The following is a 56,631-nucleotide window of genomic DNA, read 5'->3' on the forward strand; positions in this document are numbered from 1 at the left end:
TCTGTCATCAAAGTGGTCCCCACTACTCGAAGTGATGGACATCACTTTGGACACTCTCAACGTCGATGTCGATACGGCCTTCAAATGACGCTTACCGTTGTTCTGCTGCTTGATGAACGCGACCTGCCGCGGGTTCTTGATCTCGCCCAAGATCTTGAGCGTCGATGCCGATTGCTGCTGCGCTTTCAATGCCATGCGCATGTAGGCCTCCGTGGCCGGCAGATGGTTGCCCATGCTCTTGCCGGCCCTGTGGGCACACTCTCCAAAAAGAGCGTTCAGCGCGACCGCCTGGCATATCAGGAGGCGCTCCACGCTCGACATGTCGCCGGTTCCGATCTGGTTGACCATATCGTTCAGGACGGATCCGAGTTCCGCGACGGAGAGCTTTTCACAAGCCATCGGGCCACCGAACATATGCATGATCTGGATCGACGCCATACCACCGTCGACAGTCATTTGCGCCTTGTGGGCGGCGCGCTTCAGGGCCTTCGCAATTTCCTCCGGGCTTGGCTCAGCAGCTTGGCTTGCGGCTTCGGGATGCGTGATTGCTGGTGGCTTGTTTTCCGTCATTGCTTACCTCCTTTACGGGTTACGTGCTCGCCTTCCGTGGCCGAAACCTCCTGCCAGATCGGACCTACAGCAGCAGCGACTTCTCCCCGTGTGGCGCCTTCCATTGCCTGCCGGGCCAGCGAGGCAAAGCACTGCATCTCCGCGCCATTGGCAGCCAGCGTCAGCAGGGTTCCGGTATTCGCGAAGCCGCGACTGCGCGCACCATCCAACAGTTTGCTGACACTTGCAAGGGACCGCGCCCGCTCATCTTCGCTGACGTTGGCGTCATAGGCCTTGATCAGGGCACTACACAGCCAACCCGACGCACTGATCTGCAACCGGCCGTCGACCATCTCGGCCAAATCACCCTCTGCGACCAGATCCATGAAATCGTTGCTCACGCGTCACCTCCTCGAGAGGACGTCACCAGATCGGCGATCAGTTCCTTGCGAGACTGAGACACCTCAATCCATTTGAGGATGAGCGTGCCCACTTCGTCGTATGAAACAACTGGACGAGGACTATTGATTTCCGAAGTGAAATTTGAATTGCTACTTTCGACATCGATGTGCACCTTGCCGGGTTCGCATGGCTTGATCACAAGGGTGATCGTCTCCGCGCACGATTGATAGAGGCGGTTGGTAAACATTTCGAGGAACGATTCTTCATCCCGGAAGTGCTTGTCAAATTCCCCATTTCGTTCGTTCCACTCGTATGCCGAGCCGAGGTCGCGCTGTTCGTCCAGCGTCAGGCCGATTTTCCACGTGACCGCATCGGTCTCCACTCGTACATGATCGGGCCGCTTCGTACGCGGCTCATTGCTGATGGTGACGTCGCGCTTGGCGCCGGTTGCCGCGGCGTCAATGTTGCTGCTTTTGCTGAACAAATTCATTTGTCATCTCCAAGGTCTTGGTTGCTAGAGGCGTCAGAACGAGCCGTCTTCGTTGACGCCTTCGCGATAGTTGATCTGGTCGAAGCCGCTATGGCGTGAAGGGCGGCGCGGTGACGAGCCGAACAGCATCTGTTTTGCCTTCGCGTTCTCCGAGGCATTGCGGTTCGGTGTGGCTTTGCCATGCACGCGCGCCGCCTGCTGGCCCTGAACGGTCAGGAGGCATTCGTCATTGTCGAAATACCAGAGACGGAACCAGCGATCACGCACGCTATTGCGGAACGCCGCACGCCAGTCGCGATATCGCTTTGATGTGTTGTCGAGATGGCGTTCGCGAAACTCCAGCCAGGCGATCTCGAGGAAGTCGTTTGGGATGCCGGCGCGCTCGGTGTACGTGTAGATCGGATCGTCTACATCAATCGCAACGTTACCGGTAGCCTTGCAGTCGACGAGGAACTCAGCCAGCGTCTGTTCTTCGCGCCGATGTTTCTGTTTCTGTAACGTTTCAGTAACGGGCAGCATTGATTGTTGGTTCATGATCTTCCTCACAGGTCCATCGTTCATGTCGTCTCGAGCGTCGCTGTCTTGGCGTGTTTTCTCGAATGCGCCAGCACTGCAACGCAAGGCAACGCAGATGCAACGCGAGGCAACGTTGCATCGTTCGACTGCAACGATTACGACGTTTCCCTCAATCTGAGTAAAACCGATCAATCGCGCGCCGGTTGCCAGGCGGTTAGTCATATCCGGCGAGAGCTGGGCGACGATCACATAGCTGTCGCGCTTGCCAACTAAATAGATATCTGCGGGGCGGCCGCCGCCAGAGTTCTCCGCCATTGGCGTAAAAGTCACCAAGCCCTCAGCGGCAAGTCGTTCAATTGCACACTTGACGCTGTCATGCTGGGGCTCGACCAATTCCGAGATCTCTCGGCTCGGCATCGTCGGTGCGGCAGGGAATGCCATGGCGCTATCGCATTGATATCGGCTTGTTCCACCCTGAATAAAAGGCTGTGTAGATGGCATATCTAGAGGGTCACCGTCTGGCGGTGTAGAGGGAGGCTGAAAAATGAGCTCTATTGCACCGTCTGGCGGTGTAGGAGAGATGGTCTCTACACCGGGAGACGGTGCAATAGAGCACGTCTCTACACCGTCTGGCGGAGTAAGGCTTGTGTTTTCAGATACGCGCTTCGCACGAAGCCAACTGACGCTCCCTGGTCGAACCCATCCAGCTTGTCCAGGCTCAGCCACGTCAATGCGTACCAGCTCGCCTTGTGCGGTCTGTGTCCCTTCACAGTCTCGAAGATCAGGCCGGCATCCAACAATTCCTGCTTCGCCCGCTGAATCGTGTCGTAGGACGTCCAACCCCGTGGCTTCAGGTGTGCCAAGGTCAGGATCATTCGCCCGTTGTCGTCCCCGTGAAACTGACGGGCGATTTCCAGCAGCAATGATTTCGCCGGGTGCGATAACTGCAGGTATGCCGCGCTGTCCAGTACCATCCAAGGTATCGGCACGAAGCCACCTGCGTCCCGACTGGACGCGCCGTGTCGCTTTGATTTGCTCATACATGCGCGGCCTCCGATTCTCGAAGTGCAGACCGCGCGTCGATATTGCCGGCGCCGAGAAGCAGAGCGAGAACGCTATCTACTGCTTCGCGACGGATACGCATTGGGGGTTTCCGCTCGGGGCCGGGAGTTGAGCTTGTATGCAACAGTACGAAAGCCGGATCGTCGGCTTGTTTGATGCTCACGTAGAGGGCCATTACTTGCCCTCCTGCGCGAGAATCAATGTAAACTTGCCGTGTCCTTGGGCGCTCGATTGGTTTTTATCGGTCGGGCGCTTTTTCATTACGCGCCTCCGTTCAGCAACGTCTGCAAATCGGAGACACGCCAGGCTAGCCGACCGTTGATGCGAACAGGCCGGATTGGGCCATTTTCGAGGCAGGCCCATTTGCGCAAGGTCTGGGGCTTACGATTAATTGCAGCGGCAGCTTCGTCTGTCGGCAAGACCTCGGGAAGTCCTGCGGGGGCCATCGGGGAATTGATTGTCTGCATTAGAAACACCTCATCGTTGAAAGTGTTTCCACTTCATTGCCGGGAAAATCGGAAATCCAGCGACAATGACCGACAACAAAAAAGCCAGCTAACCGTTATGGTTGCTGGCTTCCATGGCAGTTCAGCGGTGTGGGGATTAGGACCGCCATCCCGTTTCCCGTTTTTCCCGCGTTCTCCGCTTTGTCACTTCGATTTTTGTGCCCACCACTTGTCACCCTGAAGCGCTTCACGCTGAATGGTGTTCGCATTGTCGATTCGGCCGCGCGGTCCGTGAATCCGGCGCTTCTGCATCTCTTCCATCACACGCGCCGCGTAACCCTTCAGGCTGTCGCGGCAATCGTTCGCTGTATCGCGATCGAAGCATTCATCCGCGATCCTTCTCGCCATTGTTTGCCAAACGTCGCCGATGTCGTCAGTGGCGGCCTCACCCATTTGCCACGCAGGCATTAAGGCGGCTTCGGCTGCCACATCTGTCGGCGGCGTATGCGGATTCGTGGCGTTCGGCTCGGCAAACAGGCGGGACTTGGCAATCTCGGGCGCATGAATTTTGGCCCACTCCCGCAGTTCGCCCTTTACCAGATGAAGATTGGTCAGCCAGTCGGGCAGTAGTTTCGCCCCCTTCCAAGGTGCTCGAGTAAGCTCTTGGACCAACGGCAAAGTATTGGCGAGCGCGACAAAAAGATTTAGATATTCAGCTCGAACGACTGCGCATTTAGCTTCGCGTTCCGCGCCGGCCCACCCTTGTCGCTCGGCTATCTCTTGGGTCAGATATTCGATCCAATTGCGGGTTGTCATGCTAATCGTGTCGTCTAGCGATAGATCGTCGAATTGCTCTGACCATGGAATTAGATGCACACGCACATCGTCGGGTTTGACGGGGTACCCCCACTTTCTGGACTCTTTACTGGCGAGCGCTTCGCGGGCTCTTTGATGCGCTTCTTCGATCTCGCCGTCCAGCCATTCGATGAGTTCTGCTGTCGAGACGGTCGATTTCGATGAGTCAACGCGCGATATGTGACTCACGTTCGCGTAGTCCGAGTGCGCCACGACGTCCGCGGTGAAGTAGCCTTGATCTGCACAATCCATAAGGAACGAGATTGTGTAGTCAAAGGACTTGCCTGTTTCTTTCGCGACAAGGCGCGCGGCCTCTTGGATGGTCAAACGTTCCGCCAGACCCGTCCACTTCACGTGGCTATTTTTCATTTGCGCCCTTCCGCGCAGCCCTCAATCGGGAGCTCCTGTCAGGCCGGTGAAGGTATCCGGCTTTTCGCCCGCTAAAGCTAGGCAGGAGCTTAATCGTCAGGCCGCGTCGACAGCGTGCGGCTCTTTCCTGCTCGCTTCGGCAGAGAACACGATTCCGGCTTGTTCGAGAATCCACGCTTCGATCTTGTCATGCCAGAGTCGCAACATATCCAGCGGCCGGCGTCGGTAGTGTTTCTCGGCAATGGCGCTAGGCTTGTGCCCTTGGATCTGCGCAACAATCCCTACCGGCACTTCGCACCACTCAGCAAGCGTACCGAACGAGCGGCGCAGACCATGGAGGCTGACATGAGGCAGGGCTGCGGTGTTCAGCGCTTTCGTATGGGCGATGCGCGGCTCTGCGAGCTTCCCGTCGGCCGATGTCTTGCTCGAGAATACCCAGGGAGAGGGCACCCATTTCTTGTCGCGCTCCTTGAGCCGGCGCAACTGGCGGGTATTCGGTGGCGTCTCATTGAGTCGCTTGAGTTCGAGCAGCAGAGAGGCGAGGTAGGGTGTTAGCGGAATTGTACGGCCAGTCTCGACTTCAACCTTGTCGGCGAGTTGGAGACTGCGCCAGCGGAAATCGACATCAGCCCATCTGAGTGCGGCCAATTCCTCACGACGGGCGCCGGTGATCAGGAGCCCCTGCAGGTACGTTGATATGACCGGGTTGTCGATCTTCAGGACGGTACCGAACCATGCAGACAATTGCTCGCGTTGGAGGCAGTCGTCTTTCGCATTGCCGCGCGGCACTGCTTCCCGAACGGAGCGCGCGCTGTACGCGTCAGGCGGGACGATTCCGGCATAATCAGGCTGGTCTGCACACCAGCGGATGAACGCGCGGAGCTTCCGATACGATTGAGCCGCGTTGGTCGGGCGAATTTCAGATTCGGACTGGAGCCAAGCGGCGACCGTCTTGGCATCCAGGCCGGCGAGCTTCAGCGGCATGAGCGGGGCGAGGGGGCCGGCGACTGTCAGGCCCTTGCCGCGCTTTTTCTTCTCGCCGCCAGCCTGCGCAAGGTTTTCATGGTCCTGATAGTGGCGCTCGCTCCAGCGTGCTTGATTTGCTTTCAGATATTCCGACCAGACCTCATCGACAGCGATATCTTGGCGACGGGCGTCGGCCTTGCGGACTTCGTGGGCGGCGCGCTGCCGAACTTTCTCCTCGCGAGGATCGATGTCCCGGTCCATCAGCGCCTTGAGCCGGGCGGCTTCCTGACGTGCACCCATGCGCTCGATCTTCGCGCCGGTTGCCTTGTCGGTCGTGACATACCGCTCGAGCGGCCACGCTTCCGGCGAACCGATGGTCAGGCGCACTGTCTTGCCGAACAGTCGCCCCTCGAAGATATATGCTCGGCTGTCGGCCTTGGTGACGCGTAGGCCGAGGCCGGGCTGTTTCTTGTCCCAAAAGATCGACTGCTGGCGGTCGGGCGCGCATCGATAGCTCGCGACGCGCTCGGGCGTGAAGTTGTCTTTGTTCATCTTGTCCTACACAACGCTTCGTGTAGGCGCTGTGTAGGCAGATTATACGGAAATCAATCAATTTTTATCAACGTGGTTGAATGCGGTATTTGGCTTAGTGCCCTATGTGGCGGTATTTTCGGGCTCTTTCAAGAAAACGGATCAACACTGATAAATGTCAACTTGCTCGGCCTTCTAAGCCGAGGGTGGGGGGTTCGAGTCCCTCCTGCCGTACCAATAAAATCCATAAGGTAGTCAAAGCGCGTGGATCGTCGCGGCACTACGATACTCGCCCAGACTGCACGACTCCGCTGTTTGGAGGGGACATCCGAGCGTCAAAGTCAGCGATAAGGATTACTCTACGATCTCCGGCGCTAACTAACCGAAGCGGAAATACAAGAACGGGGGGGCAATGATTTCGACATCGATGACGAATCGCTGGCTAAGGCCACTGGCGATGCTCGCGACAGCCGCGCTGGTAAGCGCATGTGGAGGCGGCGACAGCGGAGGGGGAGGGGGAGGAGGAGCACCTTCCGTCACACTGCGGTCGATTTCGGTCACGCCCAACCCATTCAGCACCGGCGTTGGGATCACACGCCAATTGACAGCAACCGGAAACTTCTCCGACGGCAGCGCGGCTGACCTGACGGCCAGTGCGGCATGGAACTCTCTGACTCCATCGGTTGCGACAGTGTCCGCCGGCGCGGTGACGGGAGCGGCGCTGGGCGCGGCGACCATCCGGGTCTCGTCGGCGGGCGTGTCGGCCGATATCCCGATGAATGTGACCGCCAATACATGGTCGCCTGCCCAGTCAATGGACTACGTGCTCGGCTCGCTGACGCTGCTTCCAAACGGCAGCGCGTTTTCCGCGGGCGGGGACAATCTTCATCGGGGCGATGCCGAAATCTATGATCCCAATAAAGACAGTTGGTCGGAGACTGATCAACTGATGACAATCGGGAACATCGCCCTCCTGCTGACAAACGGCAAAGTACTAAGCGTGGGTGGCGTGGATTCTTTTGAAATCGGCGGCCTAAGCGAGATTTACGACCCGGCGTTGGGCCGCTGGACCACTCATGCGCCAATGTCATACACCCGCCAGGGCTTTACCGCCACATTGCTGGCCGATGGAACCGTGCTGGCGACAGGCGGCACGAACGCTACCCCGACCCAGACCCGATATGAAGAACGTTACGATCCGGTCGCCAATCAATGGTCCACCGTTCCGGGCATGATGTCGCAAAGAGTTGCGCATACGGCAACGTTGCTGCCTGACGGGCAAGTACTAGTTGCGGGTGGGCTCGGCTTTAACAGCTACTCGTTTGCCAGTGCCGAGCTCTATGACCCGGTGGCAAATACGTGGTCGCCCGCCGCAAGCATGGCTACCTCACGCGCAGAGCACACGGCAACGTTATTGCCTGGAGGCAAGGTACTCGTCGTGGGCGGCGAAACCATCGCCTTCGCAGGGAATGGTTCGCCTCCCTCGGTCGTGCTCCTTTCGAGCGCGGAAATCTACGATCCCACGACGAACACGTGGTCGTCGGCTGGGAATATGGCCACGGCCCGCGTGGAACCCGCGACACTGCTCCTACCCAGCGGAAAGGTCCTGGTAACTGGAGGGACGACAACCGGCAACGTCGCGCTGGCGAGCGCGGAAATCTACGACCCGGGTACCAACACCTGGTCGGCTGCTGGAAGTATGGCGACGGCGCTCGCGCAGCCAGCCGCAGTCCTGCTGAAAAACGGAACCGTCCTGGCTTGTGGCGTTGGCTCGACAACGCCCACTCCAGGCTGCGAGCTCTATTGGTAAAGTAAGGGCGCCCCATGCGCTGACACCGCGCGGGCTCCTGATAGTAAAAAGCCCAGCGCGGTGCTGGGCTCCTCTCAAGACAGGGCGTATTACGATGTCTCAAGCACGTCGATAGCTTCCGCGTATTTATCGACAGGGTTCCAGTCCCTCCTGCCGTACCAGGTTTCCGCTTCACGATCGGCATGCCCGTGCGCGCGCCGTCGCTACGCTTTAGCCTGCACCTCGATCGAATCCACACGATCCGGATAAAACGCCAGATGCTGTGCGATCTCTTTCACCGCCGCATACGGCGCCTCGTAAGTCCACACCGAATTCACCGTCCGCTCGCCGCCCAGCGGAATGCTGTAGTACGCGCATTCGCCTTTATACGGGCAATACGTCGCGTGCTCAGTGCGTTCCAGCAGCGCCATCTCGACGTCGGTGCGCGGAATGTAATACGCCGGCGGATACGCGGCTTCGCGCAGCACCAGCGCGTTGTCCGAACTGGCGATCTGCCGGCCGGCCACGGTCACCACAACCCGTGCGTTCGCCGGCTCGATCGTGATGGGGTGATCCGGTCCGGGGACCTTGATGGTTCTTTCAGTCATGCTGTCGAACTCCTGGATAAGTGATCGAGCCTGTCGCGGGTCGAAAAAGGTCGAGGCAGGCCGAGACAAGTTGACACAGTCTGGACACGCGCCGCGCCACAAAAAAACGGCAAAGACCGCACCTTCGCACGAAGCATACGCCGCTCGTGAAAACCCGTCGCACGACAATCCATGTCACCGGCACACGACTAGGCGAAGCCAAAAAAACGGGCAGCCGAAGCTGCCCATGAAAACGTCACGCATCGACGCGCGACCGTTGCTTGCCGCGCCCTGCTTACTGTTTGATGTTCAACGCCGCCGTCAGGTCGCCCATCGGTTTGCTGCCGTTGCTGACCAGCGCCGCGTCACGCGCCGCGATACCCGGCAGCGTCGGCAGCGAGAAACGGTGCGTGATGAAACGCAGGATCGACGTCGTGTCGTACTGCGTGTGATCGACGAAACCCTTCTTCGCGTACGGCGAAATGATCAGCGCCGGAATCCGCGTGCCCGGACCCCAGCGGTCGGCCTTCGGCGGCGCGACGTGATCCCAGAAACCGCCGTTTTCGTCGTACGTGACGACCACCATCATGTTGTTCCACTGCGGGCTCTTCTGCAGATGCGAGATCAGGTCGGCGATATGCTGGTCGCCCGATGCGACGTCCGTGTAACCCGCGTGTTCGTTCAGGTTGCCCTGCGGCTTGTAGAACGACACTTGCGGTAGCGTGCCGGCGTCGATCGCCTTGATGAATTCCGAGCCGCCCATGCCGCCGTCGAGCAGATGCTGCGTGCGGTTCGTGGTGCCCGGCGCCAGATCGGCGAAGTAGTTGAACGGCTGATGATGCGGCTGGAAGTTCGGCGCCGTCAGATTCGCGCCGTAGATCACGTTGGCCGTGCCGGTTTGCGCCGCCGACACCGCCGCGCCCCACGCGCCGCCATACCATGCCCACGACACGTTCGCCTTGCTCAACAGATCGCCGATGTGTTGCTGCGTCTGCGCCGGCAGCGTGGTCGCCTGGGTCGGATCGGCCAGATTCGCGTCGCCGCCCGACGCGGCCTTGTTGCCGCTCGGCTGATACGGCGGCTGCATCGTGTTGATCGCGTAGAAGTCCGGCGTCAGGTTGCCCGACAGCACGAATTTTGGCGCGCCGGTAATGGCCGAAGCCGGCGAGTTCGTCGCCACTTTCAGCGTCACGCCGTCGCTTTCCACCGACGAGATCGAGCCGGCCGCCGGGCTCTTATCCGCGTTCGGATAGGTCGGCGTGCACGAACAGATCAGCCACTGGTGGTTCAGGAACGAACCGCCGAATGCGCCCATGAAGAAGTTGTCGGCCAGCGTGTATTGCTGGGCGACTTTCCACAGCGGCAGCTTGTCGGCGTCCAGCGTGTAGTGGCCCATCACGAGGCCGCCCGAATCCGCCCACGCGGCGAACTTGTCGTTCTTGCCGCCGTTGATCTGCATCTGGTTCTCGTAGAAGCGGTGATACAGGTCGCGTGTCGTCGCGGTGATCGGCGTGTTGAAACCCTTCGGGTCGTCGATCGCGAACGGCGTGTTGGGCAGATTCGCGGTCATGGCCTGGGTGATCACCGGCGTCACACCGGTTTGCGTCAGGCCGTTCCACACCGGCGGCAGCGTCGCCAGCACGGTGCCGTTGCGGTCCACCTGGGTGGAGTTCGCCGCGCTCACGTTCTGCAGGCCGTTCGCGCCGGGGAAATTGCCGTACAGGTTGTCGAAGCTGCGGTTTTCCGCATAGATCACCACGACCGTCTTGATCGACGTGATGTCCGGTTGCGGAGCGATGTCGTTGCCGCCGCACGCATAAAGGCTCAATGCTGCTGCGATCGCGATAGGCGTCGCGCAGATCAGTTTTTTGTTCATTTGATGTGGTTTCTCTCTCACGCGTTGGGGACGCGGGCCTCCTGTAGTTCCTTACACGGATGACCGCCGGCGAAAGTTTGGCCAATGAATTTGACAGAAAGATGTAATTAATTACGAATTGCTTTGTTGTCTGTATTTTCGTCGGCTACATGTCATTTAAGCGACATGTAAATGAAATACGCTCGCGGACTTCACTATCGGCAACTCACATCATTCATATGCGGCCTGGTCTTGCGGGAATTCGGAAAACGGCGGTTCGGCCTGGCGCGTGGCGGCACGCGGAGTCGGCTGGAGGCAAGGGAATCGGCGGGGTGCTCGCGATCACGTTGGCGCTCGCCGGTGTGACGCTGAGCCTCGCTGCGTGCGACGCGGGCACGCCTGCGGCGAATACCGGCGTCAAGTTGGAAGCCAGCGCCGCGGCTGTGCCTGGTGCCGCATCCGCCCTTCCGGTTGCGACCCTGAACGCCACCCACGACGCCGGCCAGACCCGCGCGGAAGTTTACAAATCCGTCCAGCAGATGACGGCGCTCGGCAAGCAATTGTTTTTCGACGCGTCGCTGTCCGGCTCCGGCAAGCTCGCTTGTGCGTCGTGCCATAGTCCCGATCACGCGTTCTCGCCCGCCAATTCGCTGGCGGTGCAACTGGGCGGCAACGACATGCATCGCACCGGCGTGCGCGCCGCGCCGACGCTGAAGTATCTGCAATCGGTGCCGGCGTTCGCCGAGCACTATCACGAGTCGGACGACGAAGGCGACGAAAGCGTCGACGCCGGCCCGACCGGCGGCTTGACCTGGGACGGCCGGGTCGATCGTGGCCGCGATCAGGCGCGGATTCCGCTGTTGTCGTCGTTCGAAATGGGCAGCACGCCGGCCAGGGTGAGCGCCGCGGTTAAAGCCGCGCCGTATGCCGACGCGTTCCGCGAGGCCTTCGGCGAACGCATTTTCGATAGCGACGACGCCACCTTCAACGCCGTGCTGCAAGCGCTCGAAACCTTCGAGCAGACGCCTGAGTTGTTCTATCCGTACACCAGCAAATACGACGCCTATCTGGCGGGCAAAGCGCAATTGACGAAAGCCGAGTTGCACGGCCTGCAGGTCTTCACCGACGAACAGAAGGGTAATTGCGCGAGTTGCCACATCAGCCAGCGCACCCGGGACGGCGCGCCGCCGCAGTTCAGCGACTTCGGCCTGATCGCGATCGGCGTGCCGCGCAATCGTGCCCTGGCGGTGAACCGCGACCCGCACTTCTACGATCTCGGCGCCTGCGGTCCGGAGCGCACCGATCTCGGCGGACGCGCGGAGTTTTGCGGCATCTTCCGTACGCCGACGTTGCGCAACGTGGCGTTGAAGAAGAGTTTTTTCCACAACGGTATCTACCATTCGCTCGATCAGGTGGTGCGTTTCTATGCCGAGCGCGATACGAATCCGGAGAAGTTCTATCCGGTTTCAAAAGGCAAGGTGCAGAAGTTCGACGATTTGCCGCAGCGTTACTGGGTCAATCTGAACACCGATCCGCCGTTCGACCGCAAGCCGGGCGACAAGCCGTCGCTCGACGAAGCCGAGATCAAGGACGTAGTGGCGTTTTTGAAAACGCTGACGGACGGCTACAAGGTGGAGAGTGCGGCGGGCGGGGCTGCCAAGGTGGCCGCCACGGGGACCGCGAAGGTCGGGGCGAACTGAAACAGGCGGGGCGCCGCCAGTTCAGTATCCGGGGCTTTCGAGGATGTAATAGCAGGCGATGAACAGCAGCGCGAAAGACGCCAGCAGACAGGCGCAGCCGACCCGCGTCAGCAGGTTCGGCCAACGCGCGAGCGGCAATCCGTCCATCTTGACCATACGTCGCGCCAGACCCGGGTCGCGGCGAATCGCCACCGGTACGAGCGCAACACAAAGCAGGGCGAGTGCAACGGAGAAGGTTTCAAGGGCAAGGCGGGTATCCATGGCGAAGGTTTTGACGCGCGAAGGGCGCCGAAGCGCAATAGGGCTATCTTAAAAATTCGCACTTCAAGCCGACATGGGACTCGTCTTAAAATTAAACGCAACCGGCGCCCGTTGATCCGCGCCGTGCGTCAGGGCAGACCTCGCGGGCATGCGCGTCATGGTGTCGATTGCCGCAGATCGCTGCAAACGCGCATCGCGCGGCCACGTCGAGGGGGACATGCTATGCTTTTGGGGTCCAGATCACGAGTGGCAGCGAGCGCACTCGTCGACCGCCTGAAACACTTTCGAGGAGAAACCTTCATGTCGATGCGAACCCGTGCCCTGTTTCATCTGACCGTCGGTGGCCTGCTGCTGGGCGGTGCGCTCAGCGCGCAAGCGGCGAACCTCGGCTTTCTGAACGACACGCCGATCAGCTACATGAAGCAGCGCGACATCGATTCGGTCAAGAAAGCGGTCTTCACCGCGTTGAACGACAAGCAGGACGGCGAGAGCGCGACCTGGGTGAACGAAGGCACCGGCAACAGCGTGAAAATCGACGCGACGATCACCGTCGCGAGCACGGCCAAGGACGGTGAGCGCACGTGCCGCGACGTCGGCGTCGTGCTGAATGCGAAGGGCCAATCCATGAACCTGCGCCCGCAATTCTGCAAGCAGGGCGAGGGCAGCTGGCAACTGCAGAAAAAACACTAAGCATGCTGGCCGTAATGGCGACGCGCGCCGGCCTGCCGGCAGCGCGGCTCGATGCCATGGCGTGCGGCGGCGCGAGACAGCGATGAGCGCGCGGGTCATTTCATGCGGCATCGTGCTGCTCGATCCGGACGGCCGCGTGCTGCTAGCGCATGCCACCGAAACCTCGCACTGGGACATTCCGAAAGGGCACGGTGAAGAGGGCGAGGAGCCGCACGTCACGGCGCTGCGTGAGATGGTCGAGGAAACCGGCATCGCTATCGACGCGACGCGGCTGAAGGATCTCGGCCTGTTCGTCTACCGGCGCGACAAGGATCTGCATCTGTTCGGCGCGCGGGCTCATGCCGGTGAACTCGATCTGAGCTCGTGCACCTGCACATCGCTGTTTCCGCGCCGCTCCGACGGCACGCTGATTCCCGAAATGGATGCTTACCGCTGGGCCGCGCCGCACGAAGTCGAGCGTTATGCGAGCCGCAGTCTGACGCGGCTTTTTCAGACGACGCTGTCGCTCGCGGATTTGCATCGGTCGCTAGGCATCGTGACGCAATGAATGCAGCAGCGACGGGGTCTGCGCCGCGGACCTCGCGCTGAGTCTGTACTTCAATCGAGCGCGCGATCGTTCGGATGCGCGAACAACGCGCGATTCTGTTCCGACAGCGGAAAATTCAGATTGATGCCGTGCGGCGGAATGGGCTGCGTGAACCATTGCCGGTACAACCGTTCCGCGTCGCCGGAGGTCTGACCGCGCGCGATCACACCGTTCACGAGATTGCGGAAGGGGTCGTCGCCCTTGCGGAACATGCACGCGTAGACCTCGTAACCCAGCGGTGTGCCGGTTACCACGAAGTCGTCCGGACGCGGATCGGTCGCCTGAAAGCCGTACACGATCGGCTCATCCATCACGAACGCCACGGCCCGGTCCTCCTTGAGCGCGTTGAACGCCTCCGGATGATCGCGCGCGCTGGTGATGCGCATATTCAGATGTTTGTCGGTATTCAGGCGGCGCAGCAGGCGCTCGTCGGAGGTGCCCGCGGTCGTAACGACCGCCTTGCCCGCCAGGTCCTGAAAATCCGTAATGCCGCTGCTCTTGCGCGTGATCATTCGCACCGCGTACTGGAAGAAGCTGTCCGAGAAGGCGGCGAGATTTTCGCGTTCGACGGTATGCGTGGTCGACCCGCATTCCAGATCGATCTGGTTGTTCAGCAGCATCGGCGTGCGGTTCGACGAGGTCACGGTGATTTCGTGCACCTTCAGTTGTGGCATGCCGAGCGTCTTCTTGATTTCATCGACGATTTGCAGCGCAATGCTTTGTGAATAGCCGACCGTGCCTTTGCCGTCGAAATAAGAGAATGGGATCGACGCCTCACGCACGCCGAGCACGACCACGCCGTCGTCGTGGATTTTTTTCAGGGTGCCGGTGAGTTCGTCCGCGTGGACGGGAGCGGTGAGCGATGCTGCGATTAGCGTGGCCAGCGCCGTGAGCCGGGTTAGCCGCGTGAGCCGACCGAGCCGGTCGCGCCGCGTGCGATGAGCGAACCGTGTGGCGGCGTGCGTCATGCCGATGGCATTCACGGCGTGATCCGCACGCGCTTCATGCGCTTCACGCATGGGATGCGCGTTGCGCGCTACGTGTGTCAGCTCACGGGCACTCGCCCCGCGGCGGGCAGCAATTTTCATCGGACCTCCGGGACTGGCGCATCCGGACGGATACGCTGTCACTGTCGATGGAACATGATGCAACGAAACGGCGTGCATCCCATCAACGAGATGCACGCCGTCTTCAACTTCAGATGCGCTACGACCGGCAGTCGCTCAAGCTTACGCCGGCTTGCCCCAACTGTCGCGCAAGCTGACGATACGGTTGAATACGGGCTTGCCCGGCTTCGAATCGACGCGGTCGGCGACAAAGTAGCCGTGGCGCTCGAACTGATAGCGCTGTTCCGGCAGCGCGTTTTGCGCGCCCGGTTCGAGATACGCGTGAACCACGCGCTTCGAGTCGGGATTCAATGCGTCGAGGAATTCGCGGCCACCGGCGTCCGGTTGCGGTTCCTTGAACAGACGGTCGTAAATGCGCACTTCGGCGGGGTAGGCGGCGGCCGCGCTGACCCAGTGAATGTTGCCCTTGACCTTGTAGTTGTTCGCGCCTTCGGTGCCCGACTTGCTGTCCGGGAAGTAATTGCAATGCACCGCGACGATGTTGCCGTTTTCGTCTTTATCCGCGCCGAGGCATTCGATCACGTAGCCGTAACGCAGCCGCACTTTGTTGCCCGGGAACAGACGGAAGTAGCCCTTCGGCGGCGCTTCGTTGTAGTCGTCGCGCTCGATCCACAGTTCGCGCGAAATCGGAAACTCGCGCACGCCGTGTTCCGGATGATGCGGATGAACTGGCGCACTGCACGGCTCGCTGACGCCTTCGGGGAAGTTGTCGATGATCAGCTTGACCGGATCGAGCACCGCTGCCGTACGCGGCGCCTTGTCGTCCAGATCGTCGCGCAGCGCACCTTCGAACACGCTCATGTCGATCCACGAATCGACCTTGGTCACGCCGATGCGCTCGCAGAACAACTGGATCGCCTCGGGCGTGAAGCCGCGCCGACGCACGCCGACGATGGTCGGCATACGCGGATCGTCCCAGCCGTCCACATGGCCTTCGGTCACCAGTTGCAGCAGCTTGCGCTTGCTGGTGATCGCGTAGGTCAGGTTCAGACGCGAAAACTCGATTTGTTGCGGCAGCGGGCGCGTGAAAATGCCGGCTTCAGCCAGCTCGTTCAGAATCCAGTCGTACAGCGGACGATGGTCTTCGAATTCGAGCGTGCACAGCGAATGCGTGATGTTTTCCAGCGCGTCCGAAATGCAATGCGTGTAGTCGTACATCGGGTACACGCACCAGGCGTCGCCGGTGCGGTAGTGATGCGCGAAGCGGATGCGGTAAATGACGGGGTCGCGCATATTGAAGTTCGGCGACGACATGTCGATCTTCGCGCGCAGCACGTGTTCGCCTTCCTTGAACTCGCCGGCCTTCATGCGGCGGAACAGGTCGAGGTTTTCCTGCACCGAGCGCTCGCGGAAGCGCGACGGCGTGCCGACTTCGGAGGCCGAGCCGCGGTTGGCGCGCATTTCTTCGGCCGACTGGCTGTCCACGTAAGCCTTGCCGCGTTCGATCAGCAGTTCGGCGAACTCGTACAGCTTGTCGTAGTAGTTGCTCGCGTAGTAGAGCTGTTCCTTGCCGTCTTTTTCCCACTCGAAACCGAGCCAACGCACGGCGTCGATAATCGAGTCGACGTATTCGACGCTTTCCTTTTCCGGATTGGTGTCGTCGAAGCGCAGATGGCACACGCCGCCGTAGCTGCGCGCCACGCCGAAGTTCAGGCAGATGCTCTTGGCGTGACCGATATGCAGATAGCCGTTCGGCTCGGGCGGAAAGCGCGTTTCGACGCGCTGGCCCCACTTGCCGGTGCGGTTGTCGTCGTCGATGATGTTGCGGATGAAGTTGGATGCCGCTGGCGCGTCGTTGCGTTCGGTATTCATGCGAGAAGGTGAAAGTCGGTCGGGGCGCGCAATGCGCCCACTTATCCGTTAATTCTACCTGACGTGTCTCTTTGCGACAGGCGAGTGCGGCGCGCAGCCAACGTTCGAGCGGTCTCTACGGTTTTTCGAGGGCCTGGACGCCTGCCGCAAGCTGCGTTTAAGGTGCTGTAACAGGAGGTAAAACGGTTTGTTGGCGGGCAGGGCGGCGACTTAGGATGCGAGCGGCGTGGTTTGTCCACGGTTGGCTCCTGGCCAATGGGGCGGCCGAGGCCTTGGCCAATGCGATGCGTCAGTCAACCTGAGCGGCCGAAGCCGCTGTCCGCGCCGGCCGCACGCCCCCTCATGCCTTGCCGCTCTGCCGCCTTGCCTGAGCTTGCACTGCTCGGGCGTCGCTGGCGCCCATCGTTCCCGGAGTATCTCGGATGTCTGTCCCGACCCACGACGCGCGTCGCGCGCCTTTCGTTTCTGTTTCTCTCGCCCGGATCGTGACGGTTTCAGCCCTGCTCGCGTTCGTCACGGCGAGCCTCGCGCCGGTCGCTGCGCTCGCGAAAACGCCGCCGCCCAAAGCCGTGCTCGATGCTTCCGCGGTGGCGGCGCCGGATCGTTATAGCGCGGATGCCGCGCAGCAGATCTTCGCCGCGGGCGGCAATGCGGTCGACGCGGCAGTCGCGATGGCCTTCACGCTGGCCGTGACCCGTCCGGATGCCGGCAACATCGGCGGTGGCGGCTTCATGACCGTGTTGATGGACGGCAAGCCGTACTTTCTCGACTACCGCGAGCGCGCCCCGCAGCAGGCGACCCGCGACATGTACCTCGACGACAAGGGCAACCTGGTGCCGGGCATGAGCGTGGTCGGGCATCGGGCGGTGGGGGTGCCGGGCACCGTCGAAGGTATGTGGGAGGCGCAGCAGCGTTTCGGCAAACTGAAGTGGAAACAGGTGCTGGCGCCCGCGATCCGTTACGCCACGGACGGTTTCGTGGTCGAGCCGTGGCTGCAGCAGCGCCACGACACGGCGGCGAAAAACTTCGCCGGCAAGACCAATTTCGACGCTTACTTCTCGAATCTCAAAGCGGGCGCGACGTATCGCCAGCCCGAACTGGCGCAAACCCTGTCGCGCATTGCCGGCGACGGCGGCCGCGAATTCTACGAAGGCCGCACCGCCGATCTGATCGCGCAGCAGATGTATGGCCATGGGCTCGTCACGAAGGCGGACCTGAACCAGTACAAGGCCGTGTGGCGCCAGCCGCTCACCGCCGACTGGAACGGCTACCAGGTCGTTACCGCGCCGCCGCCGAGTTCGGGTGGCGTCGGGCTGATTCAGATGCTGAAGATGAAGGCCGATCTGAAGCAGGCTTTCGACGGCCTTGAATTGAATTCGGCGCCGTACATCCACCTGATCGCGCAGATCGAGGACCGCGTATTCGCCGACCGCCAGCAATACCTGAGCGATCCGGATTCGTACAAGGTGCCGGTCGACAGGCTGACCGACGACGCCTACCTCGCGCAACGCGCCGACGAAGTCACGCCTGACGAGGTGCCGGGCGCCACGCCGGTCAAACCCGGGCTTGGCGAGGCGTTGCCGGAAAAGGCCCAAACCACGCATTTCTCGGTGGTCGACAAGTGGGGCAATGCCGTGTCGAACACCTACACGCTGAACGGCGATTTCGGCTCGGGCGTGGTGGTGGACGGCGGCGGTTTCCTGCTGAACGACGCCATGGACGATTTCGTCACCAAGCCGGCCAGCGCGGCGCCGTCCGGCGCGAGCAGCGTTGAAGTCAACACGGTGGCGCCGGGCCGTCGCCCGCTTTCGTCGATGACGCCGACGCTGCTGCTGAAGGACGGCAAGATCGCGCTCGTGATCGGCACGCCGGGCGGCTCGCGGATTCTGACCACGATTTTCCAGGTGATGACAGACCTGGTCGACTTCAGCATGACGCCGACGGACGCACTCGCCGCGATGCGTTTTCATCACCAGTTGTTGCCGCGGAAGACGATCTATTTCGAGCCGTATCGTCCGATCACGGGTGAACTGGCCGAGCAACTGCAAGCGAAGGGCTACACGCTCGAAGGCCAGTCGTTCAACGGCGACGTGCAGATGATTCGCGTGCAAGGCACGACGCCCGAGCCGGCTGCGGACCCGCGTGGCGTGGGGGTGGGGCGTGTGATACGGTGAGGCGGGGGTTTCGCGATCGGCGACCGACGAATCGGCGAATCAACGTATCAACCAGCAACCACACCGAACGCATGAGCGGACAACAACTCGACATTCTCGTACTGCCCGGCTATCAGGGCTCCGGCGCAGGCCATTGGCAAACCCGCTGGGAGGCGCTCGATCCGGCTTTCACGCGCGTGCGGATGCCCGACTGGGATCACCCCTCGCGCGACGCGTGGTGCCGCACGCTCGACGCCGCAGTGAGCGCCGCCGACGCGCCCGTGACGTTCGCCGCGCATAGTCTCGGCTGCTTGACGACCGCGTTCTGGGCCACGCAGTATGCGAGCGCCGCGCAACTCGCGAAGGTGGCGGGCGCGTTGCTGGTGGCCGTGCCCGATCCTGCCGGCAGTCATTTTCCGCGCGACGCCAGCGGTTTCGCACCGGTTCCGCTCACGCGCTTGCCATTTGCCAGCATTGTCGTGGCGAGCAGCGACGATCCGTACGGCGGCGAGCCGTTCTCACAGACCTGCGCGAGCGGCTGGGGCAGCCGCTGGATCGGCATCGGCCCGCGCGGTCATATCAATGCCGATAGCGGACTCGGCGATTGGGATGAAGGGCGGCGCTGGTTGCGCTCGTTCGGCGAAGAGGGCTAAACAGCACGCTCTGGCGGGACACTTCCGGCACCCGTTCGTGCCTCAAATCACCGATTGCTTGCGCAACGCCGCGATCCTCGCCTCGTCATAACCCAGCACGTCGCGAAGGATGCTCTCCGTGTGCTCACCCAAGGTGGGCGGGGCCGTCAACGCTTCGGGCGGCGTGCCGCTCATCCTGATTGGATTGCGCACCAGCTTGACCGCGCCGGCCGAAGGATGCGGCAGATCGACCCGCATGCCGCGCGCCACCACCTGCTCATTCTCGAAGACTTCGCCAAGATCGTTGATCGGCCCGCATGGCACACCGGCGGCTTCCAGCGCGGCGATCCACTGATGTTTGCCCTGTAGCCGCACCATGTCGGCAAGAATCGGCGCCAGCGTTTCGCGCTGACGCACGCGGGCCGGGTTGGTGGCGAAGCGCTCGTCGTCGGCCAGTTCCGGGCGGCCGCCCGCTTCGACGAACTTGCGGAACTGCCCGTCGTTGCCGACCGCGACGATGATCCAGCCGTCGCGGGTCTGGAAGGTCTGGTAGGGCACGATGTTCGGATGCGCGTTGCCCCAGCGCACCGGCGGCTGGCCGCTGGCGAGGAAGTTCGAATTCATGTTGGCGAGCATGGCCACCTGCACGTCGAGCAGCGCCATGTCGATGTATTGACCTTCACCCGTGCGATCGCGATGCGTGAGCGCGGTCAGCACGGCGACGGTCGAATACATGCCGGTCATGAGGTCGGCGATCGCGACGCCGGCCTTTTGCGGACCGCCGCCCGGCTGGCCGTCGCGCTCGCCGGTAATGCTCATGAAGCCGCCGATGCCCTGCACGATGAAGTCGTAGCCCGCGCGTTGCGCATATGGCCCGGTCTGCCCGAAGCCCGTCACCGAGCAGTAGATCAGATCCGGCTTCACTGCCTTGAGCGACTCGTAGTCCAGACCGTACTTCCGCAACTGGCCGACCTTGTAGTTTTCCAGCACCACGTCGCTTTGCGCGGCCAGTTCGCGGATGATCCGCTGGCCTTCGGGCGAGGCGATGTCGACGGTGACCGAGCGCTTGTTGCGGTTGGCCGCGAGGTAGTACGCGGCTTCGCGCGTGTCGGCGCCATCCGGCGTTTTCAAGTACGGAGGGCCCCAATGCCGCGTGTCGTCGCCGACCTCGGGACGTTCGATCTTGATCACGTCGGCGCCGAAATCGGCAAGCGTCTGCGCGCACCACGGCCCGGCGAGCACACGGGTGAGGTCCAGCACGCGGATATGACTGAGAGCGCCCATGTTGTTCGATGTCTCCTAGGTAGCCGAAGCGGCGCGCAAGGCGCCGCGGATGGAGGCAATCTTAAGCGATTCCCGCGCGCCGCCGCAGTCGGCCGAACGGCATAGGACGAATCGAGCAAGCCGTTTGCGCCCGCGTGTCTCGCGCTGCCCGTTCAAACCTGGCCGAACGGCCAACTGGCGCACGGCCCGTCGCGCAAGGGCGCCGATCCCGTATAATCGGTCGGTTAAGAAACAAACAGTTGGCGCATCCCACGATGCCGCCGGTAACAGCCAGGGAACTGGCAAACCCGTCCCCCGCACGCTATGAAAGCCGCCGAAATCCGCGAGAAATTCCTCAAGTTCTTCGAATCGAAGGGCCATACGATCGTTCGCTCGTCGAGCCTTGTGCCCGGCAACGACCCGACGCTGCTCTTTACCAATTCGGGAATGGTGCAGTTCAAAGATGTGTTCCTCGGCGCCGAATCGCGTCCGTATTCGCGTGCCACGACCTCGCAGCGCAGCGTGCGCGCGGGCGGCAAGCATAACGACCTGGAAAACGTCGGTTACACCGCGCGTCACCACACGTTCTTTGAAATGCTGGGCAACTTCTCGTTCGGCGACTACTTCAAGCGCGACGCGGTCCACTATGCGTGGGAATTGCTGACGGGCGTCTACCAGTTGCCGAAAGACAAGCTGTGGGTCACCGTCTATCACGAAGACGACGAAGCACACGACATCTGGGCGAAAGAAGTGGGCGTGCCGGTCGAGCGCATCATCCGCATCGGCGACAACAAGGGCGCGCGCTACGCGTCGGACAACTTCTGGCAAATGGCCGACGTCGGCCCGTGCGGCCCGTGCTCGGAAATCTTCTACGACCACGGCCCGGACGTGTGGGGCGGCCCGCCGGGATCGCCTGAAGAAGACGGCGACCGCTACATCGAGGTGTGGAACCTCGTGTTCATGCAGTTCAGCCGAGACGCGCAAGGCAACATGACGCCGCTGCCCAAGCAATGCGTCGACACCGGCATGGGCCTGGAGCGGATTGCCGCCGTGCTGCAGCACGTGCACAGCAACTACGAGATCGACCTGTTCCAGGCGCTGATCAAGGCCGCCGGCCGCGAAACGGGCGTGACCGATCTGACCAACAATTCGCTGAAGGTGATCGCCGATCACATCCGCGCGTGTTCGTTCCTGATCGTCGACGGCGTGATTCCGGGCAACGAAGGCCGCGGCTACGTGCTGCGCCGTATCGTGCGCCGGGCGATCCGTCACGGCTACAAGCTGGGCAAGAAGGGGTCGTTCTTCCATCGCATGGTGCCGGACCTCGTCGCGCAAATGGGCGAGGCGTATCCGGAGCTGAAGGAAGCGGAACAACGCGTGACCGACGTGTTGCGCCAGGAAGAAGAACGCTTCTTCGAGACCATCGAACACGGCATGTCGATTCTCGAAAGCGCGCTGGCCGACCTCGAGGCGAAGGGCGGCAAGACGCTCGACGGCGAACTCGCGTTCAAGCTGCACGACACGTACGGCTTCCCGCTGGATCTAACGGCGGACGTCTGCCGCGAACGTGAAGTCACGGTCGACGAAGCGGCCTTCGACGAAGCCATGGCGCGTCAGCGCGAACAGGCGCGCGCGGCGGGCAAGTTCAAGATGGCGCAAGGCCTCGAATACTCGGGCGCGAAGACCACATTCCACGGTTACGAAGAAGTCGTTTTCGACGACGCCAAGGTGATCGCGCTGTATGTCGACGGCGCGTCGGTGCAGGCAGTCGAACACGGCCAGCAGGCTGTGGTGGTGCTCGACCACACGCCGTTCTACGCGGAGTCGGGCGGCCAGGTCGGCGACCAGGGCGTGCTGGCCAACGCCAGCGTGCGCTTCGCGGTGGCCGACACGCTGAAGGTGCAGGCCGACGTGGTCGGGCATCACGGCACGCTCGAGCAGGGCACGCTGAAGGTCGGCGACGTGGTCAAGGCGGAGATAGACGCGGTGCGTCGTGCCCGCACCGAACGCAACCACTCGGCCACGCACTTGATGCACAAGGCGCTGCGCGAAGTGCTCGGTTCGCACGTGCAGCAGAAGGGCTCGCTGGTCGACGCGGAGAAGACCCGTTTCGACTTTGCACACAACGCGCCCATGACCGACGACCAGATCCGTCAGGTCGAAGCGATCGTCAACGCCGAAGTGCTGGCCAACGCGCCCGGCATCGTGCAACTCATGCCGTACGACGAAGCGGTGAAGGGTGGCGCGATGGCGCTGTTCGGCGAAAAGTACGGCGACGAAGTGCGCGTGCTCGACCTCGGCTTCTCGCGTGAATTGTGCGGCGGTACGCACGTGCATCGCACCGGCGACATCGGCTTCTTCAAGATCGTGATGGAAGGTGGCGTGGCGGCGGGTATCCGTCGCGTGGAAGCGATCACCGGCGACAACGCGGTGCGCTTCGTGCAGGACCTCGACGCGCGCATCAACGCGGCGGCGGCGGTGCTGAAGGCGCAGCCGTCGGAACTGACGCAGCGCATCACGCAGGTGCAGGATCAGGTGAAGTCGCTCGAGAAGGAATTGAGCGCGCTGAAGTCGAAGATGGCGTCGAGCCAAGGCGACGAACTCGCCGGTCAGGCCATCGAAATCGCCGGCGTGCATGTGCTCGCGGCCACGCTGGAAGGCGCGGACGTCAAGACGCTGCGCGAGACGGTGGACAAGCTGAAGGACAAGCTGAAGAGCGCGGCGATCGTGCTGGCTTCCGTCGAGGGCGGCAAGGTCAGCCTGATTGCTGGCGTGACGTCCGACGCCAGCAAGAAGGTCAAGGCGGGCGAGCTGGTGAACTTTGTCGCGCAGCAGGTCGGCGGCAAGGGCGGCGGCCGGCCGGATATGGCTCAGGCTGGCGGTACCGAACCGGCAAACCTGCCTGCCGCACTGGCTGGCGTAAAGAGTTGGGTCGAAACGCAGCTTTGATTGGCGTTTGATTGAGCCATGCGGGCCACGCGGGGCGCCGGGGTATCGGCGTGCCGCGTGGCCTAAGTTTTTTGTACTGGCGTTTCAGCGCGAGCACTGTACGGCGGGCGGTCCATGGTTCACCGTGCGAAACGCCGCGCGTCTTCTGCCATTGAGGGCGCTTGCGTTAGCGGCCTTCTCGGTCGCCGGCGCACACAATCATGCTGCCGCCGGCACAAGCGGTCAGACTGCCGCTGGCGCAGCAGCATCCGCCGCAGACTCCACCTCTCCGTCCTTCGCCGTCAGTGTCTTCTTCAGCGCGTTGAGCGCGGACGAAAAATGCCCGCGACGCCACACCAGTAGCGTCTCGATCGGCTCGATTTCCGGCAGCGGGTGAACCGCGATATTGCTGGAATCGGCCAGCAGGTCCAACACCGACCGCGGCGCGACCGCCACACCCGCACCGGCCGCCACGCACGCGACGATCGCGTGATAGGAGCCCAGCTCCAGCACGCGCGCCGGCCGCACGCCGTGCTCCAGATACCACTTCTCGATGTAAGCGCGGTAAGCGCAGCCATGCTCGAACGCGACCAGCGTCGACAGCGCGATATCTCGCACTTCCCGAATCTGCCGATGCTCACGCGGCGTCAGCATCACCAGCTCTTCGGTGAACACCGGCACCGTCTCGAACAATTCGCCGAGCGCGGCCGGATCGAGCGGCTCCGCGACGAGCGCCGCGTCCACTTCGAACTCACGCACGCGCTCGATCAGCTTGCCGGTCGTGCCGGTTTCCAGTTCCAGCGCCACGTCGGGCCATTGCGTGTGATAACGCGCGAGCAATCCGGGCAGACGGGTGGCCGCGACGCTTTCCATCGTGCCCAGACGCAGACGCCCGCTTGGACGATCTTCCCGCACCGCATGACGCGCCTCGTCGGCGAGGGCGAGCAGGCGTTCCGCGTAGGGCAGCAGCGTCTCGCCGGCCGGCGTGAGCACAAGCCGGCGGCCGTCGCGGATGAACAGGTCGGTGCCCAGTTGCTCTTCTAGCTGCTTGATGCGCGTGGTCACGTTCGATTGCACGCGATTGAGCTTGGCAGCGGCGCGCGTCACGCCGTTTTCTCGCACGACAGCCCGAAATATGGTCAAAGCGGCCAGATCCATGATCTCTCCTGGCGATGATTGATATCGTAATTATTCATTTTTAATGATTGAAAGGTCAAGCTAATATGCAGTGAATCCAACCTGAAATGGTGGCCGCGAACCGGTCACCGTCTACCGACATGCTCGCGAACCAACTCGCCTCCGATCCTTCCGACGCGCCTGGCCGCGCCGCCGAAAATCATGCCGCCCGTCGCGCGGCGCTGGCCTGCATGGTGACGCTGGCCGTCGCGCTCGGCATAGGGCGGTTCGCCTTCACGCCGTTGTTGCCGTTGATGCTCCACGGCAGCGCGTACGGTCAGCCGCAGATCGATATCCAGCATGGTGGCTGGCTGGCGTCGTTTAACTATGCGGGTTATTTCGTGGGCGCGTTGGCGTGCGCGGCGCTGCGGCGGGTTGACGCGGCGCACATGGTGCGGGCGGGGCTCGTGCTGACGGTACTGTTGACGCTGGCGATGGGCGTCACGAGTCAGTTCTGGGTGTGGGCGTTGGTGCGCTTCATCGCCGGCGCGGTGAGTGCGTGGACGTTCGTTTTCGCTTCGCAATGGGGGCTGCGGCGGCTGCACGAGCTCGGCGCGCATGGGTGGGGCGGGGTGATTTATACGGGGCCGGGCGTGGGGATCGCGGGCACCGGTTTGCTGGTCAGCGCCGCGGGCGGGTTTGGACCCACGGTGGGATGGATCGGGTTCGGGTTGATTGCGGCGGTTTTGTCGGCGGTGGTGTGGTCGGTGTTTGGCGGTGCGTCGGGCGGCGGGGCGGTGAATGCGAGTCCGCGGCCGGGTTCGGTGGCGCATGCCGGGACGCAGCAGGCAGCACCCCAGCACGCGGCAACCCAGCACGCGGCAACCCAGCGCGCAACAACCCAGCGCGCAACAACCCAGCACGCAGCAACCCCGCACGCAGCAACTCAACACGCAGCAACTCAACACGCGACAACCCACCCCCTGTCCACCCGCGTCCCACACCGCGCCGACGCCTTCTGGCTCGTCCTTCTCTACGGCGTGCCCGGCTTCGGCTACATCATCACCGCGACCTTCCTTCCCGTGATCGCGCGTCACGCGTTGCCGGGCTCGTCATGGCCCGACCTGTTCTGGCCGATGTTCGGTCTGGCATTGATCGTCGGTGCCTTGCTGGCGGCGCGCTTGCCGCTGCACTGGGACAACCGCACCTTGCTCGCGGGCTGCTACATCCTGCAGGCCGTCGGCATCGCGCTCGGCATCGTGTGGCCGACCGCCGGCGGCTTCTCGCTCGGCAGTATCCTGATCGGCCTGCCGTTCACCGCCATCACGCTGTTCGCGATGCGCGAAGCGCGGCACTTGCGCGGCGACCATGCCGCAGGCTTGATGGGCTACGCGACAGCCGCGTACGGCATCGGTCAGATCATCGGTCCGTTGGTGGCCGCGCCGATCGCCGGGCACACCGGCTCGTTTTCATTGGCCTTGTGGTTGGCGGCGGGCGCCTTGTTGCTCGGCGCGGTCGGTCTGATCGCGGTGGCGCACTGGCCGCACGGCCGCAGTCGCATGCCCGATTGCGGATGCTCGTGATGGCGTGAGAGGGCGGCCAAAAGACAGACGGCCCGCCTCCAGGGGCGGCGCGAACAACAAGCAACTTGCCGCCCTGCCGAAAGACCAAATTCCCTCGGCACACTAAAATGACCGCTTCCCCGTCATCCCAACGCGCCTATCGCCGCGCGCGTCGTTAGCCATGCAACACCTCGCGTCCGACACCTACGCCGGCATCCGCCCCGGAGCGCTCGACGCGCTGATCGCCGCCAACCACAGCGGCCACGAACCGGCCTACGGCGAGGACTCCTCGATCAACGCGGTCTGCGATCGTTTGAGCGAACTGTTCCCGACCGACCGCAAAGTGTTCAACGGCACGGCGGCCGATTCGCGGGCGCTCGCGTCGCCGTGCCAGTCGTATCACCCGGCGATCTGCCATGAACTCGCGCACATCGAAACCGACGAATGCGGCGGCCCGGCGTTCTTCCTGGGCGGCTCGAAACCGCCGACCGCGCCGACCGCGCCGACCGCGCCGGGCATCGGCGGCAAATGCACACCGGACGCCGGCGCGCGTTTCGCGAACGCGGCGGCCGCGCTGGGCGTGCATCCGTCGGAGATTACGTGGCGCCTTCGCTAGGCTTCTTCGATAACGACGTCGGGTTGCGCCACGCGCGCCACGCCAATGCGATGCTCGAATTACAGCAAACGCGGTTGCAGGAAATTCCCGGCGTGAGCATCATGTTTCCGCGAGAATCGAATGCGGTGTTCGCGCAGTCAGAACGGCTTCCAGCCAGGCCGCGCATACCCATCCGCACCAACCCGAAACACGCAAGACATAAACCGCTACAAAACAAACGAGACGTCCCTCACCCATGACCGATTACCGATTTTGTCCACGCTGCGCCACGCCGTTGACCGAGCGCGCCGACCCTGAACACGAGGGCGGTCGTATCCGCCAGACCTGTCCCGATGTGGAGTGCGGCTACGTCCACTGGAACAACCCGCTGCCGGTGGTGGCGGCGATCGTGGAATATGAAGGCAAGATTCTGCTGGCGCGCAACGCCGCGTGGCCGGAGGGCATGTTCGCGCTGATTACCGGCTTCCTCGAAAACGGCGAGACGCCGGAGGAGGGCATCGCCCGTGAAGTACTCGAGGAGACTTCGCTGCACGCGGAAACGGTCGAGTTGATCGGCGTGTACGAATTCATCCGCAAGAACGAGTTGATCATTGCGTATCACGTGAAGGCGTACGGCACGGTTGCGCTGTCGCCGGAATTGCTCGAATACCGGCTGGTCGAACCGGCGAAATTGCGGCCGTGGCGCGCGGGCACCGGCCAGGCGCTCGGCGAATGGATGCGGCGGCGCGGCCTGCCGTTCGAGTTTGTAGAAAAGCCGGGGCAGTGAACCACGGCCGCAAGACGCAGAGACATCGTTAATCAATCAACCACCCGCACGCCACGATGAACAAACCCGCTCCCGCCGCGCGCAGCGCCTACCCGCATTTCCTGCCGATCACCACGCGCTGGATGGACAACGACGTCTACGGTCACGTGAACAACGTCGTCTACTACAGCTACTTCGACACCGTCGTGAACGAGTATCTGATCCGCGCGGGCGTGCTGGATTTCGAGCATGGCGCGACGATCGGGCTGGTGGTCGAAACGCATTGCAACTACTTCGCGCCGCTGGTGTTTCCCGAGCGGGTCGACGCGGGCTTGCGAGTGGTGCGGCTCGGCACGTCGAGCGTGCGTTACGAAGTCGGACTCTTCAAGGAGGGCGAGGCGGAGCCCGCCGCGCAAGGCCATTTCGTGCATGTCTATGTGGATCGTGTCACGCGCCGTCCGGTCACGCTGCCCGCCGACTTGCGCGCGGCGCTCGCGCCGTTGAGCGTCGCGGCGCAGGCGGATTAGGCGCGTGCAGTCGCTCGTCATCAATCTGCTCAACGGCGTCAGTTACGGCTTGCTGCTGTTCATGCTGTCGGCCGGATTGACGCTGATTTTCAGCATGCTCGGCGTGCTGAATTTCGCGCACGCGAGTTTCTACATGCTTGGCGCTTACGTCGGTTTCTCGGTGGCGGCGCGCGCCGGGTTCTGGAGCGCGCTGGTGATCGCGCCGCTCATCGTCGGTCTGATCGGCGCGGCGCTGGAGCGTTGGCTGTTGCGCCGCGTGCGTGGCCACGGCCATCTCGCGGAGTTGCTGCTGACCTTTGGCGCGGCGTATCTGCTTGGTGAACTGGTCAAGCTCGGCTGGGGACTGAGCCCGCTTTCCGCGACGGTGCCGGCGGTCCTCGATGGTCCCTTGTTCACCGTCTACGGCGCCGCGTTCGCGCGTTACCGGGCGTTCATGATGGTGGTGTCGCTGGCCATGCTCGCCGTGCTTTATGCGGTGCTGCGCGTGTCGAAGGCGGGGTTGATCGTGCGCGCCGCACTCACGCACGCGAACGCCGTCGAAGCGCTCGGTCACAACGTGCCGCGCGTGTTCACCGGCGTGTTCGCGGCCGGCACGGCGCTCGCCGCGCTGGCCGGCGTGATCGGCGCGCCGCTGTTCGTGATCGAACCGTCGATGGCGGAATCGCTCGGCTCGATCGTGTTCGTGGTGGTCGTGATCGGCGGCCTGGGCTCGTTGAGCGGGGCGCTGGCGGCATCGCTGCTGGTGGGCTGTGTGCAGACTTTCGCCGTGGCCACCGATGTGTCGTTGGGCGATGCGCTGTCGGTGGTCGGCGCGTCGTTGCCGCCGCAATGGGAAGCGCTGACGCTCGCGCAACTCGCGCCGCTGATTCCGTATCTGCTACTTGTCGCAATGCTGGCGTTGCGCCCGCGCGGGATGATTGGACGGCGTGACGATCATGCGTGAAATGCGGAAATCGGCACCCTGGCTAGCGCTCATCCTGCTGCTGGCCATTCCGCCATTCGTCTGGCCGCAAAGCTGGCTGCTCGCCTATCTTGCGCAGACCGCGACGATGATCGTGTTCGCGCTCTCCTACAACCTGCTGCTCGGCGCAACCGGATTGCTGTCGTTCGGTCAGGCCGCGTACTCCGGTCTCGGCGCGTTGATCGCCGCGCACGTGTTCAATGCGCTGGGCGTGCCGCTCGTGCTGCTGCCGTTGATCGGCGGTATCGGCGGCGCGCTGTGCGGGATGCTGGTCGGTTTCGTGTCGACACGCCGCGCGGGCACGGCCTTCGCGATGATCACGCTCGGCCTCGGCGAACTCGTGGCGGCGGCCGCGTGGACGCTGCCCGACTGGTTCGGCGGCGAAGCGGGCGTGGCGATCGACCGTGCGAGCGGCCCGTTGCTGGGAAGCTGGAGCTTCGGCCCGGCGCGCGAAGCCTACGCGCTGATCGCCATCTGGTGTTGTCTGGCGTGCGCCGCGATGTTTGCATTGTCACGCACGCCGTTCATGCGGCTCGCTAACGCCGTGCGCGATAATCCGGCGCGTGCTGCCGCGATCGGCTGTTATCCGCGTCGCGTCCGTTACGGCGTGGTGGTGCTGTCGGCGTTTTTCGCGGGCATCGCGGGGACGCTGAGCCTGATCAACGTCGAACTGGTATCGACGGAAAGCGTCGGTATGCTGCGCTCGGGCGCGGTGCTGATCGCCACGGTGATCGGCGGTACGGCAGCGTTCTTCGGACCGGTAGCGGGTGCGGTCGTGCTGACCTTTTTCAGCGTCGTGGTGGCGAGCGTTACGCGGGCGTGGCTGTTCTATCTGGGGCTGTTGTTTGTCGTGATCGTGGTGATGTCGCCGGATGGTCTCGCCGGCTTCGCGCAGCGACACACGACGCGGATCGCGACGCACGGTTGGCGTGCGTGCCGCGCGGCCTACGCGTGGGGCGTGATTGCCGCGTTGTTATGGATCGCGGCAATCGTGCTCGCGGTGCAATGGGCGTATGCCGTGCAATTCGGTGCGGATGACGGGGCGGTGTCGAATGTCGCGGGCTTGTGGCTGCCGGTGGTTTCGTCGCCGTTCCGGCTTGGCGTCGTGCTGTCGATGCTGGCCGTGCCGGGCGCCATCGCGGCGCGTTACGCGATTCGTGCGCAGGCACGTCTCGCGAGGCCGGCGGCCGAGATGCGTGTCATCGGAGAGGCGCGATGATTCCCGCACTCGCACTGTACGGCGTGACGAAGCGCTTCGGCGCCACGCAAATTCTGCGCGGCGTCGACCTCGCGATTCAGCCCGGCGAACGCCACGCGCTGATCGGTCCGAACGGCGCGGGCAAGTCGACGCTCTTCAATCTGATCGCCGGCGACGCACGGCCGAACGCCGGCCGCATCGATCTGTTCGGTGCTGAGATCACGCGCCTCGCGCCGGCCGCGATCGCTCGACGTGGTCTCGCGCGCAGCTTCCAGACCACGAGCGTGTTCGCGCGGCTGAGCGTGTTCGACAATCTGCGCTGCGCGGCGCAACTCGCCGAACGCGACCGCACGCGCTGGTGGCAGCGCCTCACCGGCTCGCGCACCGTCGACACCCGCGCCGAACAGGTGCTCGACGCCGTCGGTCTGAGCGCTCATCGGCATGTGCAAGCCGGCACGCTCAGCTATGCGGGGCAACGTGCGCTCGACCTCGGCATTGCGCTCGCGGGCGGCGCGCACACCTTGCTGCTCGACGAGCCGACCGCCGGCATGAACCGCGCGGAAGCCGCGCGCGCGATCGAGCTGATTCGCGAAACCACCGCCGGCCGCACGCTGTTGATGGTCGAACACGACATGGACGCGGTGTTCGCTATCGCGGATCGTATTTCGGTGCTGGTGCAAGGGCGTGTCATCGCGAGCGGCACGCCGGCGGCGATTCGCTCGGATGCGACGGTGCGTGCTGTTTATCTGGGCGATGGGGCGGCTAACGGCACTGGCAACGGCAACGGCAACGGCAACGGCAACGGCAACGGCAACGGCAACGGCAACGGCCATCCCCTCACCAAAGGCCCTGGCGCATGACCGCCTTGCTCGACATCCGTAGACTCAACGCGTGGTATGGCGCCAGCCAGGCGCTGCACGGCGTCACGCTGCGCGTCGAGGCGGGCGAGGTACTCGCGCTGGTCGGCCGTAACGGCTCGGGGCGCTCGACGCTGGCCCGCGCGCTGATGGGCCTCGTGCGCAGCGAGGGCGAGGCCAGTTTCGCGGGCCGCTCGCTCGACGGCTTGCGGACCTTCGAGATTGCGCGTCTGGGGCTCGGTTACGTGCCGGAACATCGCGACGTCTTTCCCACGTTGAGCGTCCACGAGAATCTGCAACTCGGCGTGGCGCCGCGCATGCGCAATCGCACGCCGCGTTTCACCTTCGACGATGCCTACGAACTGTTCCCCGTGCTGCGCGAACGCCGGCGCACACGCGCTGGCGCGCTGTCGGGCGGTGAGCAGCAGATGCTGACGCTGGCTCGCGCGCTGCTCGGCGATCCCGATCTGCTGCTGATCGACGAACCCGGCGAAGGGCTGGCGAGCCTCGTGATGGGTCAGGTCGCCGCGTGTCTGCGCAGATTGCGCGAGCGCGGCGTGGCGATGTTGCTGATCGAGCAGCGGCTCGTGATCGCGCGCGATATCGCTAGCCGCGTGGCCGTCATGGGGCATGGGGAGATCGTGTTCGATGCGTCGCTCGATTCTTTTTTGACGCGCGCCGATGTCATGCAGGAATGGCTCGGCGTGGGTTGAACGAGCGCCCGCGTCAGCCTGGCGGCGGTCGTTTCAAAGCACGAGCCATCGGATTCAAATGGCAGCGCCGTACTCGCCGCAATGAAAATTCCGCGGACACGCCTTGTCTCTTCGCCCGCCGTCATTCTCAATCCGATCGAGGGTCATCCTGTCGCTGGCACTTTGCCCTGAGCTGCCGGGCGGCTCTTCACATGATCGATGAACGCGCGCAGCTTCGGCATGATCTGCCGGCGGCTGGGATAGTAGAGAAACACGCCCGGTGTCACCGGCGCGAATTGCGCCAGCACCTGCACGAGTTGGCCGGTTCGCAATCGTTCGGCGGCCATCGGCTCGGGTAGCTGGGCAAGGCCCATGCCTTCGATCGCACCGCCCAGCATGGTCGGAAAATCATTGGCGATGAGCGGGCCGGATACGGCGATCTCGATCGTCTGGCCGTGGTCGTTGAAGGACCAGAGCGCGAGCGCGCCGCTGGATTGCCGCCACCGCAAACAGGCGTGCTGGCGTAGATCGTCGGTGTGTTGCGGCGCGCCGTGCGCCGCGAGGTAATCGGGGCTGCCGACGACGACAAGACGAAGCGGCGGCGTCAACGGCACGGCGACCATGTCGGCGTCGAGGAACTGACCCATCCGGATCCCGGCGTCGAATCCTTCCGCGGCAAGATCGATCAGTTCCTTGTTGGCGGCAATCTCCACTTCGACCTCGGGATACGCCTGGCAGAAAGACGCGATCAGCGGTTCGAGCAAGATGGGCAACACCGCGCGCGGCACGGAAAGCCGCAACAGTCCGGTAGGCCGCTGACCGAATCCGCGCGCCACCTCGCTCGCGGCAACGAGCTCTTCGAAAGCGGGCTTGGCGTGCGCCAGAAACCGCTCGCCGGCCTCGGTCAGGCCGACACTGCGCGTGGTGCGGATGAAGAGCGCTGCGCCGATGCGCGCCTCAAGCACACGCACCGTCTGGCTAACGGCCGAGGGCGTCACCCCGAGCTCCGCGGCGGCCCGGCGAAAGCTGCGATGCTGGGCGACGCTCAGGAATACCTCCACACCATCGAGCGCGCCTTGTCTGACTGTGAAGTTCTGCTTCATAGCCCGTCAACATTGTGATGAATAGTCGGTCGAGAGAGGCCATGGTACACCTGTGTCTGCGGATGAGAAGTCGTGCCGGCCGGCCTCTTTCGTGTCCTTCAACGCGCCGGACAACACCTGACAGGAGGCTTCATGCCACCGGAAATTCTCTTCCCGTTGCATCTCGCGCTGGGGTATGTCGCCGGGCTGCTTTGTTTCCGCGTGTACGTCTGGCCGAGGCTCAAATCGATGGACGCTTTCGATGCGCAACGCGCTATCGCCACCTTCCACAGTTTCCGTTTTTTTGGGCTGGCGTTTATTCTGCCGGGCGTGGTCGGCCCGCATCTGCCTGCGAGTTTCGCCGTGTCCGCCGCTTACGGCGACTTCGCAACGGGCGTGCTGGCGATGCTGGCGTTATTGACGGCACGCAGAGCCGCGCTGTTCTGGTTGTTCGTCGTGGCGTTTAATGTTGTTGGCGTGACGGATCTGATCCTCGACTATTACCGTGCGATTCAGGCCGGTCTTCCGGCGCACGCCGGTGAGTTGGGTGCGATGTACGCGATTCCGATTATCTATGTGCCGCTGCTGATGATCACGCATGTCGCCGCGTTTTATCTGCTGCTGCGGTCGCAGCCGAAGGTGGTGCGGAGTTTTTGAAGTTGGCTTGGGTCATGATTGAAGAGACATGACTTCATGTCCGCGCCTCGGTCTGACCATGCCAGCATCGTGTGGAATTGATACCCGGATTGGCACGGGTGGTGGCAGGTGAGTGCGTGTGGCAACATCGCGATGATTTTCAAATCACGTCTGGCCTGGCGTCGGCCTCCACACCTCAGGAGCACTCATGTTCGACCACGTTAAATTCGGTGTCAGCGACTATGCAGCGAGCAAGGCGTTCTTCGTCAAGGCACTCGAACCGATCGGCGTAGCGGTTGTTTCGGAGGGGGCGCCGGCATACGGTGTCGAACTCAGCCCGCCGGGAAAGGCATCGTTGTGCCTGTTCCAGACCGAGGAGAAGCCGGCGCATCTTCACCTGGCGTTCACGGCCGATAACCGCCGGCAAGTCGACGCTTTCTATCGCGGGGCGCTGGAAGCGGGCGGTAAAGATAATGGCGCGCCCGGTCTGCGTCCGCGCTATCACGCGAACTACTATGCCGCCTTTGTGATTGCTCCGGACGGGCACAATATCGAGGTGGTTTGTCACCAGGCCGAGGCTTGAAGCCGGGACCGCTAAAAAATGTCCATCTGAATAACCCCGGCTCCGTTGCAATGGCGCGTCATGGAAAGACGTTTTGATGCGTTGCCCCCAATACGTAATTGTGAATGAATTACACTGCTTCACCCCTCTCCCCCGTGAGGCGAATTTTAATGCGTTTTGCATAAATGTTGGGACGAGCCTAAAAGAAATGGCGCGGAAAAGCTGCGTCGCCGGCGGAAAGGGGGCCACGGAAGATAATTCACAGAAAAGCGAGTTGGAGCCAATGTCCATATTCCTCAGCAATCAAGTTGTACCCTTTTGCCTGCGCGACGCGCGTCTCGATGAATCACTGGTTCACGAGATCATTGACGATATACCCGAGGCCGATTTTGAAGCACTGCAGGGTCTGCTTTGCGATATTCTTAAAGGCGAGTCGGTGGCCGGAAAAGTCAGTGTACGGGATCCCGCCACGCGCGCGGCGGCGCCGCTTCACAGCATCATCTACAACGGTGGGAGGGCTGGCAACGCGGGCGTCGCAGTCGTGTCGTTCAGCTTTTCGAACGCCGCCGAACAGAGTTTGTTCGCGATATTTGGCTTGATCGCGGCAACGGCCTCCGGCCAACTGTCGTTCAGCAATGCAAGCGACGCCTATACGGTATTCAGAGGTCTCTGGAGCAGTCTTTCTGCTTTGCGTTCCCCCCAGGACGATGATGCCATTGCGATCATCCGGTCTTTGGGCGTTCTTAAAACGAAAGGCAATAAGCAGTCGACAAATTTACAGATCGAAGCTGAAACCGGCCTGCCTTCTCAGGCGGTGGCTAATGCGCTTCAGTCGCTTGAACAACGCAGGGTAATACTTTGCACCTCGTGGGGTGGCCAAAGCAACCATTACGCTCACCCGGCCAACCTCTGGGAGATCAAGCTCTAAATGGACACCGGTCTCTTCTCCCAGTCGGACAGTCGCGTAATCGGGTCGTTTCACTACGGTCACGCCATCATAGCGGCCACTTCCAATGACGAGGCGCTGGAACTCTATCGGAATCCAGCGTTGATCGACTCATACGGCGGTGATCAGGCTCGAATCTTTGAACTCCTGCTTGAAGCCAATTCGATCATTCACGAACGCCTCCATTTCTTGCACTCGTTTGGAACCATTGCCGGTCTTTCGCTGTTTTCCGAGCGCATGGTGGCGTCGAGACGTTTCATGGAAGCTGGCTACCACCTAAAGACGACAGGCGCTCTTTGGACGCTACCGCTATCGAAAGCGGCATCTGATCCGAACTGCCCGGATGTCATACGGAAGTTGCGTCGCTACGCAAGGTCGTACCGCGTTGCCAACGACATGTTCCTTGCGCCTTATTCGAAAATCGCGGTAGACGGGCATACCGATTTGCCATGGTTGGATGTTCCGGTGGAAACCGTCGGCGGGCATGGCGACCCCAAGATTCCGGCATTTCCTCTCTCGATTGATTTGCCGCAAGAGACAGGCAGCTCACGGCCAATAAGCGTGTTGATACCATTGGGTTATGAGGCACTCGTTGAAGGCATTGCGCATTCGATGGCGCGGTCCGTGACCGAAGCACTTTTTCCAGAATTATCTGCCGAGTTATTTGTTAAATACGGACCGCCACGTAAGGTGCGCGTCGGCACACCGGAATCAGATATCGACGAAGTCGCGAGTCGTACCGATATTTACATGGCGACCGATTTTCTGATAAGCAAATATCTACGATCGAAAGGAATCGCTCAATTCGCCAGAGAGACCGTGGTCAAGCTTTCCGATATCGCACTGTCGTCCACTTTTTTTTCTGTTGAGGATGTTTCAGATAAAGATACGATGATCAAGGTGCAGTTTCCTGGATATAGCTTGGTTCGTGCATTGGAACAGGCCGATCCCATCAGCCTAGAAAAAGCAGAAATCGAATATCCCGAGTCCATTGACAAAATTTATGCCAATATTCTGGAAAGATTGTCGGCAGGTGGCGATTGGGATACAGTGGAAGGAAGTAATTCACTTTTTATGGCTCCAAAAATATGGGAGAGTTTTTGCGCTCATCACATCACCGTGCCGTTGTTGAAGAGTCGAATTGAAAATGGAAATAAATCGTTTTACGATTCAACCGATCTATTTATGACTGCAGCACGAATGGCTTTACCGCGCGTTGAAGTATTGAATGGAGGGGTGAAATTTATTGGCATTCCCGAGCCAGTCAAAAATGCTTGGGGAAAGCAATTGTTCGTTTCCGAAATCGCGCAACAAGTCTTTGCCGACAGTGACGTCATTTTTTGTCCTCGCGCGCATCCGACATTGCCCGGCATGGATCATCTGGATTTCGCGGGCGGCAAATGCAAGCTCAATATCAAACGGGGCTGCGGCAGTTGCATTCCCGGCCAGAACGATTTCCACCCCCCATGTCTGTTCACCAATGCGCTCAAGGAACTGGGCTTTATCAAGCCCGATCCACGTGAAGCCAAAAGCGAACAAACCCAGAGTCAGTCCTAATAAGTGATGATAGCGGCTTTTATCGAGCGGCCTGTCTTGCGGGCCGCTTACCGCAATACTTCGACACAGGTTCAGGAGCGGTATTTCCGTATCACTTTTTAGCCTAAATCGCGAGGTCTTTGCCGTCTATCGCGCCGCAAGTTGACCTATTGAGGACGTTCGAGCCGATAACGGCTGCGGCCATCGTCAGGCACGGGCGTCGGAATCGACGACGCCTACCTCAATCTCAACCCTCCGACCGATACAAAACAAACCCATCTGGCCGCACCATCACCACACCCTCGTCGGGCAGAGCCGTCAGCGTGCGCCAGTCGTCTTCGGAATCCACGAATTCGAAATCCTTGCCGGCGACATAAACCGCTGGCGTAGCGGGATTCAGGCTTGCACCGCGCGATGCCCGCGCCGAAGCGTCCGGGCCGGCCAGCAAGACATAGCTGTCGCCGAAGAGATCGAGCGTCGAGATCCGTTGTCCATCACGCCGAATCCACGCGTGAGGAAAGCGCGTCCCGGTCTGTGCCTGCAGATGAGGTACCCACTCAGGCGAGTCTTCGGAATGCGCGCTGTCCGCATACGGATAGCGATGCCGCAACAACAAGGCACCCGCATCGAGCAACGCAGCGAACACCGCCCGGTTGGTGGGCGTTTCGATACCAAAGCGCGCATCGAAGTCCGTGCGCAGCAAAGCCTGGCTGCCGTTACGCACGGCCAATGGCCGCCTCTCGGTCTCGTAACTATCGAGCAGCGCCGCAGCCGCCTCACCGCGTAATGTAGCGGCGATCTTCCACGCGAGATTGTGTGCATCGGCAATGCCGGTGGTCGCATTGAAACCGCCCCACGGCGGCATGAGATGCGCCGCGTCACCGCACAGAAAAGCGCGGCCCGACCGATAACGCTGCGCAATAGAAACGCCCGTGCTCCACGTGCCATGACTCAGCATCTCGACGTCGACGTCATCGAGACCGATCGCGGCGCGCAGCAGGTTGGGCAGTTCGCTGTCGGCCGGTGGCCCTTGCGACGGTTCGTATTCCAGATGGAACGACCATAGGTCCGTGTTGTTCATTGCCAGAAAAAGGCCGCGCACTGTTTCGTTCGCGATCTCGCACTGGCTGAACGTGCGGCCTTTCACGGCCTCGGTCAGATTGGCCCGGAAGAAGAGGTTGAGCAGATGCTGAGGGGCGGGCGTTTCGGTCATGCCGATGCCCAATTGCCTGCGCACGAAACTGCGGCCACCGTCGGCGCCGAGCAACCAGGTCGCTTCAACGACCGTCTCCTGCCCATCGCGGCCACGCACTGTCGCGACCACCGCATCGCGCGACTCGGCGAACGACACGAGTTCATGGCCGAAGCGCACGTCGCCGCCCCGCGTCTCCAGATGCTGGCGTAGCACCGGCTCGATCAGCGTTTGCGGACAGGCGCCGAAACTTGACGGCGATGCGCCGGCCGCCGCCATCTTCACGCGCATGGTGGAGACGTCGACGATCGACTGCGCGTCCATCAGCGTGCGTCCGCGTCGTGCGCCGCCGAAGCCGCCCTGTTTCCAGGCCGTCGCCGTCGCCGCCTTGACTGCATCTTCAACGCCGATCTGCCGAAACAGTTCCATGGTTCGCAGATGGATGCCGCGAGCGCGCGGCAGTTGCGAAACCGCCTCGTTCTTCTCGACGAGCACGAAGGGCACGCCCAGGCGCTGCAGGAACAGGCCGGCCGACAGGCCAACCAGGCCACCGCCGACGATCAGCACCGATGTGCGGGTAGGGAGAACGGTCATACGCGACGCCTCGATGTTAAAATCTATCAACGATAAGTATATCTATCACTGATAGAGAGTCAAGCATGGCAAAAATTCGACGTGACGAAGTGGCGAGTGCGGCGCTTGAACTCCTCGACGTAGTCGGCCTGGACGGGTTATCGACGCGGCGTCTTGCCGAGAAACTCGGCGTGGAGTCGGCCACGCTCTACTGGCACTTCCGTGACAAGTCGGCGCTGCTCGGCGAGATGGCTTCCTTGGTGCTGAGCCGGCATCACACGATCGGCGTGCCCGAGGACATCGCGGATTGGCCGGTCTGGTTTGCCGACAACGCACGCAGCTTCCGTCGCGCGCTCCTCGCGCATCGCGACGGCGCATTGCTGCATGCCGGCACGACGCCGAGCCAGGACGAGCTCAAGCGGATACTGCCGAAAGTGGCTTACCTGGTGCGCGCCGGTTTGAGCGAATCGGATGCGCAGATGGCGTTGCTGGCCGCAGGTCAGTTCACGGTGGGTTGCGTGCTGGAGGAGCAGGCGCGTGACGTTCGGCTTGCGTCAGCCGAACCTCAAGGCAAAGCGGCGGGCAAAGGCAAGACCGCTCAGACGGCGGACGCCGGCCCGGCGATCGATCCCATCGATCCCGATGTGGCTTTCGAGTTTGGCCTGGGTCTGCTGGTTAGCGGTCTTGGCCGCCGATAGCGGCTTCTCGCCCTGAGGCGAGAAGTTGCGTTTCACGCTAAAGGTTGCCGCCTCAAACGGGCAGCGCGGCGCGTTGGATCGGCGCTTCGAGAAGACATCCAAACTCGCGGGCAAAGTCGACAGAAACGCGTGCGTGCACGGCGCCCTGTTTGTCGAAGAGGCGCTGGGTGCCTTCAAGGGTGAAGACGCCTTCGTGCCAGATGTTCGGATGGATGTAGAGACCGTGCCGTCCATCGAAGCGAAAGCACACGAAGCTTTCCGGCGCAATGTCGTCGCCGGGCAATGCCAAGGGCACGTAGAACGGGCGACCGTCGAGCGGAAAGAAGAGCTGTCCGCCGTCCGGATGATAGTTCGCGTGCCAGAGCAACATGCGCTCCGGTTGAGCGGTGTGGTCTTCGCGGGCGGCTGCGGGTTCCGTTGCGTACGCGAGGATGTAGTTGCCGCCCACGGCTTCATTGCGGCCGTAGAGAATGTCCCCGCGCCATTCGCTGACGAAGGTGCCTTCGGTCGTGCCGGCCTCGTCGCCGGTGCCGGGATCGATCGGCCTCGATCCCACGGCGGGCCACTGCACGATCTCGACGGCGCAATCGTTCGGATCTGCAACGAGCCGGCCGAATCCGTGGAGCGTTTGCGGGGTCGCGTCGACCACGGGCAGGGACACGCGCCGGAGGCCATCAGGCAGAGCGGGGTTGAGGTAGTCGATTTCTTGGGTCATCCAAATAGTCTACACGTCGCGAACCGGCTCTTTGTGACTGCCGGGGCCACCTGCAATGAATCGGCAGTAGCTTTCCTGTTTAAGGTGTGTGATCTTCTGAGCCTTCCAATACTCGTCCCGGAAAACTCGATGCGCATCAGAACCATGTATTTCAAAGTGATGGACATGGAACGGTCGATCACGTTCTGGGAAAAGCTGCTAGGACTCTCGCCGAATCGCAAGTCGGAGAAGTGGGCCGAGTTTTCAATCGGTGGAGTTCGGATTGGGTTGTTGCTGAATGATTTCGGCGATGAGTTAGTCGGTAGCGCTAGCGTGCCCGTGTTCGAGTTCGATGCGTCTTCTCTGCCGGCCTTTCTGGACCGCGCAAAGTCTCTCGGGGCAACCGTCGTCATGCAGTTGAACGACGATATGACCAGCGTCGTTCTGGCGACCCCCGACGGCCACGAATTCGAAATTTGCACGTGCCACGATTAAGCGTTTCTTCGCCCCATTCCTGTCGCCGCCGGCATACTCAAAACTCGCGTGCCATTGCGCGGGCTTCTTCGATTGCGCGGCTTCGGTCCACCTTCCCATCGGGACCGAACAACGTGCGCTCCACGACGATGCCGGCGACGTTCTCCACGCCCACGAACTTCAGCCACGTCTCCATGTAAGGACGCTGAAGGTCGAATTCGCTGGCCGGCGTCAGCGATCCCGGCGACGTATAGCTCAATCCGCGCGCATAAACGACTGCCGCCTTTTTCCCGCGCAACATGCCGGCAAAACCCGAACTATCGAACGAGAACAGCACGTCCTTCTGCGAGATCAGATCGATCAGCTGTTTCAGCTTGTACGGAATGCTGAAATTCCATAACGGCACACCGAACAGGAATTTGTCGGCTTCGTGAAAGGGCGCCGCAAGGGCTTCGATGCGCCGCCATGCGGCGGCCTGGTTCGGCGTCAACGGCGTCCCGCTTAAACTGGCGTATTTCGCGGCCAGGGCGTCCGCATCGAATTCGGGAAGCGCCTCGTTCCACAGATCGAGCTTTTGAATCTCGTGATCGGGATGCGCCAGGCGGTACGCATCCAGAAACGCATTGCACACTTCGATGGACGCCGAGTAGCCCTTGTTGGGTGAACCTTCGATATAGAGAACGCGAGTCATGAGGCCAGTCCTTTCGGGAGGTGACGGCGACGGGCGGAATGCGTGGTCGCTCACCGTGATTGGCAGCGTACCGACTGCGCTTATAATTTAGAAACGCTATTAATTGCTTGAATTAACCCAGTTTGGTGATGAATGGACAGCCCGCTCGATACCGCGCTTCTTCGTACATTCGTAGTCGTCGCGGAGGCGCGCAGCTTCACGGGTGCCGGGCGACGCTTGCATTTGAGTCAATCCGCGGTGAGCGCCCAGGTGGTTCGTCTCGAGGAGCAGATCGGGCGCGCGCTGCTGGTGCGCAATACGCGTCGCGTTGCGCTCACGGAGCATGGCCAGACGCTGCTCGGCTATGCGCGGGCCATGCTCAACCTCAGCGACGAAGCCCGAACCCGGTTGGGAGCGGGCGACACCTACGGCGGCAAGCTGCGGGTCGGCGCATCGGAGGATTTTGCCGGCGGATGGTTGCCCGACGCGATGCGGCGTTTTAGCGCCGCGCGCCGTGGATTACTGCTGGATCTCACCGTCGACATTGGCGAGAGTCTGTTTCGACGCCACGCGAATGGCGATTTCGATCTGGTTATCGGCAGCCGGTGTTCGGCGTCGAACACGGCCGCCACGTTGTGGCGGGAGCCGCTCGGCTGGGCATTTGCGCGCCATGAGCCGCTTCCCGAAGGCGACGTGCCACTGGCGTGTTTTCCCGATCCGTGTCCGTTTCGGGAGGCGGCGGTCAAGGCACTCGCGTTGGCCGGCATGCCGTATCGCATTGCGTGCGAAAGTCCGAGTGTGATGGGCATTCGGGCATTTGCGCGAGCGGGTATTGCCATTGCGCCGGTGCCGCGCAGCGTGATCGACGACGAACTCCGCGAACTCGGCGTCAGCGAAGGTTTGCCGGCATTGCCGGAGATTGAATTCGTTATGATGTACGACGCGGAGAAGCCGGCTGCGGTGGAATTCGCCGAGGCGATTTTCGAAGAGGTCGAGGTTCGCATGGGCGTGGGGAAGCGCAATCTGATCGCTGCGCATCATCCTTTGGCTTAATGCGGTCTCCATTCACGATGCCTATTAAACGCCACTCGACTCAATTCCAGAAATAGCAATTCATCTTTGCAAATAAAGTGCTTAATTATCTGCGACCGCTTTCCTAGACTAGCTGTGCGGTGATCTATGGGTTTGCTCTACGTGTACAACTGCGAGGGCATGCCAGATCGCCACGAGTCAGGCCGGCAATGGCCGCCTCGCAGAAAAGCGAATGGGTCGTTCAGGCCGCAATTCGAGTCCAGATCAAAAAGGAGCGGGACATGATCAAGGCAACTAGCACATTAATCGCGGCTGTCGCCGCGCTCACGCTGTCGGCCGGCGCTTATGCGCAGAGCAATAACACACTGGCGACGCCAGGCGTCACGTCGCCCGCCGCTGCAACGAGCGGTTACGGCACGCCTGGCGCCGTGAATTCTGAAAGCGGCACGGGCGCCGCGTCGCCAAACTCGGGCCTGGCGAATGGCTCAAGCAATAGCGCGACGTCGCTCACCAACCTGCCCGGAAGCCACAACACGCTGGCAACCCCGAGCACCGTATCGCCGGCCGGTCAATAATAGCGATCAAGAATAGCGACGTCCTGACGGTCAACCTGCCTCGCGCATTGTGTCCAGCACGACGTCGTTATTATTGGCGCTAGCGGAGTAGTCTTCGTCCTCAAGGGTATCCAAGCCAGGTGGAAAAAATAGAAGAATCGGGTTCCAGCGCGTAAGGGCTATTTCACTGGCGATTATGCAGGTTTTATTCAGATCGAAACCGGATACTCGTACTTGTCCAGACCGCCCATGCCCGATTACACTGCGCAGACATTAACTCTTTTCTGAAAAAAGGAGGTAAATATGGTTCTGCTTGTGTACCCAATGATGTTGGTACATTGGTCCAGCACATTTGCCGGCTCTCACCTGCGTTCTATCGCGCTGCGATAACCTGGTCAGAGCAAAGCCTACTCATCTGGTCGAGTTCTTTCTCGATTCCATTGTTGTCGCCAGCGCTCCTGTTGACAGGGACAAACACGTCCCGCAGAAACGAGAGCAAAAGCATGACAACCCTGATTTCCGCACTTTCCCTGCAAATGGAAAGCGGCCACGGCCCGCTATTCCTCGACCTTTCCTTTACAGTAAAACTGGGCGACCGCATTGGTCTGTTGGGCCATAACGGCTGCGGCAAAAGCAGCCTGCTAGGCCTATTGGCCGGCAGCCGCGAACCGGGCGCCGGCAGCGTGCAATATGCGGGACAGTGCCGCCTGCAGCATGTCGAGCAACATCTGCCGCCGCGGCTCGAAAACCTGACGGCGCGCGAGGCGCTGCTCGAGGCAATAGACAAACAGCCGGAGCAACATTGGCGAGTCGACAGTCTGCTGAACGAACTGGCGTTGCCCGAGGCCGCCGAGACGCCCGTGGCCAACCTGAGCGGCGGGCAGCATACGCGCCTGCTGCTGGGGCGCGCCGTGTTGCAGGAGCCTAACCTGCTGTTACTGGACGAACCCAGCAATCATCTGGACCTGCCGTCGCTGTTGTGGCTCGAGGATTTCCTCGGCCGATGGCAGGGCGGTTTCATTCTCGTGTCGCACGATCCGCGACTGTTGGACACGCTCAGCGACAAGAGCTGGATTCTGCGCGATCAGCAGTTGTACAGCTTCGATTTGCCGTGCAGCGAGGCGTTGGTCGCATTGGCCGAGGCCGACGCCGCGGCGCAGTTGCGCCATGACGGCGAGCAAAAGGAAATCGACCGGTTGACGGCCAGCAGCAAACGCGTCGCCATCTGGGGTCGCGAGCATGACAATGAAAAACTGTTGCGTCAGGCCAAGAATATCCAGCGGCGCGCCGATAAGCTGAAAGACGATCAGACCTTCGTCAGTCGTGGCAGTCCGTGGTGCCTGAAATTGCACGGGAAGTCGCTGGCCGCCGATAGTCTGCTGGCATTTGAAGGCCTGCAGGTTCGCGCGCAGTCCGACCAGCCCGTGTTGTTCGAGCTGGACGCGCTGTGGTTGCGGCCGGGTGACAAGGTCGCGCTGCTGGGCAGCAACGGCGCCGGCAAGTCTTCGCTATTGCGGCAGTGCTGGAGCGACGTGCAGACCGGCGAGACACGCGCGGGCTGGCGCTATCATCCGGCGGCGCGCATCGCCTACTACGATCAGTCGCTGCGTCAGCTGGCCGACGAAGCGACGCTGCCCGACGCCCTCTACAAATTCGCGCCGGTTGGCGACAGGGAGCGGCGACAGGCCTTGATCTCGGCGGGGTTCGCCTATTCGCGACACGGCCAGAAGGTGGCCACGCTCAGCGGCGGTGAACGAGCGCGGTTGCTGTTCCTGGCGCTGTCCATGGCCAGCTATCACCTGTTATGGCTCGATGAACCGACCAATCACCTGGATCTGGACGGCAAGCGTGAACTCGCGACAGCGCTGGCCGCTTTCGTCGGCGGCTTTCTGCTGGTTTCGCACGATCGGGAACTGATCGAAAACAGTTGCAACCGCTTCTGGGTTATCGGCGACGGCCGGGTCCAGGAATGGCCGGACGCCGCCAGTGCGTATCAGCGTCTGTTCGCGACCGGCGACAAGGTGCGATCCGAGCCTGCTCCGGCTGCACGAGTCGATTTGAGCGTGCAGTCCGGCTTCGCTGGTGACGAGGCTGAAGTGCAATGGCAGCGCTGGTGCCAATTGGAATCGTGGCTAGAGATGGACCTGGCGCGCAAGCCGAAGCATCAAAAGCCTCATTTGCAGAAGGAATGGCAGCAGGAGATGCGTCGACTGGAGGAAAGGCTGGGCTTGTAAAATCCGACTGAAAGATCCCTTCGGAACCCGTCTGGTAAAAAGCACGATTCCTGCCAATACCAGTCTGGTTCCTTCTCTCTCTCATCCATGCCATCAATCGACCTCGAAGCCCAACTCGTCAACCTCGCAAGCGAATCGACGTGGTTCTGGTCCGCACTCGTTGCAGCGCGCGGTTTGAACCTGTCTTCCTGGTGTATCGGCGCAGGCGCTGTTCGCAATCTCGTATGGGACGCCCTTCATGAACTGCGCGTCCCATCCGCTCTTTCAGATGTCGACGTGGCTTACTTCGAGGCGTCCGATCTCTCGTCCGCGCGCGATGCGGAATATCGACGCTGCCTGACGGATGCGTATCCATCGATGCCATGGGACGTGACCAATCAGGCCGCCGTGCACCAATGGTTCGACGCAACGTTTGGTCATACCGTTGCGCCACTCGCTTCGTTGAAAGACGCCGTGGCATCGTGGCCGGAATTCGCCACCTCGGTCGGGCTGACGCTACGTTGGGACGATTCGATCGATGTGATTGCGCCCTATGGGCTCGACGATCTGTTCGGTATGGTGGTGCGACGAAATCCGGCGCGTGTCAGCGTGGAGACGTATCGGAAACGTGTGGAACAGAAGCAATATCCACAGCGCTGGCCTCGAGTGACTATCGTCCCGAGCTGATTTCTCCGGGGTGCGGATCCACTCCCAGCTTCGTCCGGTTAGCGTCATTCACCCGCGATTCGTTTGCTACACTGAATCAGCCTACCCGCGTCAATCCTTTATCGCGGAACAGAAAGTAGTGCGGAGGTGTTGCCATGCAGGAAGAACCGTTGCTTGAAGCCTTGAATGCGCACTGGCGCGCATCGGCGGCCGGCGATCTGGACGCGGAGCATGCTATTTACGCTGACGACGCCATCTGCGACTATCCCCAATCGGGTGAGCGAATTCTCGGCCGGGCCAATTTGCAGGCACTACGCGGACATCATCCCGACAAGCCATCGGGATTCGACGTCAGGCGCATTCAGGGCGAAGGGAATCTGTGGGTGACGGAATACGAAATCACCTATAGCGGCCGCGCGTTCTGGACGGTCAGCATCATGGAGTTTCGTGACGGCAAGGTCGTCCACGAGACCCAGTATTTTTCGGATCCCTTTGAAGCACCCGGTTGGCGTAAGCAATGGGTTCAGCAGACCGCGTGATACCCCAAGGCGGTCGGATGACCGCCTTTTTATTGCAGCGCCACAAATCGATTGACGCGGCCGGTTTGCGTCCGCGGCGAGTGCCTCGTGGGCTTCGACATCTCCGCTAACCTCGCACGTCGCGTCAATCAGGCCCGTCAATGCCGTTTGAATGTCGTTTCGCGGCGCGCCGCTGACGTCCGACCCATGCGGCTTCCCACCGACTCACCGCGGCGATTCAAACGCTTGATCGTTTGGTGAGCGTCCTCCAGAAATCTTGTCGGCAGCGCGCTGACAAATCAAGACAATCAGATCAAAGACGCGCGGCGTCGGCGTGGTGTTTAAAGCCGCCGTCAGCGCGACGAACCATGCCGCAGCCGGCGCGCACAAGATGCGTCGCAGCTTCAGGAGGAGACATCATGAAACAGACGCGCATCACAGCCGAAGCAGCCACCAACGCGCTGCACGGGGCAGGGTCGGCACGGTCGCCACGGTCCCGAAGAGCCGCGCACACGCGAGCGTGGTGCGCACCGATCGGCGTCGGCGTCGCGTTGTTGACCGCCGCCTTGCTGATGTCCGCTTGCGCGGACGCGAGTTCGAGCACCACGGATACGTCGTCCACGCCGGCGAAACCCGCTAGCGGATCGATGAGCGCGGCGATGAGCGCGGCGAGCGCAACCGGCAATACCGTCACCGCAACGCCGTCTCAAGACACCGCCCTTAACACCGCCGACACCTCGCACGGCACCGCCGCATCGTCACGCCCGTCACTCGAACTCGCCAAGGCCAAACAACTTGCTGCCGAACAGGCGGTCGCCGAACGTCTGCCGTCGGCCAGCGGCATGACCGAAAAGCGTACCCGCCCACTAACGTTGCGCGATTCCGGCATCGACGGTTCGCTGATGTTCGCGCGCGACGTCGACTTTCGGGTCACGGGCGACATCGGCTTCATGATCCACGACATGGCCGCGACGCTGACTCCCGCGCATCCCGGGCAGCCGATCGTATTCGACGACCCGACGAGCGTGACGATCAACGTGCACCGCGGCGACGTCACGCTCGACAGCGCCAGGCTCACCGCGATCTTCGACCGCTACCTGTTCCAGTATCAAGGCTCGCCGCTGCGCAACATGCGGGTGGTGCCGCAAGATGGCGGCAGCTTGCGCATCACCGGCGAGATGCATCGCGAAACCTGGGTGCCGATCGTGCTGAGCGGCGCCTTGTCGATGCGCAACGCCAATGAACTCGTGTTCCACGCCGATCACGTCGAAGTTGCCGGCGTCGGCGCCGACAAGCTGATGCAGGCCGCGCACGTCAAGATGGCCGACCTGCTGAAAGTCGACACGCCGATCGCGCGTCTGGACGGCGACGACGTGGTAATGCAGGTCGCCAAACTGACGCCGCCACCCGCGTTACGCATGAGCATCACGCACATCGACACGAGCGCGGCCGGCGTACGCTTCACGCTGGACGACCACACGGTGCCGAAAATCGACTGGCCCGCGACGATGCCCACCCGCGGCCTGCTGGTGCAGGGCGGCGACGTGAAATTCATGCGCTCGATGCCGATGAACATCGACATGGCGATCACGCCGCTCGACGCCAACACGCCCTTCGTGCTGGACCTGTACCACTACCGCGACCAGATGGCCGCCGGCTATCTGACCTTCGACGAGGCGGGCGCGCTGGATGTGCATCTGCCGTCCTATTCGACGCTCGCCAGTGCAAGCGCCAGCACCAGCGCCGCCGCGGCGAACGACACGGCGCAGCAAACGGGCAGCGCCGGCGCGCGTTTCAACGACAGCTTCATCCGCGCGCAACAGGCTTCGCTCGCGCAGGCGCGGCTGGTCTGGCAACATGTGCCGCCGACCTTGAGGGCTGCCTCGGTTGCCCGCGCAATCCCGGTCGGCACACGCGCGGCATTCAGCGGCCAGAGCATGGCGACGCCCGGATCCGCATTCACCGACGAGCGTCATTCGCCGGGCGTCGCGCCGTTGATTCACGTCGAGAACGTCGACTTCTACGTAGCCGGGCGGATCGGTTTTCATGTGCGATCGCTGGACGCGCAGATGGTGCCGAAGCACCCGGGCCAGCCCGTCGATCTGGACGACCCGGATCAATACGATATTCACATCATCGGGGGCGAGGTGGTCGAACCGTGGCCGGCCATGGCGGCGCTGTTCAACGACTACCTGCTCGACTACGAGCCGCGCTCGCTGAACGATCTGCAATTGAAACCCGTCGACGGTAAGCTCGAAGTCACCGGTGGCATCAAGTTGTGGAATCACTTTCCCGGCGTATGGCTGCCGACCACGATGAGCGGCACGATCGTCGCGAAGGACGAACGGCATCTCGTGTACGAACCGACCTCGGTGAAAGTGCTGGGCGTGCCGCAGGCGGGCTTGCTGCGCGCGCTGGATATTCCGCTGGCGTCGTTGACGCCGTTCACGCGCAAGGGCGTGGCGTTAAAGGGCAACGAACTGGTGTTCGACCAGTACACGGTGTTTCCGCCGCCGGTGCTGCAAGGGCGCCTCGCCAGCGCGACGGTGACGGACGAAGGCCTGGTGCTGAAATTCAAGCGTGACGGCGCGATTGCCGCGGCGCGGCCGCCCGCGAATGCGGGCAAGAGTTTCGTGTGGATCGAATCCGGCGACGTGAAGATGTTCAATTCGCTGGTGACGAATACGAGAACCTTCATCAAGGACAGTTCGAACCCGGGCGTGATGAAATTCGATCTGTACGCCTATCGCCGCGACGTGTCGAAGGGCACGGTACGAATGGGCACCGACGGCGGCCTCGACGTCGACCTGGCCACGAGAAAGTAGCGAACGTCACGTCACATCACGGCGCGTCGGGACGCGCCGTGATGCCAGACCGCTCAAGCGTCTTTATGGATGATCCATTCATGCGCCGGGTCGTTGCGGAAATGCCAGACCCGTTGGCCGCCGGCCATCACATTCAGATAGTACGAGTCGTAACCATACGGCACGATCACCGGATGATAGCCACGCGGCACCATCACCACGTCGTGATTTTCCACGGCCATCGATTCGTCGATGTCGCGCATGTCGGTGTACACGCGCTGGAACGCGAAGCCTTGCGGCGGATTCAAGCGGTGGTAGTAAGTCTCTTCGAGCGAACTCTCGTGCGGGACATTGTCTGTGTCGTGCTTATGCGGCGGATAGCTCGATGCGTGGCCGCCCGGCGTTCTGACTTCGACGACCAGTAACGACTCCGCCTGCTCGGTCTGCGGAAGAATATCGCACACGTAGCGCGTATTCAGGCCCTTGCCGCGCGTGGAGCGCTTCATGGAAGCCGGTTCGATCAGCCGCGCCGGGAACTCGCCCTTGGCCGGCGCGCTCGCCACGCCGATCTCCGCCTCGCGATTGGCGCGCACCGTCGCGCGCACACCGGGCGGCAAATACACCGCATACGGCGCGGCGTCTTCGAACACGTTGTCGCGCGAACCCAAAGCGGTCCACGTGGCATGCTCGGTTTCGATATCCACCGCGCCGGTCAGCACGACGATACACACCTCGCGCGCCGCTTCGAGCACATGCACCACTTCGTTCGCGCCCAACCGGTAAGCGGCGAATCCCACGTACCGCCAGCACGCCGACTCCGGCGTGACCCGCGCGATCGTCTGGCCGTCGCGCTGCGCCTTCACCAATAAGCTCATGCTGCCTCCTGATCCACGCCATTGCCCACACCGTCGAGCGGCGCATCCACCAACGCGCGCAACGTGCGATAACCCTTCTGCGCATACTCGAACGACGGCGCGACCACCGGGTCCTGTTCCGCTTCGACCACGAGCCAGCCGCAATAGCCGTGACGCTTCAGGCGCTCGATGATGGCCGGGAAATTCACCGCGCCGTCGCCCGGCACCGTGAAAGCGCCGGCAATCACCGCGTCGAGAAAACTCCAGTTGCGATTGCGTGCGAGCTTCATCACGGCGGGGCGCACGTCCTTGCAATGCACGTGGCACACGCGGCCGATATGTTTGTCGAGCACCGCCAGCGGATCGCCGCCCGCGAACGTGATGTGCCCCGCGTCGAACAACAGGCCGACGGCGTCGCTCGTGCGCGCCATCAACTGATCGACGTCGGCGGGCGTTTCGACATAGGCGCCCATGTGATGGTGATAAGCCAGTCGCACGCCACGACTCAACGTATAGCGGGCGAATTCATCGACCCGCGCCGCGTACGCCGCCCATTGCGCGTCGCTGAAAAAACGCGGCCGTTGATACAACGGCTGCGGCGCGCCCTGAATCGAATCGGCCACCTCGCCATAGACCATGGCCGTCGCGCCGTTTTGCGCGAGCAGTTCCAGATGCGGGCCGACCGCCGCGATTTCGTCTTCCACGCTGCCGCGCGCGAGGCGGCCGGAATACCAGCCGGACACCAGCGCGAGATCGTATTGCGCGAGCAGCGCCTTCAGCGCCTGCGGCTCGCGCGGAAATTTGTTGCCCAGTTCAAAGCCCTGATAGCCGATCTGGCGGCCTTCCGTCAGCGCTACGTCGAGTGGCGTCTCGCCGCCGAGCGAAGGCAGATCGTCGTTCATCCACGATAACGGGTTGATGCCGATACGTACGTCGAAAGCAGTCATGCGGACGTCCTCATTCGTTGTCGGGTTGGGCAGCGTGCTCGCCGGCGTCGGCCGATTCGGCGCGGGCCGCGAGCTGCGCGTCGTATTTCGCGCGCGCGTCGCGCACGGCGGGGCGCGCCGACACTTCGGGCACGGCGACTTCCCACCACCAGCCGCCTTCGTCGGTGGTGCGGGCAGGGTCGGTGTCGATACTGATCACGTAAGTGCGATCCGCGGCGCGTGCGCGTTGCAGCGCCGCTTCGAGTGCGGCGATATTCGCGACGTGCTCGGCTTGTGCGCCGAGAGAGCGCGCATGCGCGGCGAAATCGATTTGCGGTGCGCCGAGCGGACCCTGCATGCAGTCCTCCAGCAGATTGTTGAACGGTGCGCCGCCGCACGCCTGTTGCAAGCGGTTGATGCAGCCGTAGCCGCGATTGTCGAGCACCACGACGATCAGCTTCGCGCCAATCATCACCGAGGTCGCGATCTCGCTGTTCATCATCAGATAGCTGCCGTCGCCGACCATCACGATCACTTCGCGCGCCGGCCGCGCGAGCTTCGCGCCGAGACCGCCGGCAATCTCGTAGCCCATGCACGAATAGCCGTATTCGACGTGATACGCGCCCGGTTTGCCGGCGCGCCACAGCTTGTGCAATTCGGCGGGCAGGGTGCCCGCCGCGCAGACGACGATGTCGTTCGCCGCCGATCCCGGGCTCGAACGCTGGATCGCACCGATCACATCGCCTTCGTATGGCAGCACGCTGTCGCGTTGCGGCGCATGCGTGAGCGTGCTCACGGTGTCGCGCCAGCTTGCCGCGAGTTTGTGCGCGCGTGCGGTCCAGGGGCGTTCCGCGTGCCATCCTTCCAGCGGTTCGGCGAGCGCGTCGAGTGCGAGACGCGCGTCGGCTTCCACGACGAGGGCGCGATGTTTGATGCCGTCGAATGCGTTGGCGTTGATCGCCACCACGTCGGCCTGCGTGAACAACGTGTTCGAGCCGGTGGTGAAGTCCTGTAGACGCGTGCCGATGGCGAGCACGCAGTCGGCATCGTGCGCGAGCGCGTTGGCCGCCGGCGAACCCGTCACGCCCAGCGCCCCCGCGTTCAACGGATCGTTCCACGCCAGCGAGCCCTTGCCGGCCTGGGTTTCCGCGACCGGCACGCCGTGCGTGGTGGCGAAGCGATGCAGCGCGTCGGTGGCGTGGCCGTAGAGCACGCCACCGCCCGCAACGATCAGCGGCCGTTTGGCGCGACGCAAATGCGCGACGGCGGCTTCGATCTCATCGACACGCGGCGCCGGCGCATGAAAGCGGACCCTGCGCGGCTCGAAAAACTCCACGGGGAAATCCCACGCTTGAGCCTGCACGTCTTGCGGCAACGCGAGCGTGACGGGACCGCACAACGCTGCGTCGGTCAGCACGCGCACGGCGCGCGGCAACGCATTTAGCAACTGCGCCGGATGCACGATCCGGTCGAAATAGCGCGACACCGGTTTGAGCGCGTCGTTGGCGGAAACGCCGCCGTCGTGAAAGTCTTCCACCTGCTGCAACACCGGATCCGGCGCGCGCGACACGAAGATGTCGCCGGGCAGCAGCAACACCGGCAAACGGTTCACATGGGCCAGTGCCGCCGCCGTCACCAGATTGGTAGCACCCGGTCCGATCGAGGTCGTCACGGCCATCATGCGGCGGCGGAAATGCGCTTTCGCGAAAGCAATCGCGCTGTGCGCCATTGCCTGTTCATTGTGGGCGCGCAGCGTCGGCAATTCCTCGCGATGCTGATACAGCGCCTCGCCGATCCCCGCGACATTGCCATGCCCGAAGATCGCGAAGACGCCGCCGAATAGCGTCTCGGTGTCTTTGCCGTCTTCGGTGAGGACGCGTTGCGCGGCAAGATAGCGCACCAGCGCCTGAGCGGTCGTCAGGCGGATCGTGCTGGATACCGAGGGACGCGCCTGGGTGGCGTCGTTGGCGGACGCCGTGTCGTGATGCATTACGCGCTGGTTCATGCGGCCTGCTCCTGATGAACGCGGCTCGACGCACCGTGCCGCGCCGCGTTTTCGCCACGCGCCGCGCGCCATGACGCGATCAGCGTTTCGAACGTTCGCCGCACGCGCGTGATCAGTTCGTCGTCGCCGATTTCATTGGCGAGCCACGCATGGCTCGGTTCGTGAAAAATCGTACGGCCCACGGTGAAACCGCGGCATGTCGCTGATTGCGCGGCGGCGCGAAAGCCCTCGTTCAACTGCTCCACGCCCGCCGACAAACCGAGCAGCACCACGCCACGGCAATACGGGTCGCGTTCGGCGATCAGCGCGTCGACGGCCTGCCATTGCGCGGCGTCCATCGGTTCGAGCTTCCACCATTCCGGATAGATGCCGATGTTGTACAGCCGCTTCAACGCGCGATACACGATGTCCGGACCTTGCGGCAGCGACGCGTGCTTCGGCGGAATCACCTCGAGCAGCAGTTCATGGCCGCTTGCCTGGGTCGCGTCGTACAGCGCGCGCAACTGCGCTTCCTGTTCGAGACGTTGTTCGATCGGCTCGTCCGGATGGAATTGCACCAGGCACTTGGCGATATGGTCGTGCGGCCACGGAATCAGCGAGGTGCCGATCGAGCGGCCGTGATCGAAGACCAGCGGCACGGAGCCGGGCAGTTCGACCGGACGGCCGATCCACCAGCCGCGTCCGGTGGCGGCGTTCAGCGCGTCCTGGCCGTAACGGTCGTCGATCAATACGCCGATATGGTCCTGCAAGCCCAACGCGCTTTCAGTCTGCGCGACGGCTTCGACGAACAGACCTTTCAGCTGCGCGATGCGCGCTTCGTCGGCGCCGGTTTGCTGCGCGAGCTCGAAGAACTGGTTGCGGTGATCGAACGCGAAGCCGAGCACTTCGTCCCATTGTTTGCGGGCCGGCGAGACGCGATGCAAACGCGCCAAGGTCGCGTCGCGATCCGGGCGACGCATGCGTTGCGGGTCGGCCTTCGCTTCGCGCAGGAAGTAATCGAGTTCGGCCGGCGTCGGCATGGCCGGGGCGCAACCGTGCCGCGACACCACCAGCGCGCCGCTCGCGTTCGCGGCGCGCGCGCAGGCTTCGAGCGGTTGATCGCGCAACCATCCTGAGAGGAAACCGGACGCGAACGCGTCACCCGCGCCGAGCACGTTCAGCACGTCGACTTCCACGCCGCCTTGAATCGGGATTTCGTCGAGCGAGGCGGGCACTGCGCCGTCGATGATCTGGCAACCGAGCGGCCCGCGCTTGAGCACCAGCGTGGCGGATGTCACGGCGCGCACCATCGCGAGTGCATCGACCAGTTCGGTCTTGCCGCCGGCAATACGGAATTCTTCCTCGGTGCCGATCACCAGGTCGAATAGCGGCAGAATCCGCTGCAAATGCGCGGTGACGCCTTCGCTCGCGACGAAGCGGGTTTCGCCGTCCGCTTTGCCCGTGAGGCCCCACAACACCGGACGGTAGTCGATATCGAGCACCGTGCGCACCTGGTTACGGCGCGCGTAATCCAGCGCGCGGCGGCTCGTGCGGTTCACCTGTTCGGTGGAGAAGTGCGTACCGGTGATCAGCAGCGCTTTCGACGACGCGATGAACGCCTCGTCGAAATCCGCCTCGTCGACTGCCATATCGGCGCAGTTCTCGCGGTAGAAGATCAGCGGGAACGTATCGCGGTCTTTCAGGCCGAGCAACACGAGCGCGGTCAGACGTTCCTGATCGATGCGCACATGACTGACATCGCACCCTTCCTGGGTGAGCGTCTCGGTGAGAAAGCGGCCCATGTGATCGTTGCCGACGCGCGCCAGCATCGCCGACGCAAGGCCGAGCCGCGCGCAGCCGAACGCGATATTCGCCGACGAACCGCCGAGATACTTCGCGAAGCTCGACACGTCTTCGAGCCGCGCGCCGACCTGCTGTGCGTACAGATCCACGGCGAGCCGGCCGAGACAGACAATGTCGCGCGTGCGGCCCGGCGCGAAGCGGCCGCTGGTCGAACCCGAAGCCGACACCGGGCCGGACGGGTTAGCGCTGGGAGTGCTGGAGTGAGCCATGAATAATCCTGAATAGCTGAGCGTGGGATTCGGCGTCTTCGCACCGCAGCCCACGCGAATAGATCAGATCCAATCAGATCGTCGCGCCTTCGAGTTCGCCCATCATCTTCTGCATCTCGGCGCCGCCGGCCATCATGTCGAGCACTTCATCCTTGCTGATGGTGTCTTTCGTGAACGTGCCGAGCGATTTGCCGCGATTGAGGAGCGTGAACGAATCGCCGATCGGATACGCGTGATGAACGTTGTGCGTGATGAAGATCACCGAAATACCTTTGGCGCGCGCCTTGTGAATCAGCTTCAGCACATTGAAGCTCTGCTTGACGCCGAGCGCGGCGGTCGGTTCGTCGAGAATCAGCACGCGCGCGCCGAAATGAATGGCTCGCGCGATCGCCAGACATTGTTTTTCGCCGCCGGACATCGTGCCGATCGGTTGATGCGGGTCGCGCACGTTGATGCCCATCTCCGCGAGCTTGTCGCGCGCGGCGGTGGCGCAGTGTTCGAGGTCCATCACGTTGATGAAGCCCAGCAGTTTTTTCTGCGGCTCGCGTCCCATGAAGAAATTGCGCGCCACCGACAGCAGCGGCACCAGCGCCAGATCTTGATAGACGGTCGCGATACCGAGATCGAGCGCGTCTTTCGGCGAGTTGAAGCGCACCGGTTTGCCGTCGACGCGATACGTGCCTTCGCTCGGCTGATGCACGCCGGCGAGCGTCTTGATCAGCGTCGATTTGCCCGCGCCGTTGTCGCCTAGCAGGCAATGCACTTCGCCGCGCCGCAGTTTGATGTTGATGTCCTTCAACGCAATGATGTTGCCGAAATAGCGGCTCACGTTTTCCAGCGACAGGATGGTGTCGTCGTCAGTCTGTTCGAGGGTGCTCATCGTGAACTCCGTGCCTTAGCGAAATTGGCGAGAATTAGCGCGGTTTAGCGGGACGCCGCCACGCGGCTACGCACGTAGTGATTGAACAGCACGGCGAACAGCAGCATCACGCCGAGGAACACGCGGAACCAGTCCGAGTCGACATTGGTATAGGTAATGCCGATCTGCACGACGCCGAAGATCAACGCGCCGAAGCAGGCGCCGATCACCGAACCGTAGCCGCCGGTGAGCAGCGTGCCGCCGATCACGGCGGCGATGATGGCTTCGAATTCCGCCTGCAGTCCGCGGTCGGCCGCGGCCGAGCCGATGTCGCACACTTGCAGCACCGCATACAGGCACGAGCAGAACGCGGTCAGCACGAACAGCGAGATTTTCACGCGCCGGACCGGCACGCCGACGTTCTTCGCCGCGTTGGCGTCGCCGCCCACCGCGAAAATCCAGTTGCCGAAGCGAGTGCGTGCCAGCACGAACGCGCAGACGATGGCGAGACCAAGCCACCACAGCAGCACCTTGGGAATGCCGGGCACGAGCGGCACACCGGTGTCGAGCATCTTGACGAGACCGAGATGACCCAGCCAGACGAACAAACCTTTGAACGCGACGCCCTGAAACAGCGTGTGCGCCAGCCAGTCCTGACGCGCGACGTCGCCGACACCGGAAATGATGGTGCGATCGGCGAACATCACGGATAAGGCCAGCGTGAGGCCGCGCAAAATGAACAGGAAGGCGAGCGTGACGATGAACGACGGCAAGCGCGTGCGCATCACCAGATAACCGTTGAGCGCGCCGAGCAGCATCGAGCCGGCGAACGCGAAAATGATCGCGAGCCAGATCGGCCAGTGGAAATACATGGTGGGCAGCGCGACCATCATGCCGGCGAAGCCGATCATCGAACCGATCGACAGATCGAATTCACCGGCAATCATCAGCACGCAGGCGCCGACCGCAATCAGACCCAGATAGGCCGCGACTTGCGACCAGTTCATCACGCCGTCGAGATTGAACATGCCCGAGTTGCCGGCCGCCACGCCGAACACGATAAACACCATCGCAGTGCCGGCGAGCGCCGCGAATTCCGGGCGATTCAGCAAATGCTTGAACCACGACTCCCGGCGCACCCGTTCGTCGGCGCTGGCGGCCGTCGTGGTGCTGGCCTGTCCCGTCGGATCTTGCGGATCGGTCGGCGGCTGCTTGCGGGGATGGGGATGAAAAATGTTGGCGA

At 62.4% G+C, this 56,631-nt stretch carries 51 protein-coding genes, 1 tRNA gene and 1 pseudogene (1 of these 53 only partly in view); 28 read left to right on the plus strand and 25 right to left on the minus strand.

Annotation, left to right across the window (positions count from 1 at the left end; all coding sequences use genetic code 11):
• The 8 genes from B0G83_RS06305 to B0G83_RS06345 form a co-directional block, all read right to left on the minus strand.
• A partial coding sequence (locus tag B0G83_RS06305; RefSeq protein ID WP_146120165.1) for a hypothetical protein occupies nt 1–570 on the minus strand: 570 nt, incomplete at its 3' end.
• A complete protein-coding gene (locus B0G83_RS06310) occupies nt 567–950 on the minus strand; it encodes a hypothetical protein (RefSeq protein WP_105506617.1) in 384 nt (127 codons plus the stop codon). The genes B0G83_RS06305 and B0G83_RS06310, both read right to left, overlap by 4 nt.
• Nucleotides 947–1,441: a hypothetical protein gene (locus B0G83_RS06315; protein ID WP_105506618.1), complete on the minus strand. Its 495-nt coding sequence runs from the start codon at nt 1,439–1,441 to the stop codon at nt 947–949. Before B0G83_RS06315 ends, B0G83_RS06310 begins: the two co-directional genes overlap by 4 nt.
• Nucleotides 1,442–1,474: 33 nt before the next feature.
• Nucleotides 1,475–2,398: a hypothetical protein gene (locus B0G83_RS38050; RefSeq protein WP_146120166.1), complete on the minus strand. Its 924-nt coding sequence runs from the start codon at nt 2,396–2,398 to the stop codon at nt 1,475–1,477.
• 179 nt (nt 2,399–2,577) lie between these two features.
• Entirely contained in the window at nt 2,578–2,997 is a 420-nt protein-coding gene (locus B0G83_RS06325; RefSeq protein WP_105506620.1) for a hypothetical protein, read from the minus strand.
• A 282-nt stretch (nt 2,998–3,279) separates the two neighbouring features.
• A complete protein-coding gene (locus tag B0G83_RS39070) occupies nt 3,280–3,486 on the minus strand; it encodes a helix-turn-helix domain-containing protein (protein ID WP_105506622.1) in 207 nt (68 codons plus the stop codon).
• Nucleotides 3,487–3,669: 183 nt separating this feature from the next.
• Entirely contained in the window at nt 3,670–4,689 is a 1,020-nt protein-coding gene (locus tag B0G83_RS06340; protein ID WP_105506623.1) for a hypothetical protein, read from the minus strand.
• Between the two features lie 96 nt (nt 4,690–4,785).
• Nucleotides 4,786–6,207, minus strand: coding sequence for an integrase family protein (locus tag B0G83_RS06345; protein WP_105506624.1), 1,422 nt, complete (start codon nt 6,205–6,207; stop codon nt 4,786–4,788).
• A 106-nt stretch (nt 6,208–6,313) separates the two neighbouring features.
• Between B0G83_RS06345 and B0G83_RS38480 the strand changes: the two genes are divergently transcribed.
• Nucleotides 6,314–6,423 (plus strand) — tRNA-OTHER (locus B0G83_RS38480).
• 220 nt (nt 6,424–6,643) lie between these two features.
• Entirely contained in the window at nt 6,644–7,996 is a 1,353-nt protein-coding gene (locus B0G83_RS06350; RefSeq protein ID WP_258167832.1) for a kelch repeat-containing protein, read from the plus strand.
• 203 nt (nt 7,997–8,199) lie between these two features.
• Here B0G83_RS06350 and B0G83_RS06355 read toward each other — a convergent pair whose 3' ends face one another.
• Together B0G83_RS06355 and B0G83_RS06360 are read right to left on the minus strand one after the other, a co-directional pair.
• A complete protein-coding gene (locus B0G83_RS06355; RefSeq protein ID WP_105506626.1) occupies nt 8,200–8,583 on the minus strand; it encodes a DUF427 domain-containing protein in 384 nt (127 codons plus the stop codon).
• A gap of 274 nt (nt 8,584–8,857) precedes the next feature.
• Entirely contained in the window at nt 8,858–10,438 is a 1,581-nt protein-coding gene (locus tag B0G83_RS06360; protein WP_105506627.1) for an acid phosphatase, read from the minus strand.
• Between the two features lie 218 nt (nt 10,439–10,656).
• On the opposite strand from B0G83_RS06360, the gene B0G83_RS06365 reads away from it, so the two are divergent.
• A complete protein-coding gene (locus B0G83_RS06365; RefSeq protein ID WP_105506628.1) occupies nt 10,657–12,117 on the plus strand; it encodes a cytochrome-c peroxidase in 1,461 nt (486 codons plus the stop codon).
• Nucleotides 12,118–12,138: 21 nt separating this feature from the next.
• Here the strand turns inward: B0G83_RS06365 and B0G83_RS06370 are convergent, their stop codons facing one another.
• Nucleotides 12,139–12,378, minus strand: coding sequence for a hypothetical protein (locus tag B0G83_RS06370; protein WP_105506629.1), 240 nt, complete (start codon nt 12,376–12,378; stop codon nt 12,139–12,141).
• A 300-nt stretch (nt 12,379–12,678) separates the two neighbouring features.
• Between B0G83_RS06370 and B0G83_RS06375 the strand changes: the two genes are divergently transcribed.
• A complete protein-coding gene (locus B0G83_RS06375) occupies nt 12,679–13,068 on the plus strand; it encodes an RT0821/Lpp0805 family surface protein (RefSeq protein WP_105506630.1) in 390 nt (129 codons plus the stop codon).
• 82 nt (nt 13,069–13,150) lie between these two features.
• Nucleotides 13,151–13,615: an NUDIX hydrolase gene (locus B0G83_RS06380; RefSeq protein ID WP_105506631.1), complete on the plus strand. Its 465-nt coding sequence runs from the start codon at nt 13,151–13,153 to the stop codon at nt 13,613–13,615.
• A 50-nt stretch (nt 13,616–13,665) separates the two neighbouring features.
• Here the strand turns inward: B0G83_RS06380 and B0G83_RS06385 are convergent, their stop codons facing one another.
• Together B0G83_RS06385 and B0G83_RS06390 are read right to left on the minus strand one after the other, a co-directional pair.
• On the minus strand, nt 13,666–14,742 hold the full coding sequence (locus B0G83_RS06385; RefSeq protein WP_105506632.1) for a transporter substrate-binding domain-containing protein: 1,077 nt from the start codon (nt 14,740–14,742) through the stop codon (nt 13,666–13,668).
• A 141-nt stretch (nt 14,743–14,883) separates the two neighbouring features.
• Nucleotides 14,884–16,593 carry a glutamine--tRNA ligase/YqeY domain fusion protein gene (locus B0G83_RS06390; protein ID WP_105506633.1) on the minus strand — a complete coding sequence of 570 codons (1,710 nt, stop codon included), beginning with the start codon at nt 16,591–16,593 and terminating at the stop codon, nt 14,884–14,886.
• Between the two features lie 422 nt (nt 16,594–17,015).
• Between B0G83_RS06390 and ggt the strand changes: the two genes are divergently transcribed.
• Nucleotides 17,016–18,767: a gamma-glutamyltransferase gene (gene ggt / locus B0G83_RS06395; protein ID WP_105506634.1), complete on the plus strand. Its 1,752-nt coding sequence runs from the start codon at nt 17,016–17,018 to the stop codon at nt 18,765–18,767.
• A gap of 71 nt (nt 18,768–18,838) precedes the next feature.
• Nucleotides 18,839–19,399: an alpha/beta hydrolase gene (locus B0G83_RS06400; RefSeq protein ID WP_105506635.1), complete on the plus strand. Its 561-nt coding sequence runs from the start codon at nt 18,839–18,841 to the stop codon at nt 19,397–19,399.
• 42 nt (nt 19,400–19,441) lie between these two features.
• On the opposite strand, the gene B0G83_RS06405 is transcribed toward B0G83_RS06400, so the two are convergent.
• Entirely contained in the window at nt 19,442–20,662 is a 1,221-nt protein-coding gene (locus B0G83_RS06405; RefSeq protein WP_105506636.1) for a CaiB/BaiF CoA-transferase family protein, read from the minus strand.
• Nucleotides 20,663–20,965: 303 nt separating this feature from the next.
• Between B0G83_RS06405 and alaS the strand changes: the two genes are divergently transcribed.
• Nucleotides 20,966–23,590, plus strand: a complete 2,625-nt coding sequence (gene alaS / locus B0G83_RS06410; RefSeq protein ID WP_105506637.1) for an alanine--tRNA ligase — start codon at nt 20,966–20,968, stop codon at nt 23,588–23,590.
• A 222-nt stretch (nt 23,591–23,812) separates the two neighbouring features.
• Here alaS and B0G83_RS06415 read toward each other — a convergent pair whose 3' ends face one another.
• Nucleotides 23,813–24,727, minus strand: a complete 915-nt coding sequence (locus B0G83_RS06415; RefSeq protein WP_105506638.1) for a LysR family transcriptional regulator — start codon at nt 24,725–24,727, stop codon at nt 23,813–23,815.
• A 119-nt stretch (nt 24,728–24,846) separates the two neighbouring features.
• Between B0G83_RS06415 and B0G83_RS06420 the strand changes: the two genes are divergently transcribed.
• The 8 genes and pseudogenes from B0G83_RS06420 (at nt 24,847) to B0G83_RS06455 (ending at nt 31,864) form a co-directional block, all read left to right on the plus strand.
• Entirely contained in the window at nt 24,847–26,268 is a 1,422-nt protein-coding gene (locus tag B0G83_RS06420) for a YbfB/YjiJ family MFS transporter (RefSeq protein ID WP_258167756.1), read from the plus strand.
• A 160-nt stretch (nt 26,269–26,428) separates the two neighbouring features.
• Nucleotides 26,429–27,021: pseudogene (locus tag B0G83_RS06425) on the plus strand (beta-eliminating lyase-related protein); the annotation flags it as partial.
• A gap of 77 nt (nt 27,022–27,098) precedes the next feature.
• Nucleotides 27,099–27,629, plus strand: coding sequence for an NUDIX domain-containing protein (locus B0G83_RS06430; protein WP_105506639.1), 531 nt, complete (start codon nt 27,099–27,101; stop codon nt 27,627–27,629).
• A gap of 56 nt (nt 27,630–27,685) precedes the next feature.
• On the plus strand, nt 27,686–28,135 hold the full coding sequence (locus tag B0G83_RS06435) for a thioesterase family protein (protein ID WP_105506640.1): 450 nt from the start codon (nt 27,686–27,688) through the stop codon (nt 28,133–28,135).
• A gap of 4 nt (nt 28,136–28,139) precedes the next feature.
• Entirely contained in the window at nt 28,140–29,078 is a 939-nt protein-coding gene (locus B0G83_RS06440; RefSeq protein ID WP_105506641.1) for a branched-chain amino acid ABC transporter permease, read from the plus strand.
• A gap of 1 nt (nt 29,079) precedes the next feature.
• Entirely contained in the window at nt 29,080–30,315 is a 1,236-nt protein-coding gene (locus tag B0G83_RS06445; RefSeq protein WP_258167757.1) for a branched-chain amino acid ABC transporter permease, read from the plus strand.
• Complete coding sequence (locus B0G83_RS06450) at nt 30,312–31,154, plus strand: ABC transporter ATP-binding protein (RefSeq protein WP_258167758.1); 843 nt, start codon at nt 30,312–30,314, stop codon at nt 31,152–31,154. The genes B0G83_RS06445 and B0G83_RS06450 overlap by 4 nt, the downstream gene beginning before the upstream one ends.
• Complete coding sequence (locus B0G83_RS06455; protein WP_105506643.1) at nt 31,151–31,864, plus strand: ABC transporter ATP-binding protein; 714 nt, start codon at nt 31,151–31,153, stop codon at nt 31,862–31,864. Before B0G83_RS06450 ends, B0G83_RS06455 begins: the two co-directional genes overlap by 4 nt.
• A gap of 143 nt (nt 31,865–32,007) precedes the next feature.
• Here B0G83_RS06455 and B0G83_RS06460 read toward each other — a convergent pair whose 3' ends face one another.
• Nucleotides 32,008–32,946, minus strand: a complete 939-nt coding sequence (locus B0G83_RS06460; protein ID WP_105506644.1) for a LysR family transcriptional regulator — start codon at nt 32,944–32,946, stop codon at nt 32,008–32,010.
• A 132-nt stretch (nt 32,947–33,078) separates the two neighbouring features.
• Here B0G83_RS06460 and B0G83_RS06465 point away from each other — a divergent pair, with 132 nt between their 5' ends.
• The 4 genes from B0G83_RS06465 to B0G83_RS06480 all read left to right on the plus strand — a co-directional run bounded on the left by B0G83_RS06465 (nt 33,079) and on the right by B0G83_RS06480 (nt 36,626).
• Complete coding sequence (locus B0G83_RS06465; protein ID WP_105506645.1) at nt 33,079–33,582, plus strand: hypothetical protein; 504 nt, start codon at nt 33,079–33,081, stop codon at nt 33,580–33,582.
• A gap of 187 nt (nt 33,583–33,769) precedes the next feature.
• Entirely contained in the window at nt 33,770–34,144 is a 375-nt protein-coding gene (locus tag B0G83_RS06470) for a VOC family protein (RefSeq protein ID WP_105506646.1), read from the plus strand.
• 187 nt (nt 34,145–34,331) lie between these two features.
• Complete coding sequence (locus tag B0G83_RS06475; RefSeq protein WP_105506647.1) at nt 34,332–35,051, plus strand: hypothetical protein; 720 nt, start codon at nt 34,332–34,334, stop codon at nt 35,049–35,051.
• Nucleotides 35,052–36,626: a hypothetical protein gene (locus B0G83_RS06480; RefSeq protein WP_105506648.1), complete on the plus strand. Its 1,575-nt coding sequence runs from the start codon at nt 35,052–35,054 to the stop codon at nt 36,624–36,626. It abuts the gene before it with no gap.
• Nucleotides 36,627–36,852: 226 nt separating this feature from the next.
• Here the strand turns inward: B0G83_RS06480 and B0G83_RS06485 are convergent, their stop codons facing one another.
• Nucleotides 36,853–38,391 (minus strand): FAD-dependent monooxygenase, encoded by a 1,539-nt coding sequence (locus B0G83_RS06485; RefSeq protein ID WP_105506649.1) that lies wholly within the window; start codon nt 38,389–38,391, stop codon nt 36,853–36,855.
• A gap of 65 nt (nt 38,392–38,456) precedes the next feature.
• Between B0G83_RS06485 and B0G83_RS06490 the strand changes: the two genes are divergently transcribed.
• Nucleotides 38,457–39,068: a TetR/AcrR family transcriptional regulator C-terminal domain-containing protein gene (locus B0G83_RS06490; protein ID WP_105506650.1), complete on the plus strand. Its 612-nt coding sequence runs from the start codon at nt 38,457–38,459 to the stop codon at nt 39,066–39,068.
• A 52-nt stretch (nt 39,069–39,120) separates the two neighbouring features.
• On the opposite strand, the gene B0G83_RS06495 is transcribed toward B0G83_RS06490, so the two are convergent.
• Nucleotides 39,121–39,783: an ureidoglycolate lyase gene (locus tag B0G83_RS06495; protein WP_105506651.1), complete on the minus strand. Its 663-nt coding sequence runs from the start codon at nt 39,781–39,783 to the stop codon at nt 39,121–39,123.
• Nucleotides 39,784–39,912: 129 nt separating this feature from the next.
• On the opposite strand from B0G83_RS06495, the gene B0G83_RS06500 reads away from it, so the two are divergent.
• A complete protein-coding gene (locus tag B0G83_RS06500) occupies nt 39,913–40,257 on the plus strand; it encodes a VOC family protein (protein ID WP_105506652.1) in 345 nt (114 codons plus the stop codon).
• Between the two features lie 37 nt (nt 40,258–40,294).
• On the opposite strand, the gene B0G83_RS06505 is transcribed toward B0G83_RS06500, so the two are convergent.
• Nucleotides 40,295–40,927, minus strand: a complete 633-nt coding sequence (locus B0G83_RS06505) for an FMN-dependent NADH-azoreductase (protein ID WP_105506653.1) — start codon at nt 40,925–40,927, stop codon at nt 40,295–40,297.
• Between the two features lie 132 nt (nt 40,928–41,059).
• Between B0G83_RS06505 and B0G83_RS06510 the strand changes: the two genes are divergently transcribed.
• The 6 genes from B0G83_RS06510 to B0G83_RS06535 all read left to right on the plus strand — a co-directional run bounded on the left by B0G83_RS06510 (nt 41,060) and on the right by B0G83_RS06535 (nt 48,714).
• Nucleotides 41,060–41,959 carry a LysR substrate-binding domain-containing protein gene (locus B0G83_RS06510; RefSeq protein WP_105506654.1) on the plus strand — a complete coding sequence of 300 codons (900 nt, stop codon included), beginning with the start codon at nt 41,060–41,062 and terminating at the stop codon, nt 41,957–41,959.
• A gap of 260 nt (nt 41,960–42,219) precedes the next feature.
• Nucleotides 42,220–42,513 (plus strand): hypothetical protein, encoded by a 294-nt coding sequence (locus B0G83_RS06515; RefSeq protein WP_105507179.1) that lies wholly within the window; start codon nt 42,220–42,222, stop codon nt 42,511–42,513.
• Nucleotides 42,514–42,995: 482 nt separating this feature from the next.
• Nucleotides 42,996–44,726, plus strand: coding sequence for an ABC-F family ATP-binding cassette domain-containing protein (locus tag B0G83_RS06520; RefSeq protein ID WP_105506655.1), 1,731 nt, complete (start codon nt 42,996–42,998; stop codon nt 44,724–44,726).
• An 87-nt stretch (nt 44,727–44,813) separates the two neighbouring features.
• On the plus strand, nt 44,814–45,392 hold the full coding sequence (locus B0G83_RS06525) for a nucleotidyltransferase family protein (RefSeq protein ID WP_181156734.1): 579 nt from the start codon (nt 44,814–44,816) through the stop codon (nt 45,390–45,392).
• Between the two features lie 134 nt (nt 45,393–45,526).
• Complete coding sequence (locus B0G83_RS06530; RefSeq protein WP_105506656.1) at nt 45,527–45,910, plus strand: nuclear transport factor 2 family protein; 384 nt, start codon at nt 45,527–45,529, stop codon at nt 45,908–45,910.
• Nucleotides 45,911–46,308: 398 nt separating this feature from the next.
• Complete coding sequence (locus B0G83_RS06535; protein WP_374954895.1) at nt 46,309–48,714, plus strand: hypothetical protein; 2,406 nt, start codon at nt 46,309–46,311, stop codon at nt 48,712–48,714.
• A gap of 53 nt (nt 48,715–48,767) precedes the next feature.
• Here B0G83_RS06535 and iolB read toward each other — a convergent pair whose 3' ends face one another.
• The 6 genes from iolB to B0G83_RS06565 form a co-directional block, all read right to left on the minus strand.
• Nucleotides 48,768–49,568, minus strand: a complete 801-nt coding sequence (gene iolB / locus B0G83_RS06540) for a 5-deoxy-glucuronate isomerase (RefSeq protein ID WP_105506657.1) — start codon at nt 49,566–49,568, stop codon at nt 48,768–48,770.
• Nucleotides 49,565–50,494 carry a myo-inosose-2 dehydratase gene (gene iolE / locus B0G83_RS06545; protein WP_105506658.1) on the minus strand — a complete coding sequence of 310 codons (930 nt, stop codon included), beginning with the start codon at nt 50,492–50,494 and terminating at the stop codon, nt 49,565–49,567. Before iolE ends, iolB begins: the two co-directional genes overlap by 4 nt.
• Nucleotides 50,495–50,504: 10 nt before the next feature.
• A complete protein-coding gene (gene iolD, locus B0G83_RS06550; protein ID WP_105507182.1) occupies nt 50,505–52,478 on the minus strand; it encodes a 3D-(3,5/4)-trihydroxycyclohexane-1,2-dione acylhydrolase (decyclizing) in 1,974 nt (657 codons plus the stop codon).
• Complete coding sequence (gene iolC / locus B0G83_RS06555) at nt 52,475–54,529, minus strand: 5-dehydro-2-deoxygluconokinase (RefSeq protein ID WP_105506659.1); 2,055 nt, start codon at nt 54,527–54,529, stop codon at nt 52,475–52,477. The genes iolD and iolC overlap by 4 nt, the downstream gene beginning before the upstream one ends.
• Nucleotides 54,530–54,602: 73 nt before the next feature.
• Nucleotides 54,603–55,409 carry an ATP-binding cassette domain-containing protein gene (locus B0G83_RS06560; protein ID WP_105506660.1) on the minus strand — a complete coding sequence of 269 codons (807 nt, stop codon included), beginning with the start codon at nt 55,407–55,409 and terminating at the stop codon, nt 54,603–54,605.
• A gap of 44 nt (nt 55,410–55,453) precedes the next feature.
• Nucleotides 55,454–56,631, minus strand: partial view of an ABC transporter permease gene (locus tag B0G83_RS06565; RefSeq protein WP_105506661.1) — the 3' portion only. 7 nt of this gene lie beyond the right edge of the window; the window shows 1,178 of its 1,185 coding nt (coding positions 8–1,185); its start codon lies off the right edge, out of view; its stop codon occupies nt 55,454–55,456.

It is taken from the genome of Paraburkholderia sp. BL21I4N1, assembly GCF_002973525.1.
Classification (GTDB): Bacteria; Pseudomonadota; Gammaproteobacteria; order Burkholderiales; family Burkholderiaceae; genus Paraburkholderia.

What these genes read in the sequence shown, in the direction of transcription:
- B0G83_RS06315 (WP_105506618.1), bottom strand. Translation starts at nt 1,441, where the DNA reads ATGAATTTGTTCAGCAAAAGCAGCAACATTGACGCCGCGGCAACCGGC.
- B0G83_RS38050 (WP_146120166.1), bottom strand. Translation starts at nt 2,398, where the DNA reads ATGGCATTCCCTGCCGCACCGACGATGCCGAGCCGAGAGATCTCGGAA.
- B0G83_RS06325 (WP_105506620.1), bottom strand. Translation starts at nt 2,997, where the DNA reads ATGAGCAAATCAAAGCGACACGGCGCGTCCAGTCGGGACGCAGGTGGC.
- B0G83_RS39070 (WP_105506622.1), bottom strand. Translation starts at nt 3,486, where the DNA reads ATGCAGACAATCAATTCCCCGATGGCCCCCGCAGGACTTCCCGAGGTC.
- B0G83_RS06340 (WP_105506623.1), bottom strand. Translation starts at nt 4,689, where the DNA reads ATGAAAAATAGCCACGTGAAGTGGACGGGTCTGGCGGAACGTTTGACC.
- B0G83_RS06345 (WP_105506624.1), bottom strand. Translation starts at nt 6,207, where the DNA reads ATGAACAAAGACAACTTCACGCCCGAGCGCGTCGCGAGCTATCGATGC.
- B0G83_RS06350 (WP_258167832.1), top strand. Translation starts at nt 6,644, where the DNA reads ATGCTCGCGACAGCCGCGCTGGTAAGCGCATGTGGAGGCGGCGACAGC.
- B0G83_RS06355 (WP_105506626.1), bottom strand. Translation starts at nt 8,583, where the DNA reads ATGACTGAAAGAACCATCAAGGTCCCCGGACCGGATCACCCCATCACG.
- B0G83_RS06360 (WP_105506627.1), bottom strand. Translation starts at nt 10,438, where the DNA reads ATGAACAAAAAACTGATCTGCGCGACGCCTATCGCGATCGCAGCAGCA.
- B0G83_RS06365 (WP_105506628.1), top strand. Translation starts at nt 10,657, where the DNA reads ATGCGGCCTGGTCTTGCGGGAATTCGGAAAACGGCGGTTCGGCCTGGC.
- B0G83_RS06370 (WP_105506629.1), bottom strand. Translation starts at nt 12,378, where the DNA reads ATGGATACCCGCCTTGCCCTTGAAACCTTCTCCGTTGCACTCGCCCTG.
- B0G83_RS06375 (WP_105506630.1), top strand. Translation starts at nt 12,679, where the DNA reads ATGTCGATGCGAACCCGTGCCCTGTTTCATCTGACCGTCGGTGGCCTG.
- B0G83_RS06380 (WP_105506631.1), top strand. Translation starts at nt 13,151, where the DNA reads ATGAGCGCGCGGGTCATTTCATGCGGCATCGTGCTGCTCGATCCGGAC.
- B0G83_RS06385 (WP_105506632.1), bottom strand. Translation starts at nt 14,742, where the DNA reads ATGAAAATTGCTGCCCGCCGCGGGGCGAGTGCCCGTGAGCTGACACAC.
- B0G83_RS06390 (WP_105506633.1), bottom strand. Translation starts at nt 16,593, where the DNA reads ATGAATACCGAACGCAACGACGCGCCAGCGGCATCCAACTTCATCCGC.
- ggt (WP_105506634.1), top strand. Translation starts at nt 17,016, where the DNA reads ATGTCTGTCCCGACCCACGACGCGCGTCGCGCGCCTTTCGTTTCTGTT.
- B0G83_RS06400 (WP_105506635.1), top strand. Translation starts at nt 18,839, where the DNA reads ATGAGCGGACAACAACTCGACATTCTCGTACTGCCCGGCTATCAGGGC.
- B0G83_RS06405 (WP_105506636.1), bottom strand. Translation starts at nt 20,662, where the DNA reads ATGGGCGCTCTCAGTCATATCCGCGTGCTGGACCTCACCCGTGTGCTC.
- alaS (WP_105506637.1), top strand. Translation starts at nt 20,966, where the DNA reads ATGAAAGCCGCCGAAATCCGCGAGAAATTCCTCAAGTTCTTCGAATCG.
- B0G83_RS06415 (WP_105506638.1), bottom strand. Translation starts at nt 24,727, where the DNA reads ATGGATCTGGCCGCTTTGACCATATTTCGGGCTGTCGTGCGAGAAAAC.
- B0G83_RS06420 (WP_258167756.1), top strand. Translation starts at nt 24,847, where the DNA reads ATGCTCGCGAACCAACTCGCCTCCGATCCTTCCGACGCGCCTGGCCGC.
- B0G83_RS06430 (WP_105506639.1), top strand. Translation starts at nt 27,099, where the DNA reads ATGACCGATTACCGATTTTGTCCACGCTGCGCCACGCCGTTGACCGAG.
- B0G83_RS06435 (WP_105506640.1), top strand. Translation starts at nt 27,686, where the DNA reads ATGAACAAACCCGCTCCCGCCGCGCGCAGCGCCTACCCGCATTTCCTG.
- B0G83_RS06445 (WP_258167757.1), top strand. Translation starts at nt 29,080, where the DNA reads ATGCGGAAATCGGCACCCTGGCTAGCGCTCATCCTGCTGCTGGCCATT.
- B0G83_RS06450 (WP_258167758.1), top strand. Translation starts at nt 30,312, where the DNA reads ATGATTCCCGCACTCGCACTGTACGGCGTGACGAAGCGCTTCGGCGCC.
- B0G83_RS06455 (WP_105506643.1), top strand. Translation starts at nt 31,151, where the DNA reads ATGACCGCCTTGCTCGACATCCGTAGACTCAACGCGTGGTATGGCGCC.
- B0G83_RS06460 (WP_105506644.1), bottom strand. Translation starts at nt 32,946, where the DNA reads ATGAAGCAGAACTTCACAGTCAGACAAGGCGCGCTCGATGGTGTGGAG.
- B0G83_RS06465 (WP_105506645.1), top strand. Translation starts at nt 33,079, where the DNA reads ATGCCACCGGAAATTCTCTTCCCGTTGCATCTCGCGCTGGGGTATGTC.
- B0G83_RS06470 (WP_105506646.1), top strand. Translation starts at nt 33,770, where the DNA reads ATGTTCGACCACGTTAAATTCGGTGTCAGCGACTATGCAGCGAGCAAG.
- B0G83_RS06475 (WP_105506647.1), top strand. Translation starts at nt 34,332, where the DNA reads ATGGCGCGGAAAAGCTGCGTCGCCGGCGGAAAGGGGGCCACGGAAGAT.
- B0G83_RS06480 (WP_105506648.1), top strand. Translation starts at nt 35,052, where the DNA reads ATGGACACCGGTCTCTTCTCCCAGTCGGACAGTCGCGTAATCGGGTCG.
- B0G83_RS06485 (WP_105506649.1), bottom strand. Translation starts at nt 38,391, where the DNA reads ATGACCGTTCTCCCTACCCGCACATCGGTGCTGATCGTCGGCGGTGGC.
- B0G83_RS06490 (WP_105506650.1), top strand. Translation starts at nt 38,457, where the DNA reads ATGGCAAAAATTCGACGTGACGAAGTGGCGAGTGCGGCGCTTGAACTC.
- B0G83_RS06495 (WP_105506651.1), bottom strand. Translation starts at nt 39,783, where the DNA reads ATGACCCAAGAAATCGACTACCTCAACCCCGCTCTGCCTGATGGCCTC.
- B0G83_RS06500 (WP_105506652.1), top strand. Translation starts at nt 39,913, where the DNA reads ATGCGCATCAGAACCATGTATTTCAAAGTGATGGACATGGAACGGTCG.
- B0G83_RS06505 (WP_105506653.1), bottom strand. Translation starts at nt 40,927, where the DNA reads ATGACTCGCGTTCTCTATATCGAAGGTTCACCCAACAAGGGCTACTCG.
- B0G83_RS06510 (WP_105506654.1), top strand. Translation starts at nt 41,060, where the DNA reads ATGGACAGCCCGCTCGATACCGCGCTTCTTCGTACATTCGTAGTCGTC.
- B0G83_RS06515 (WP_105507179.1), top strand. Translation starts at nt 42,220, where the DNA reads ATGATCAAGGCAACTAGCACATTAATCGCGGCTGTCGCCGCGCTCACG.
- B0G83_RS06520 (WP_105506655.1), top strand. Translation starts at nt 42,996, where the DNA reads ATGACAACCCTGATTTCCGCACTTTCCCTGCAAATGGAAAGCGGCCAC.
- B0G83_RS06525 (WP_181156734.1), top strand. Translation starts at nt 44,814, where the DNA reads ATGCCATCAATCGACCTCGAAGCCCAACTCGTCAACCTCGCAAGCGAA.
- B0G83_RS06530 (WP_105506656.1), top strand. Translation starts at nt 45,527, where the DNA reads ATGCAGGAAGAACCGTTGCTTGAAGCCTTGAATGCGCACTGGCGCGCA.
- B0G83_RS06535 (WP_374954895.1), top strand. Translation starts at nt 46,309, where the DNA reads ATGAAACAGACGCGCATCACAGCCGAAGCAGCCACCAACGCGCTGCAC.
- iolB (WP_105506657.1), bottom strand. Translation starts at nt 49,568, where the DNA reads ATGAGCTTATTGGTGAAGGCGCAGCGCGACGGCCAGACGATCGCGCGG.
- iolE (WP_105506658.1), bottom strand. Translation starts at nt 50,494, where the DNA reads ATGACTGCTTTCGACGTACGTATCGGCATCAACCCGTTATCGTGGATG.
- iolD (WP_105507182.1), bottom strand. Translation starts at nt 52,478, where the DNA reads ATGAACCAGCGCGTAATGCATCACGACACGGCGTCCGCCAACGACGCC.
- iolC (WP_105506659.1), bottom strand. Translation starts at nt 54,529, where the DNA reads ATGGCTCACTCCAGCACTCCCAGCGCTAACCCGTCCGGCCCGGTGTCG.
- B0G83_RS06560 (WP_105506660.1), bottom strand. Translation starts at nt 55,409, where the DNA reads ATGAGCACCCTCGAACAGACTGACGACGACACCATCCTGTCGCTGGAA.